Below are 56,490 nucleotides of genomic sequence, written 5' to 3'. Positions count from 1 at the left end.
GAGGCGCAGAGCAAAAGCGTGGCCACTGTCGCTAACAGAAGACGGGCACTGGCCGAGTGAGTAAACAGCGTATGCCGTGGGGTAAAATGCGGAAAAGCCATAAGCGTGATATCTATTATGTTATAACATAACACTAGCATATGACGTCTGCTGAAGCGGCGCAGGATAAAAATGTATCGGATTATTTCAGAAGGGACTTAACGAAGCGATAAGGTGTTATATAAAAATAATTCAACTTAAAAGGGTTTTACTGTCGCAGAAAAAGGTTTTCTCTACTAAAATAATTAACTGATAAATCATTAAGATAGTTATTTATCATTTTCAGCACCTTGATTATTTCTCTATTAGTGCCGATGATCTTTATAAGTAATTATTAACCCAGTGGAGAAAAAATGCGCAAAAGTATTACCGTCTCTTCTGCCGTTAATGCAGCAAACAGCAGCGAGCTGATTGCTATTATTCAGCAGAGCCTGCCTGAAATAGAAGATGAGCTAACCGGCTCTCTGTTATGGTATTCACAAAATGCGCGATATGTTCCCGAAACTTTAAAAATTATTTCTGTTGAACAAATGAGTGAGTCAGGCTACAAGATGACTTATAGCTTTCGCTGGAACGTCTTTAATGCCTGTCTGGATATAGATGCGGATGAAACAACCGTCCAGTCGGTAAATTTTGTGCATCAACATGGTGCATTAATTTTTGACTTTATCGACACTGAACAAGCAACCGCTGCCGATGAACTCTAGTTTTAAGTAATAGCATTAAATATAGCGCTTAAAAGGATCGTCTTTATTTATACTGTCTGAACGAAATTCAGCATCACTTCCTGGCTCGTCACGGCTGGAAAGCCCGTGACATACCATTTTTCACTCGCTATGGAGGGGAAAAAGATGGACGAATACTCACCGAAAAGGCATGATATTGCCCAGCTGAAATTTTTGTGTGAAAACCTGTATGATGAAAGTCTGGCCACGTTAGGTGACAGCCACCACGGCTGGGTCAACGATCCTACTTCAGCAATTAACCTGCAGCTCAATGACCTTATCGAGCATATTGCTGCTTTTACCATGAATTACAAAATCAAGCATATTGAAGATAGCGACCTGATTAGCCAGATTGATGAATATCTGGATGATACGTTCATGCTTTTTAGTAATTACGGCATTAACGTTCAGGATCTTCATCGCTGGCAAAAATCAGCCAAACGGCTCTTCAATGTTTTCATAGAGGAATGTGCTGTTGTCACCGCACAAGCAAGCCATTCATTTTAGTAACTTTTATTTTCTCAATGGTTTAATAATGACAGATAAACTTCTGACTAAAACTGATTATCTGATGCGTTTAAGACGATGCCGTTCAATTGACACGCTCGAACGCGTTATCGAAAAAAATAAATACGAATTATCTGATAATGAACTGGCGGTCTTTTATTCTGCTGCTGACCATCGCCTGGCTGAGCTGACGATGAATAAGCTTTACGATAAAGTACCGGTTTCTGTCTGGAAGTTCGTACGTTAATTTAATGAGAGCGGCAGGGGATTCACGGGAAGAATTGGGTGGGGGCCCTGCCAGCTACATCCCGGCACACGCGTCACCTGCTGCGGCTGCTTCCTTCCGGATCTGACCGAGTTCACAAGTTAGCGTTGCGGGAGAACCAACCGGGCCCCCATTGACGGCTCCATGTTATGGAGCGAGGGCATTATCAATGAACCCCCCGGCAATTGCAACCCCAGGGCGGACGACCGTTGTTTTCTTGCACAAAACCCGTTTTTTTACCGCCCCGCTCCCTTTTTACTGCACTTTTTGCAGGCATTCATTTCCGCTTCCGGCTGCTTCGGGCTACTGTATGGCAGGCAAAGGAGCACTCGTGACTGAACAAGATACCTTTCAACAGCGGATCTGGCAGATTGTGGCCGCTATCCCCACCGGGAAAGTAACTACCTATGGCGATGTGGCTCGCCTTGCAGGATCACCACGTGCGGCGCGTCAGGTTGGCGGCGTGCTAAAAAGATTGCCCGCAGGAAGCCGTCTACCCTGGCATCGGGTAATTAATCGTTCTGGTGAAATCTCGCTAAAAGGTAGCGATCTGGATCGACAGCGTAATGCTCTGCTGGCTGAGGGCGTCGAGGTCGACAGCAGCGGAAAAATCGCGCTTGAACGCTATCGCTGGCAGGGATAAACCGCCCCGGCAGGGGCGGTAAGCAACGATTACAGCGAAGTTGGCGCAGGAACCGATGACGACGGACTAACCTGGGTAGGTGAAGTCGAAGGCAGCGTCGTTGCCGGGCCTGGCAACGTTGGCAACGGCGTTGAAACCACAGGAACCAGCGTCAGGTCCTGCTTTGTTCCTCCGTCAGTAATAACGGTTTTAACCGATTCGGTATTCATAACCACTTTGCCATCCACCACTACGGCAGCACTCAGCAGAATGCGGGCGTTTGGCTGGATATCGGCTGGATTAAACGGCAGGATAAACCTGAAAGGTGCCTGTTTGCCGTCGGTCAATACCACGCGTTGGGAAATAACTTTAGACGGCGCGTTAGCCACGGAAGCATCGGAGAGCGTTACGGTTAACGAGGCTTTTGGCGGCAGCATAATTTTCTGACGAATATAAACAGATCCGCTGACGTTCGGCTGACGAAGCGTGGTGGATTCCCCCGCTACTTTTGAAGCCAGCGTTGCTGTTGGCACATCTCTACCTTTATCAGCACATCCGGAAAGCGCAACCGCCAGAGCGGCGCCGGTCAGTACAGGCCAAAATTTCATTGATTTATTCTCCTTATGATCAATGCCAAAGTGATGACTTAACCGAAAGAGACAGAGAAAAGCTGTCTCGTAAGCCCTAAGTCTGGCACAGATTAGCGATTTTCGCCTCCGGGCAGGATAACAAGTCATTAAAGGGGCAGAATATTTTGCCGGAACGTTGACGACAGCGTACCTGGTTTCGCAAACTGAAATAAGTTCGTTCACTGAGGAAGCCGCAATGAGTCAGGCACTACATGACCTGTTAAATTTATTGAATCTGGAAAAACTGGAAGAAGGTTTGTTTCGCGGTCAGAGTGAAGACCTGGGCCTGCGCCAGGTATTTGGCGGTCAGGTTGTTGGCCAGGCACTCTACGCCGCCAAGCAGACCGTTCCCGCTGAACGCATCATTCACTCTTTCCACAGCTATTTTTTACGGCCTGGCGACAGCCAGAAAGCCATTATTTATGATGTAGAAACGCTCCGTGATGGCCAGAGTTTTAGCGCACGCCGAGTCAGCGCGATACAAAACGGTCACCCTATTTTCTATATGACGGCCTCTTTCCAGGCTCCTGAGAGCGGCTTTGAACATCAAAAGCCAATGCCGCAGGTCGCAGGGCCGGATAACCTGCCGGCAGAAGGTGAAATTGCTAAACAGCTTTCACACTTTATTCCTGAAAAAGCGCGAGAAAAGTTTCTGTCGGAAAAACCTTTCGAAATCCGTCCGGTTAAGTTTCACAATCCGCTGAAGGGGCACGTTGATGAACCGGCGCGCCACCTCTGGATCCGCGCTAACGGTCCAATGCCGGATGATAAACGTATTCATCAGTATCTGCTGGGCTACGCTTCCGATTTCAACTTCTTACCCGTTGCGTTACAGCCGCACGGTAAAGGTTTTCTGGAGCCTGGCATGCAGGTTGCCACTATCGATCATTCAATGTGGTTCCACCGCCCTTTTGATCTGAACCAGTGGTTGCTGTACAGCGTGGAAAGTACTTCTGCATCCAGTGCCAGAGGTTTTGTGCGCGGAGAGTTTTATACTCAGGAAGGCGTGCTGGTAGCGTCTACGGTGCAGGAAGGCGTTATACGATTACGTCAGTAGCGGCATAAAGAAACGGCTCCTGAACGGAGCCGTTTGCCTGTTACTGGTTATAGGCGTTCTCGCCGTGGCTGTTAACGTCCAGTCCCTCGCGCTCGTGATCTTCCGGAACGCGCAGTCCTACCGTCATATCTGCTACTTTAAAGCCGACAAAAGCAACGACGCCAGTCCAGACAATGGTGATGCCTACGCTGTAAAGCTGTACCCAAACCTGATGCCCCATGGTGACGCCAGAAGCGTAGCCGACGCCGCCCAGCGAAGAGGAAGCAAAGATACCGGTAAGAATACAGCCAACAATACCGCAGACGCCGTGCACGCCGAATACATCACAAGGGTCATCAACGCGCAGCCATTTTTTCAGTACCGTCACGCCCCACAATCCTGCCAGGCCGCCAATAAGACCAATTACCAGCGCGCCGCCTACGCCAACGTAGCCGCAGGCCGGAGTGATAGCAACCAGACCTGCAATAGCGCCGGAGCAAACGCCCAGCAGCGAAGGCTTGCCGCGCAGCGCCCACTCGCCGAAGGTCCAGCTGAGCATCGCACCAGCCGTCGCCATAACGGTATTTAAAAAGGCCAGCGCCGCAATTTCGTTTGCTGCGCTTGCTGAACCAGCGTTAAAGCCAAACCAGCCCACATACAGGATTGCCGTACCGGTAAAGACCATAGGCAGGTTATGTGGTTTAAAAGCTTCTTTGCCGAAACCGGCACGCTTGCCGATCATGTAAGCGCCCACCAGACCGGCAACGGCCGCGTTGATGTGCACAACCGTTCCGCCCGCGAAGTCCAGCGCGCCATCCTGCGCCAGCAGACCGCCAGACCAGACCATGTGGGCAATCGGCAGGTAAGAAAAAGTGACCCAGATTGCCACAAAAATCAGTACCGCCGAGAAGCGAATACGTTCAGCAAGCGCGCCGACGATAAGCCCCACGGTGATACAGGCAAAAGAAGCCTGGAAAGAAACGTGGATATATTGATAAAACGTGCCGACCAGCGCGGTTAGCTGAATATTTTTTAACATCGCCATGCTGAAATCGCCAAAAAAGGCGTTACCTGCACTGAATGCCAGCGAGTAGCCGTATAGCATCCAGAGGACGCAAACCATCGCAAAAGTCACCGAAACCTGGGTCAGCATAGAGAGAACGTTTTTAGCACGGATTAATCCGCCGTAAAAAAGCGCGATGCCGGGTAGCGTCATAAACAGCACCAGAGCGGTGCAAATCATCATAAAGGCGTTATCCGCTTTATCCGCCACGGCCGGGGTCGCCGCCATCGCAAGCGAAGGTAACAGGCAGAAGCTGGCAAGGCCAAACTTAGTCATTTTTTTCATTTATTCCATCCCATCACAATTCGTAGCCTGGAGATTACAGTGCGGCTTCGTCCGTTTCGCCCGTGCGAATCCGGATAACCCGCTGCAGTTCAGCGACAAAAATTTTACCGTCGCCAATTTTGCCGGTGTAGGCAGCTTTGCTAATGACATCAACTACTTCATCCAGCTGATCGTCGGCGATGGCGATATCGATTTTGACTTTTGGCAGGAAGTTCACGCTGTACTCAGCGCCGCGGTAAAGCTCGGCATGGCCTTTCTGGCGACCAAACCCTTTAACTTCAGTTACGGTCAATCCCTGAATGCCAATAGAAGAGAGTGCTTCTCGCACATCTTCTAATTTAAACGGTTTGATTACCACGGTAACCAGCTTCATACGATCCCCTCCAGGCAAAGAAAACGGTTGTTCCACCCTACACGAAGTGATTAAAGCAAAGGCTGTGCCATAAATATAAAAGCGGCGTGACAGGCCGTAAAATGAACGGGCGGCGCGTACGCACGGCTGTAATAAACCGCGCGGCTTGACCCATTGAGCATAGCGCATAAAAAAAACGCACCATAAAGGTGCGTCGCGCGTCAGCATTGTGCAAAACGCCGTTTCTTTTCTGATGGCCGCCTGCTTTTAGTGCAGCGAAGCGGCCAGCGCTGGCATTACGCTTCCTCGAGCTCCTCACCCACCAGCTGTAGCTGATACATCTGCCAGTAGCGTCCCTTCTTCTCAAGCAGCTGCTGATGGTTACCTTGCTCCGCTGCCTGCCCACGATGCAGCACCAGAATGGTGTCAGCTTCGGTAATCGTTGAAAGCCGATGCGCAATGACCACCAGCGTGGTCTGTTTACGCACCGCCTGTAGCGCTTTCTGAATGGCCTGTTCGGTGCCGGAATCTATGTTGGCCGTCGCTTCATCAAGGATCAGGATCTGCGGCGAAGCCACCAGGACGCGAGCCATCGCCAACAGCTGCTTTTGCCCAACGGAAAGGTTGTTCCCCTGTTCCCCAAGGCGGGTATAAATCCCTGCTGACAGCGAGCGCGCCAGCCCCGCCAGCTGTACCGTCTCCAGCGCCTGCCAGACGGCTTCTTCGCTAATCTCCCGCCCCAGCGCGACGTTCGCAAAAAACGTATCTGCCAGCACCACAGGATCCTGCTGTACCATCGCTACGCCCTGACGCAGCACGCTGTGGCTAAGCGAAGCCAGCGGCCTGTCGTCCAGCCTGATCTCTCCCTTACTCACCGGATAGTAGCCCATCAGCAGATTAGCCAGCGTGCTTTTGCCGCTGCCGGTGTGCCCGACCAGCGCGACGAAGCTACGCGAAGGCACTTCCAGAGTAATATCGGTAAGCACGTTACGATCGCCCCGGTAGGCGAAGCTCAGGTTATCGATGGTAATACGCCCGGATGCCAGCGGCCGGATATCCTGTCCGTAGCGCTGGCGAGGCGCATCCATCAGTTCGAAAATACGTTCGCCAGCGACGACCGCCTGCTGCAACATTGATTGCTGCGTAGTGAGCTCAATCAGAGGCTCGTTCAGCCTGCCAAGATAGCTGATAAAAGCGTACAGCACGCCTACTTCGAACGTGCCGTTAGCGGAAAAGCCAAACAGCATCATTAACCCACAAAGGATCAGCGCGGAAAAAAGGCTGAGGAGCGGTCGCAGGAGGAAGCCATCCAGCCGCAGCGTTTCCATTCTGGCCAGATAGTGCGAGCGGCTGGCCTCGTTCATCCGTTCGCCGAAGCGCGCCTGCTGGCGAAACTGTTGGATAACGCTCATGCCGTTGATGACTTCGTTAAAGCCGTTATTGATATCGGCCAGATAGCTGCGCACGCGCCGTACAATCGGCGTGCTGTAGCGTTGGTAGATCAGCATTACGGCTATGACGGCCGGAAAAATAGTGATGGCAACCAGAGCCATACGCCAGTCCAGGCTAAACATTGCCACCAGCATTGCGCCAATCAGCGCCGCGCTGCGCAGTACCGTTGCCACAACGGTAACGTAAAGATCGCGGACCACCTCGGTATCGTTGGTCACCCGTGAGATAATTTGCCCAACCGGCTGGGTATCAAAAGCGCCAAGCGGCTGGCGCAGCGCGGCGTCCATTACGTCCGTACGCAAGCGCTGCACGACGCCAACGGCAGCTTCGTTAAATAGCAACGCCTGCCAGTAGTGCAGCGCAGCAGCCAGCGCCTGCAGCAGAATGAAACTTACCGCCAGGCCAGCGACCAGGCCGAACGGCATATGGTGTTTAGCCACCATATTGTCAATAAAATAGCTGACCAGTACCGGCCCGAGCACTTCAGCCGCGGCGGCTATCCACAGCAGCAGTACCGCCAGACCAAGCGACTTACGCCACGGCGAGCCATAGCTCAGCAGACGCCTGAGCGTCGGCCAGAGCTGATTAAGATTCGCCATGCGGTACCCCTTTCTCAATATCATCCTCGTCCAGTGCGGCTTCCAGCTGCTGGTAACGATACATATCCTGATACCAGCCTTGCTGTTCCAGCAGCGCGCCGTGCTGGCCGCGCTGCGCCACCGTCCCCTGTTGCATCACCAGGATCTCGCTGGCTTCCGTTAGCGCAGAGAGGCGATGGGCACTGATAATCACGGTTCTGCCCGCGCCCCATTTCCTTAAATTATGCAAAATCTGGTGCTCCGTACGCCCATCAACCGCTGAAAGCGCATCGTCCAGAATCAAAATCTCGGCGTTCAGTAACAAAGCCCTGGCTATCGAAATACGCTGCTTCTGGCCGCCGGAAAGCATCACGCCGCGCTCGCCCACTTCCGTCTCGTAGCCCTGCGGCAGCCGCAGTATATCTTCATGGACATTGGCCAGCCTTGCCGCTTTTTCAATATCGCTTTGCTGGGCCGCAGGACGCCCGAGCGCAATATTGTTCGCTACGGTATCGGAAAACAAAAACGGCGTCTGACTGACCACGGCCATCCGGCTGCGCCAGCTGTCCAGCCGCAGCTGCGTAAGGGGAATACCGTGATAGCGAATATCGCCCTGCGCAATATCAAAGTGGCGCTGGATGAGGCTCAGCAACGTGCTTTTCCCGGATCCCGTTGGGCCGCACAGTCCCAGCATCTGGCCGGGCTTAAGATTAACGTTAACGTGCCGTAGCGAAGGCTGTTGCGCACCGGGATAGCAGAACTCACGAATGGCGATTTGCAGCTGCCCGCGCTCTTCCGGCAGCGTTTTGCTGCCATCCTCAACGGCAGGTGCTTCAGACAGCAGCGCGCGGATACGGCTCCAGGCCGCACTGCCGCGCTCGACGATATTAAACATCCAGGCAAGAGCCAGCATGGGCCAGATCATCAGCCCCAGGTACATAACAAAGCTGGTCAGCTGGCCCAGCGTCATGTTGCCGTGCCAGACCAGCCAGCTGCCGCCGCCAATCGCCAGCAGGTTCGATAAGCCAATGGCAATATAGATAGTGGGATCGAAACGGGCATCGATGCGGGCCACGCGCAGGTTTTTTTGTCCGGTATCGCGGGCGATATCAGCAAACTGAGCGGACTGATGGTTTTCCAGGCCAAACGCCTTGATCATGCGGATACTGGTCAGGCTCTCCTGCGTACGGTCGTTAAGGGAGGAAAACGCGGCCTGAGCATCCTTAAACCGGTGATGCAGCTGGTCACCATAACGTTTGATGACGATAGCCATAACCGGCATCGGCAGCAGCGCCAGCAGCGTCAGCTGCCAGCTAATCTGGGTGCTCATCACTATCAGTACCGCCAGCCCCATCACCAGTGAATCAACCAGCGTCAGTACGCCCTCTCCGGCAGCAAAAACGACGCGGTCCACGTCATTGGTGGCGCGGGCGATAAGATCCCCGGTACGATGCCGCAGATAAAATTCAGGATGCTGGCGGCTAAGCTGGCGGTAAAAATCCTGGCGAAGCTCGACGGCCAGCTGATAAGAAGCCCCGAACAGCAGCACGCGCCAGACATAGCGCAGCAGGTAGACCACCACGGCCGTCAGCAGCATTACGCCAATCCACATCATCAGGCGTGGCCCGCTCATTTGCTGATGGGAGATGCCATCAACGACGGTCCCGACTATTTTCGGCGGCAGAAGCTGCAGGATGGCAATGACGATCAGCAGAAAAACGGCCCCAAGGTAGCGTCGCCACTCGCGTAAAAAGTACCAGCTCAATTGGCTAAAAAGTCGCACAATAAACGTCCTGGTTAAGTTTGGGCAGGCGCTTTACCTGAACAGGAGCGCCAGTCTATTTATCTCTTCCGCAATAAAAGCGGCTATCTTGTTCAGGCCGGTGCCAGGCTGGCCAGATGCTGACAGAAGAGCTCGGTGTTTTTATCTTTGCAGCGCAACCGGGCAATAATGCTGTCAGCCAGCCCTGTGGTAAAACGACACGGGCGCGAATATAGCTTTCCTCTTCCAGCCTTTTCAAGCCTTTCCAGCAAGGCGTGGTTGTAAAATACCCGCTTACCGCTGGCGTTTGTATCAATAGCATACAGCCCCGTTACCTTAAACGCAGGCGTTCAACATACTTTTTATCTGTTGTGGCAGAATTTTGTAGCAGAAATTTCTATTAAGTTACTACTTTACAGTGAATAAACTAAATTTTTTCCTCTGAATGCCTTATACCTTAAAACGGCGAAAATAAACGCACTGGTCTTATGCTGCCGCAGGACGAAACGGTGGCACCCGGCAAGACTACCTTTCTGGCCGGGCAGGCAGTACCATATCGCACAACAGATTAATGAGGTAAACATATGAAACGTGCAGTAGTGGTTTTCAGCGGCGGCCAGGATTCTACCACCTGCCTGATCCAGGCATTACACCAGTATGACGAGGTCCATTGCCTGACGTTTGACTATGGCCAGCGCCACCGCGCGGAAATCGACACGGCTCGGGTGCTGTCGCAGTCTCTCGGCGCACGAGCGCACAAGGTGCTGGACGTAACGCTACTGAACGAGCTGGCCGTCAGCAGCCTGACCCGCGACAGCATTCCCGTTCCGGCCTACGATCCTGATGCCAGCGGCCTGCCCAGCACCTTTGTGCCCGGCCGTAATATTCTTTTTCTGACGCTGGCTTCTGTTTACGCTTATCAGGTAGAAGCCGAAGCGGTGATTACCGGCGTTTGTGAAACCGATTTTTCTGGCTATCCCGACTGTCGCGACGAGTTTGTCAAAGCGTTAAACCATGCCGTCGAGCTGGGCATGGCGCGACCTGTGCGTTTTGAAACGCCGCTGATGTGGCTGAACAAAGCTGAAACCTGGGCGCTGGCGGACTACTGGCAGCAGCTGGCGCTGGTACGCAGCGAGACCCTGACCTGCTACAACGGCATTAAAGGCGATGGCTGCGGCGACTGCGCCGCCTGTCATCTGCGTGCTAACGGCCTGCGGGACTATCAGTCTGACAGCACGGCCGTTATGCAGGAGATGCAGCGCAAAACCGGCCTGTGCTAACCGGGTAGCTCCCGTCACCGTCGGCTTATTGCACCACGGACGACAGCAGCGGCATCAGTCACCGTGGCTTATTGCGCCACGGTCGACAGCAGCGGCATCAGTCACCGTGGCTTATCGCACCACGGACGACAGCAGCGGCATCAGTCACCGTGGGCTTATTCCACCAGCATCTGCCGCATCTTCTGCTCCAGCTCTCCCGTCATCGGCTGCGCTTTTTGCGTGCGCAGATCGATGCAGACAAAGGTCAGCGTAGCGTCAGCAATGGCTTCGCCAGTCGGCTGTAGCGTGACCGTCTGGCCTATTACCCCACTTTTCCCGCCCAGTTGTAACAGCTGGCTGTTGATGGCCAGCAGATCGCCCAGTACGGCCGGTCGGCGATAGTTAATATTGATATTAACCACCACAAAGGCCAGCCGGTTGTTATTCATCCAGTGAAAAGCCTCCATTCTTTCCAGCCAGGCCCAGCGTGCTTCCTCAAGAAATTCCAGGTAGCGGGCGTTATTGACGTGCTGATAGACATCCAGGTGATAACCGCGAACTTTAATTGTTGTTTCCATAGCCTGCCTCTGAAAAAAAGGCCACACCCACTGGTATGACCTCTTACAGAATAGCAGCCCGTCACGCTACGCAAACTGCCGGAAAAGGAGCCCGCGAACTTCATCACAGTTTCCGCCATGCAGCGTGACAGTTTTACTGCATGCGTACGGCTTGCGTAATCAGGTATAGCGCTTTGGCCACGACACACTAAAGCTTTATAGCGCTTCAGCTACGGTACGTTACGGCCTCCGCAACCGGGTACAGCGCTTTGGCCATGTCACATTAAAGCTTCACCTGTATGGCATAGCGCTTCAACTACGGTACGTTACGGCCTCCGCAACCGGGTACAGCGCTTTGGCCATGACACATTAAAGCTTCAGCTGTATGGCATAGCGCTTTAACTACGGTACGTTACGGCTTCCGCAACCGGGTATAGCGCGTTGGCCACGCATTACAGCTTCAGCCGTGGAAGATTGCGCTCTACCAGCGCGTTGCCTATCCCCGGTACCTCTTTCAGCTGCTCTATTTGGGTAAAAGGGCCATATTGCTCACGGTAGCTGATAATGGCCTGCGCTTTTTTTATTCCAACGCCGTTCATAACGGCGCTAAGCTCTTCGGCCGTCGCATGGTTAATGCTCACCTGTTCTTGCGACGCGGCAGCTTTTTGCGTGCTCGCCTGCGGCGCGCTGACGTTATCGACAGCCGGATCGGCATAAAGCGGCGAAGCGCCCCCCAGTAACAGGGTAAAACCTAAAGCCAGTAGTTTGTTTTGCATGCTGTTCTCCTCCATGTGTTTGACAGCAGGCTCAGCCTACGCCCGGCTTTCAGTCACGACAAACGGCAGATCACAGAAATGGAAAAGGCCGCATAAGCGGCCTTTGAGTTTGCAACGAGTTGCAGAATTTTTGCGAGGCTTATTGCGCCTGCGCCGCTGCGCCGTACTTGATTTTGGCTTCCTTACGCAGATTGCTCAGCAAGGCTTCAAAGGCGATTTGCGCGTTGTTTTGCGTAATGCCCTGAACCATTGCCTTCTTCTGCGCGTCCGGCATGGTGCCGCGGCGAACCTGATCCAGCGCCAGTACCACAACATTACCTTTGCCGTCTTCGCTCACGCCATACACCGGCTTATCTTTTTCCGGCAGCGCCAGCGTAAACGCCGTCTGGGTCAGCTGGTCCTGGCCCGCACGGGTCAGCGTTTGCTGCGCGCCAAAGCTAAGGCCAGCGGCTTTCATCGCTTCATCGCCTTTGCCCGCTTTCAGCTCGGCCAGCAGTTTTTCTGCCTGCGCCTTCGCCTGAGCCTGCGCCTTCTGGTTTTTCAGCGTCGCCACGATCTCCGCGTTGACTTCATTCAGAGGCTTAACCGCTTCAGGTTTATGCGCGGTGATGCGCAGAACAAAAGCACGGTCGCCGTCTACGGTAATGATGTCGGAGTTACTGCCCGGCGCGCCATTTTCACCCAGCAGGCCGCCGTTAAAGATGGCCTGCTCAACCGGCTGGAAGTTCAGCTCGGCTGGCGGTGCATCGTGGCTGAACCAGCCTGTTTCCACCGCTTTGACGCCTGCCACTTCTTCCGCACTTGCCAGCGATTCGTTATCGTTGCTGGCGGCATCGCTGACTTTTTGCTGCAGCTTATAGTAAGCATCGACAGCGGTTTCATGCTTCACCTTAGCGGCAATTTCATCGTGAACAGCGGCAAGCGGTTTAATCTGCTGCGGCTGCACATCGTCCAGACGGGCAACGATAAAGCCAACGGAAGATTTGATTACGCCCGACAGCTGGCCCTTCTGCGTCAGGCCCGCGCCTTTCAGCTCGTCCGGCGTGGTATCCGGCTCCAGCCAGCCCATATCGCCGCCTTTGCGGGCTGAGATAGGGTCAATGGACTTTTCTTTTGCCAGCGCGGCAAAATCACCGCCCTTATTTAAAGCATCCAGCACCGCTTTGGCATCCGCTTCGGTTTTGGTCTGAATGATGCTGAAACGGCTGCGTTGCGGCTGGGTATAGTCCTGCTGATGGCTGGCGTACCAGCTCTGGATGTCGCTCTCGCTGGGGTCTTTTTGCAGCGAAGCCGCATCCAGCTTGATGTAGCTGACGCGGAACTGCTCTGGTGCCATAAAGCTGTTTTTGTTCTGCTCGTAGTAGTTTTTGACTTCTTCGTCGCTGACGGTCTGCTTCGCTGCCAGCGCCGCTACGTCGATAGTCGCTTCACGCACCAGACGCTCCTGAGACACCAGCGCGGCCAGCGAATCGGTTTCGCCTGGCAGCATAAAGTCGGTGCCGGTGACGGAAGCGATCAGCTGCTGCGTGGTCATCTGCTTGCGCAGTGCCTGAGCATACTGGTCGGCCGTAATGCCCATCTGGTTGATAATTGCCAGATATTTAGCATTATCAAACTTGCCGTTGGTCTGGAAAGCCGGCTGGCTGAAGATAGCCTGCTTGATTTGCGCGTCGCTGATGGCCAGATGCAGATTTTTTGCATATTGATCCAGCAGCGCCTCATCGATCAGCTGCGAAAGCGCCTGCTGACGAATCTGCTGCAAATAGGCTGGATTGCTTGCCAGCTGAGAGAACTGGTCGCCTAACATATCCTGCTGGCGCGAACGTTCATTGCCAAACGCTCTTTCCAGCTGTGCACGGCTGATTTCTTGTCCGTTAACTTTGGCTGCATAATCCCCGTTGCCGCCGATCAGGTAGTTGCCCACCCCGGTCAACACAAAAGACAGGATGATCAGACCCAGTATAATTTTGAGCACGACATGGTTCGACGCCGCGCGTAAATTGTCCATCATGGTGTGACAACACTCCGCTGTGTAATGAATGTAAACCCTTGCGCTGGCGACCCGTTTCCCGGGGACGCGCTACGCCGCTGCGTATCAGGCTCGCGACCGTTAAAACAAAAAAGGCACATCATTGTGCTGATGTGCCCCGTATGGTACATGAGAACGTCAGGACAATCCTCATTCCACCGAAGTATTTGCGCTAAATGCCGTTAATTAACCGCGTCTTTCAGCGCTTTACCGGCGCGGAAGCCCGGTACTTTACCGGCTGGAATGGTGATTTCTTTGCCGGTCTGAGGATTGCGTCCGGTACGCTCCGCGCGGTCACGTACGGAAAAAGTACCGAATCCTACCAGCGCAACTTCATCGCCTGCTTTCAGTGAATCCGTTACCGCTTCAATGAAGGCATCTAATACACGTCCTGCCGCCGCTTTAGAAATATCCGCACTGGCAGCAATATTGTCGATCAACTGTGACTTATTCACTCAATCATCCCCTATTTTTATTCGCTTCGCCGACGGTGTTTTCCGTAACGAATGCGTATCAGTTTTCATTTGCTGAGTCGTAAAGGCACGGTTGGTACAAACCTTCACCGGCTTAACAGCCCCCTAAATTAACGGCACAAAAAAAAGCTGGCAAGTCCGAATTCGTTTGCCAGCTCTGGATTTAGGGTGTTTTTGTCTTACATCACTATTTAGCGGTAGCAACCTGCATGCCGTAAGGCGCGTTTTGCAGTGCCAGCGTCAGGACTTCTTCAATGCGCTTAACCGGGTGGATATCCAGATCGGCAATCACATTATCCGGGATTTCTTCCAGATCGCGCTTGTTTTCGTCCGGGATCAGCACGGTTTTGATACCGCCGCGATGAGCAGCCAGCAGCTTCTCTTTCAGGCCGCCAATTGGCAGAACCTGACCGCGCAGCGTGATTTCACCCGTCATTGCCACATCGGCGCGCACCGGGTTACCGGTCAGACAGGAAACCAGTGCGGTACACATAGCGATACCGGCGCTTGGACCATCTTTCGGCGTCGCGCCTTCCGGTACGTGTACGTGGATGTCACGCTTCTCGTAGAAGTCGCCGTTGATACCCAGCTTCTCTGCGCGAGCGCGTACCACGGTCAGCGCGGCCTGGATAGACTCCTGCATCACTTCGCCCAGCGATCCGGTATAGGTCAGCTTACCTTTACCCGGTACGCAGGCGGTTTCGATGGTCAGCAGATCGCCGCCGACTTCGGTCCATGCCAGACCCGTTACCTGACCCACGCGGTTTTCGCTGTCGGCGCGACCATAGTCATAACGCTGTACGCCCAGGAAATCTTTCAGGTTGTCCGCGTTAATTTCAATATGGCTAACGCTCTTGTCCATCAGCAGCGTTTTCACTGCTTTACGGCACAGCTTGGACAGCTCACGCTCAAGGCTACGCACGCCCGCTTCACGCGTGTAGTAACGGATGATGCTGACAATCGCACTATCGTCTACCGTCAACTCGCTGGCTTTCAGCGCGTTGCGTTCAATCTGCTTGGACAGCAGGTGCTGTTTGGCAATATTGAGCTTTTCATCTTCGGTATAGCCCGACAACCTGATCACTTCCATACGGTCCAGCAACGGAGCCGGAATGTTCATGGAGTTAGAGGTTGCGACAAACATCACGTCGGACAGATCGTAGTCAACCTCCAGATAATGGTCGTTGAACGCGATGTTCTGCTCGGGATCTAACACTTCCAGCAGCGCCGAAGCCGGATCGCCACGCATATCCGAGGACATTTTGTCGATTTCATCCAGCAGGAACAGCGGGTTTTTCACGCCAACTTTGGCCATTTTCTGGATAAGCTTGCCCGGCATAGAACCGATATAGGTACGGCGATGACCACGGATTTCCGCTTCATCACGTACGCCACCCAGCGCCATACGCACATATTTGCGTCCGGTCGCCTTCGCGATGGACTGACCCAGGGAGGTTTTACCCACTCCTGGCGGCCCAACCAGGCACAGGATCGGCCCTTTGATTTTGCTGACGCGGCTCTGTACGGCCAAATATTCCAGGATACGGTCTTTTACCCGCTCCAGGCCAAAGTGATCGGTATCCAGCGTTTCCTGCGCTTTAACCAGGTCTTTTTTCACTTTGCTGCGCGCGTTCCATGGCACCTGCACCATCCAGTCGATATAGCCGCGTACCACGGTGGCTTCCGCAGACATTGGCGACATCATCTTCAGCTTTTGCAGCTCGGCTTCGGTTTTTTCACGCGCTTCTTTCGGCATTTTCGCCGCGTCGATTTTGCGTTTCAGCGCTTCGTTTTCGTCAGGCGCATCGTCCATTTCGCCCAGCTCTTTCTGAATCGCCTTCATCTGTTCGTTCAGATAGTATTCGCGCTGGCTTTTTTCCATCTGCTTTTTAACGCGGTTGCGGATGCGTTTTTCAACCTGCAGCAGATCGATTTCCGACTCCATCATCGCCATCAGATATTCCAGACGCTCGTTGACGTCGGACATCTCCAGCACGGACTGCTTGTCGGCCAGCTTCAGCGGCATGTGGGCCGCCACGGTATCCGCAAGGCGCGCCGCGTCTTCAATACTGTTCAGCGAGGTCAGCACTTCCGGCGGGATTTTTTTGTTCAGTTTGATATAGCCTTCAAACTGATTGATCGCCGTACGGACCAGTACTTCCTGCTCGCGTTCGTCAATCTCAGGCGAAGCCAGGTATTCCGCCTGAGCGGTAAAATGATCGCCGTTATCGGCAAGCGTGGTGATATGCGCGCGCTGCAGACCTTCAACCAGCACTTTTACCGTGCCGTCAGGCAGTTTCAGCATCTGTAAAATTGACGCTACGGTCCCTACAGAGAAGAGATCGTTAATGCCAGGTTCATCCGTTGAAGCCTCTTTCTGCGCGACCAGCATGATCTTTTTGTCATGATCCATGGCGGCTTCAAGGCAGCGAATTGATTTTTCACGGCCTACAAACAACGGAATTACCATGTGCGGATAAACCACTACGTCACGCAACGGCAACACAGGGATTTCAATGCGTTCAGAACGCTCAGGATTCATAGAGCTCTCTCTTAGTTTAATTTCCGCCAGGGTGAGGGGAACCGCAATGGTCAGGCATGCAGTTTTACCCACAGGTAGTTGAGTATATGGGGATGAATGTAAGACATTCAACGTTATGTGCGAGAGAAAAGTGAAAGGGAGAATATTTCTCCCTTTTTTGAGATAACCGCTTGGAATGATGTGGTTATTTATTCACCAGACGCCTGCTGCGTATCGCCCTTGCCGTAAATCAGCATCGGCTCCGATTCGCCCGCTATCACTGACTCGTCGATCACCACTTTTTCCACGTCGTCCATCGACGGCAGGTCATACATGGTGTCCAGCAGCGCGCCTTCCACGATTGAACGCAGACCGCGCGCGCCGGTTTTACGCGACATCGCCTTGTCCGCTATCGCCTTCAGCGCTTCCTCGCGGAACTCCAGCTCCACGCCTTCCAGGTTAAACAGCGCCTGGTACTGCTTGATCAGCGCGTTCTTCGGCTCGCGCAGGATCTGGATCAGCGCTTCGGCGCTCAGCTCGGTCAGCGTTGCCACCACCGGCAGACGGCCGATGAATTCCGGGATCAGGCCGAACTTGATCAGGTCTTCCGGCTCGACCTGCGCCAGCAGCTCGCCTTCCGTCGCCTTTTCCGCCTTGCCTTTTACCGTTGCGCCAAAGCCGATGCCCGTTCCGGTATCCACGCGCTGTGAGACAACCTTATCCAGGCCCGCAAACGCGCCGCCGCAGATAAACAGGATTTTTGAAGTATCCACCTGCAAAAACTCCTGCTGAGGATGCTTGCGTCCGCCCTGCGGCGGTACTGCGGCCACCGTGCCTTCTATCAGCTTCAGCAGCGCCTGCTGCACGCCCTCGCCCGACACGTCACGCGTTATTGACGGGTTATCCGACTTGCGGGAAATCTTGTCGATTTCATCGATATAGACGATGCCGCGCTGGGCTTTCTGCACGTCGTAGTCGCATTTCTGCAACAGCTTCTGGATGATGTTTTCCACGTCTTCGCCCACGTAGCCCGCTTCGGTCAGCGTGGTGGCGTCGGCCATGGTAAACGGCACGTCCAGCAGGCGCGCCAGCGTTTCCGCCAGCAGCGTTTTACCGCTACCCGTCGGGCCAATCAGCAGAATGTTACTTTTGCCCAGCTCGATGCCGTTGCTGCTGTCGCCGTTGCGCAGGCGCTTGTAGTGGTTATAAACCGCCACCGACAGCACCTTCTTCGCGCGCTCCTGGCCGATGACGTAGTCGTCCAGATGCTCGCGGATTTCATGTGGCGTCGGCAGCGAACTGCGCTCGCGATGCGGCGCAACTTCTTTGATCTCTTCGCGAATGATGTCGTTACACAGATCGACACACTCGTCGCAAATATAGACTGACGGGCCGGCAATCAGCTTACGAACTTCATGCTGGCTTTTGCCGCAAAAAGAGCAGTACAGCAGCTTCCCTGAACCGTCTTTGCGCTTCTCTGTCATCAGTTAACCTCATGCCTTATCAACGGCCCTTACAGGCTGACTTAATCAATAGACCAGCACTTAATATAGCGCATTTTGGCGCTATTTTGTCAGCTAAAGCCCGCCCTTCTGTGCCTGTCTGTTGATATTTTTCTTTTTCGTCCACGCACCATAAAACTATTTTTTAACGCGTATTAAAAACGGCTTCTTTTATTAACCTGCTGTTTTGGATGGTAAAAAATCGCATGCGCGACAGTTGATTTAGCTGGTGGATGGATTATGCTAAACTCTTGTCACTTATACAGATCGTATCCGATGGAGTCTAAATAATGTCTCAGGAGCCAAAGAAAGAAAGCCCGGAAGAGAAATCCTCTCTGGCGCTTAACAAGTTACTGCAAGCCCGATCTGTGATCATTTCTGGCGAAATCGATCAGGCTCTGGCGGAGAAAGTGACCGCACAGCTGCTGATCCTGCAGGAAATGGGCGACGAGCCAATCAAGCTGTTTATCAACAGCCAGGGCGGCCACGTTGAAGCAGGCGATACCATCCATGACATGATCAAATTCGTGAAGCCTAAGGTTCAGGTTATTGGTACGGGCTGGGTAGCCAGCGCCGGCATCACTATTTTCCTGGCGGCAGAGAAAGAAGATCGTTATACGCTGCCCAACACGCGTTTTATGATCCACCAGCCGCTGGGCGGAGTCAGAGGCAAGGTTTCCGATATTGAAATTGAAGCCAACGAGCTGCTGCGCGCGCGTGACCGCATTAACCATCTGATCAGCAAGGCGACCGGTCAACCGCTGGAAAAAGTCGAGCAGGATACTGACAGCAACTACTGGATGGGGCCACAGCAGGCGATCGAATACGGCATCGCCAGCCACCTGATTACCCACTGGGATGAACTGAAAGGTTAACCCACGCTGTTTTTCGCTAAAAAAAAGAGAGCCTGTTGGCTCTCTTTCTTTTTTAGCATACAGGCTAATATTATTCGCCAGATGCCTGCTGCGTATCGCCCTTGCCGTAAATCAGCATCGGCTCCGACTCGCCCGCTATCACCGACTCGTCGATCACCACTTTTTCCACGTCGTCCATCGACGGCAGGTCATACATGGTGTCCAGCAGCGCACCTTCCACGATTGAACGCAGACCGCGCGCGCCGGTTTTACGCGACATCGCTTTGCCCGCTATCGCCTTCAGCGCTTCCTCGCGGAACTCCAGCTCCACGCCTTCCAGGTTAAACAGCGCCTGGTACTGCTTGGTCAGCGCGTTCTTCGGCTCGCGCAGGATCTGGATCAGCGCTTCTTCGCTCAGCTCGGTCAGTGTTGCCACCACCGGCAGACGACCGATGAATTCCGGGATCAGGCCGAACTTGATCAGGTCTTCCGGCTCGACCTGCGCCAGCAGCTCGCCTTCCGTCGCCTTTTCCGCCTTGCCTTTTACCGTTGCGCCAAAGCCGATGCCCGTTCCGGTATCCACGCGCTGTGAGACAACCTTATCCAGGCCCGCAAACGCGCCGCCGCAGATAAACAGGATTTTTGAGGTATCCACCTGCAAAAACTCCTGCTGAGGATGCTTGCGTCCGCCCTGCGGCGGTACTGCGGCCACCGTGCCTTCTATCAGCTTCAGCAGCGCCTGCTGCACGCCCTCGCCCGACACGTCACGCGTTATTGACGGGTTATCCGACTTGCGGGAAATCTTGTCGATTTCATCGATATAGACGATGCCGCGCTGAGCTTTCTGCACGTCGTAGTCGCATTTCTGCAGCAGCTTCTGGATGATGTTTTCCACGTCTTCGCCCACGTAGCCCGCTTCGGTCAGCGTGGTGGCGTCGGCCATGGTAAACGGCACGTCCAGCAGGCGCGCCAGCGTTTCCGCCAGCAGCGTTTTACCGCTACCCGTCGGGCCAATCAGCAGAATGTTACTTTTGCCCAGCTCGATGCCGTTGCTGCTGTCGCCGTTGCGCAGGCGCTTGTAGTGGTTATAAACCGCTACTGCCAACACCTTCTTCGCGCGCTCCTGGCCGATGACGTAGTCGTCCAGATGCTCGCGGATTTCATGTGGCGTCGGCAGCGAACTGCGCTCGCGGTGAGGCGCAACTTCTTTGATCTCTTCGCGAATGATGTCGTTACACAGATCGACACACTCGTCGCAGACATACACTGACGGGCCGGCAATCAGCTTGCGTACTTCATGCTGGCTTTTGCCGCAAAAAGAGCAGTACAGCAGCTTTCCTGAACCGTCTTTGCGTTTATCTGTCATTAACTTGCCCCTCTATTTTTACGCCGACGGCCTGCGCCATCAGCCTGCCCTCATTACGGCAGCACTCTTTTTCACCGACCAGGGCGGAAATTAGCCGCGCTGGTTCAGGATGGAATCTACCAGGCCATATTCCACTGCTTCGCTGGCTGACAGGAAGCGGTCGCGCTGGGTATCGCGCTCGATGGTCTCGACGCTCTGGCCGGTATGTTTAGCCATCAGCTCGTTCATCATCTGCTTGGTTTTGATAATTTCACGCGCGTGGATATCAATGTCTGACGCCTGACCCTGGAAGCCGCCCAGCGGCTGGTGGATCATCACTCGCGAGTGTGGCAGGCAGTAACGCTTGCCTTTTGCGCCTGCCGTCAGCAGGAAAGAGCCCATCGAGCAGGCCTGGCCCATACAGATGGTGCTGACGTCAGGTTTAATAAATTGCATGGTGTCATAAATAGACATGCCCGCAGTAATCACGCCACCAGGAGAGTTGATATAAAGGTGGATATCTTTTTCCGGGTTTTCCGCTTCCAGAAACAGCATCTGCGCGACGATCAGATTCGCCATATGATCTTCGACCTGACCGGTCAGGAAGATAATGCGTTCTTTCAGCAGGCGGGAAAAGATATCGTAAGAACGCTCTCCGCGAGAAGTTTGTTCGACCACCATCGGCACCAGCGCCATGTGAGGTGCTGTTTGTTCACGTTCGCCATTGTATGACATTACCGTCTCCTGGATAAATTTCATTTGGCAACACTACCAATTCTACTTGAGAGCGTTCCGGAACACTATGTCCCCAACTTCGTTCACCGAAAGCTATCGGCGACCCTGAAGCCGTGTAACTTTTCTATCTGGGGATGCAGCCCCGCTAATTCAAGCATAACAACGTTTTTCTCAACTGCTAACCAGGAAAAGTAGCATAGTCGATAATTTGCCGGTTTAATGAACGAATAAGGCCCATATTACGGCTCGTGGCGGCGGATAAATAAAAAAAGCCCGCGGTCATTACGGCCACGGGCTTTACTTTATCCTGAAATATCAGACGATCAGGCCGGTTGGGTCTGGTTCATCAGTTCCTGGAAATTAGTTTCTTTCTCGGTGACTTTTGCTTTTTCCAGCACGGCTTCCACCGCCTGCTCTTCCAGAGCCACGTTGCGCATGTTGTTCATCAGCTCGTTGTTCTTGCTGTAGAACTCGATGACTTCTGATGGATCTTCGTAAGCGGACGCCATCTCTTCGATCAGGGTCTTCACGCGATCTTCATCAGCTTTCAGCTCGTGGGTGCGAATCACTTCGCCCAGCAGCAGACCAACCATCACGCGGCGCTTAGCCTGCTCTTCGAACAGCTCACGAGGCAGTTCCAGAGCCTGCTGCTCGTTGCCGCCGAAACGCTGGGCAGCCTGACGCTTCAGCACGTCGATTTCGCTGTCGATCAGCGCAGCCGGCACGTCGATTTCGTTAGCGTTAACCAGACCGTCGATAGCCTGAGTCTTCACACGGTTACGCACGGCGCCTTTCAGCTCGCGCTCCATGTTTTTACGCACTTCGGTACGCAGACCCGCTACGGAGCCATCTTCCACGCCGAAACGCTTGATGAACTCTTCGGTGAATTCCGGCAGCTCGCGCTCTTCAACTTTCTTCAGCACGATTTCAAACTTCGCTGCTTTCCCTTTCAGGTTTTCAGCGTGGTAATCTTCCGGGAAGTTCACGTCGATGGTGAAGGTTTCGCCCGCTTTGTGGCCAACGATACCGTCTTCAAAGCCCGGGATCATACGACCCTGGCCCATGGCCAGCACGAAGTCAGACGCTTTGCCGCCTTCGAACTCTTCGCCGTCAACAGAGCCGGAGAAGTCGATGGTAGCGCGGTCTTCAGCTTCTGCTGCGCGGTCGGTCTCTTTCCAGGTGGCCTGCTGCTTGCGCAGCGTGTCCAGCATGGTGTCAACGTCTTCGTCGGTCACGGAGACAACCGGTTTTTCAACTTCGATTGCTTCCAGACCTTTCAGCTCAACTTCCGGATAAACTTCGAACTCGACAGAGTAGGTGAAGTCTTCGCCGGTTTTGTATTCGCCCGGCACGTAGTTTGGCGCGCCAGCCGGATTGATCTTTTCTTTGATGATCGCATCAACAAAGTTACGCTGCATCAGATCGCCCAGAACGTCCTGGCGAACGGAAGCGCCGTAACGCTGTGCAACGACGGTCATCGGCACTTTCCCTTTGCGGAAGCCGTCGATGCGTACTTTTTTAGATACGCTGACCAGCTCATTTTTCACCGCGTTTTCGATCACATCTTTAGCAACGGTAATCGTAACGCGACGGCCCAGGCCCTGAGTTGTTTCTACTGAAACTTGCATCTTATTACCTCAATAAATCACGTGCTCGGTCAACTTCAGACTCGCTTTACATCAATGATATAAAGGAAGACTAAGAACCGGGACGGCCTCTGATGTCAGAACCGCATTCCCTGTTGCCAGAAGCGTCCCGAAGACATTCGGAAAAACAGACGCAGCATTATAGCGGCAACGTCAAAGCGAGTCGAGGCTGCCGCACGCTGGCATTTCGTTAAGCTTCACGCTTTTTGCACCCGAAAGCCGTAAAAAAAGCAATGGACAGGGCTTTTTCGTCCAGAAACAACAAAGCGGCCCGCAGGCCGCTTCAGATTTTAAGCGTTTTTCTCAGGCCAGCGTACCGGCTCCACGACAGTTGGGCGAGGCCGGTACGGTATCCTGTAATCCCGCCCACTCTTTCACGGTATAGGTATGCAGCGCCAGCGCGTGGACGCTTCCCGCCAGTTCGTCTGCCAGCGCGCTATAAATAGCACGGTGCCGCATCAGAAATCGCTGGTTAAGAAAGCTGTCGCTGACGATGACCACTTTAAAATGGCTTTCTGCTCCTGCCGGAACGTTGTGCCGGTAACTTTCGTCATGAACTTCCAGATGCACGGGTGCAAAGGCCGTTCTTAACTTTTCTTCTATTTGTTCGCGGATCATAACAACACTCCTCTACGATCTGATGCGCCCCATCTCTTTAAATACTAGCCGGATTTCGCCGTCTGCCGATTCGTTTTACAGAAAAATAGCGGCCGGAAAGCCCGCTACTGTGCATTCTCTGGTTTACGGCTGCAACTGCTTACGCGATAAAAGATGGCCGACGCGTGAAAAGCGGCAGGTTAAAAAAATGTAAGGGGATGAATTTGCGCGCGGACAGGGCTTCCTCTTGTTTCAGGCAATGATATGATGACCGCGGTTTGTCGGCACTACACCCCATAAAATCGAGAAGATAAGCATGCTAAAAAAATTATTTTTCCCCCTGCTGGCCGTTTTTATGCTGGCCGGCTGCGCAACCAGCAGCAACACACTGAATATTTCGCCAGCCATTAAGCTTCCGCAGCAGGATCCGAGCCTGATGGGCATTACCGTCAGCATTAACGGTGCCGATCAGCGTAGCGATCGCGCCCTGGCGAAAGTTAACCGCGATGGTCAGCTGGTTACGCTTACGCCTTCACGCGATCTGCGTTTCCTGCTGCAGGAAGTGCTGGAGAAACAAATGGGCGCGCGCGGCTATATGATTGGGCCAAACGGCGCGGTTGACCTGCAAATCGTGGTTAACAACCTTTATGCCGACGTAACCCAGGGTAACGTGCGCTACAGCATCACCACGAAAGCCGATATTTCAATTATCGCCACGGCGAAAAACGGCAGCAAGCAGGTGAAAAACTACCGCCAGACCTACAGCGTTGAAGGGGCTTTCAACGCCACCAACGATAAGATTACCAACGCGGTTAACTCCACGCTGGGCGATGTGATTGAAGATATGGCTCAGGACACCAGCATCCACGAGTTTATCAAGCAGAACGCCCGTTAATCTCCTGCCCGCCTGACGGCGGGCATCGTTTTAAGGTTTGTATGCCCAGTCACTATCTGCACATCTTTACCCGCCGCAACGCCGCGCTTCTGCTTCTGCTGGGTTTCTCTTCCGGTTTACCGCTGGCGTTAACCTCCGGCACGCTGCAGGCCTGGATGGCCGTTGAGAATATCGATATCAAAACCATCGGCTTTTTTTCCCTTGTCGGGCAGGCCTACGTTTTTAAATTTCTGTGGTCACCGCTGATGGATCGCTATACGCCGCCTTTTCTCGGGCGTCGTCGCGGCTGGCTGCTGATCACCCAGCTGCTGCTGATTGTCGGTATTGCACTGATGGGCTTTATGCAGCCAGGCCGTGACCTGACGCTGCTGGCATCGCTGGCCGTGCTGGTCGCTTTCTGCTCCGCCTCGCAGGATATTGTCTTCGACGCCTGGAAAACGGATATTTTGCCTGCCGAAGAACGCGGTAGCGGCGCCGCCATCAGCGTTTTCGGCTATCGACTGGCGATGCTGGTTTCCGGCGGACTTGCGCTGTGGCTGGCCGACCGCTTTCTCGGCTGGCATGCCATCTGGTGGCTGATGGCCGCGATGATGGTGCCTGGCCTGATTGCCACGCTGCTGGCCAAAGAGCCGAACGAAGCCGTGGTTCAGCCACGCACGCTGGAAGAGGCCGTCATCGCGCCTTTACGCGATTTCTTTACCCGCAATAATGCCTGGCTGATCCTGTCTTTGATCGTCCTTTATAAGCTTGGCGACGCCTTTGCCGCCAGCCTGACAACGATTTTTCTAATCCGCGGCGTGGGTTTTGACGCCGGAGACGTTGGCCTGGTTAACAAAACTCTTGGCCTGTTTGCGACGATCCTTGGCGCATTGTATGGCGGCGTGTTGATGCAGCGGCTGAGCCTTTATCGCGCGCTGATGCTGTTTGGCATTCTGCAGGCGCTTTCCAATATGGCTTACTGGCTGCTGTCGGTCACCGATAAGCACCTGTACAGCATGGCTGCTGCCGTATTTGCAGAAAACCTTTGCGGCGGAATGGGCACGGCGGCCTTTGTCGCCCTGCTGATGACGTTATGCAATAAGTCGTTTTCCGCCACGCAGTTCGCTCTGCTTTCGGCACTTGCCGCCGTTGGCCGCGTCTATGTCGGGCCGGTGGCAGGCTGGTTTGTGGAAAGCTGGGGCTGGCCGACGTTTTATGCCTTTTCCGTCGCCGCCGCGCTGCCCGGCCTGATTTTGCTGGCCGGCTGTAAGCGCACGCTGGATCGGGCGCAGCATGCGGAGTTTGTGCCGCGTACGCTGTGGCCGCAAGCCTATCGCTGGGCGATCCGCCTGCTGCTGCTGGGCTGCGCGCTTGCCGCTGGCGGGCTGATCCTGCTGGCGCTTGGCGCAACCGGCCTGCTGCACAGTAACCCTCTGCTCAGCCCGCTCTTCAGCAGCGCGGCAGGCTTTGGGCTGGCAGGCGTCGTGCTGGGTACGCTACTGGATTACCTGGCCGGTCGGCAAACGGCCTGAGTCAGAAGCGATATTCCGCGCCCAGCCAGTACTGACGCCCTGACTCGTAAAAGCCTTCCGTCAGGGCGTACTTTTTATCAAGAACGTTATTTATTGCCGCGTTCAGGTTCCAGCCCGCACCCGGACTAAGCTCCGCACGCAGATGCGTCAGGGCAAAGCCCGCCGCCTTTTGTTTTGCGGTGCTGTCGCTATAGCTGAATGAACGCGCTTCTTCAGTGATACTCAACCGCCAGCCAGCCGCAGGCAAAATAGCAAGCCACCCGGTCACGGTTTGCCTGGGCAGCGCGGTCACCTTACCTGCGGAGCGCTGTTTTACGTCGCTGTAAATCAGGCCATAATTAACGCCTGCTTCCCCGTGCTCACCTACTTTACCGTGCAGGCCAACATCCAGCCCCTGATAATCCACGCGTCCGCTGTTGCGGTTTTGTACCCTTTGCGCATCAATGTTTTGGATAAGAATGGTGTCGCTAAGGCGGTTGTAATAAAGACTGGCTTCGCTGCGCCACCGTGGCGCGATCGCATAGCTCCAGCTCAGATCGACGCTGCGGGCGCGTTCAGGTTTTAGCTGCGGATTAACCAGCGCGGTTTGCCCATAGGCGGGACGAAAAGTCGTATAGCGCTCTTTTAACGTGGGAAAGCGGCTGCGATCGGAAAACGAAAACGTCAGTGTGTCGCCTTCCTGCAGATAATATTTCAGCATGCCCTGCCAGTTAAACGCCCGCTGACCGTTGCTGTCGTAGCGCGTGATGCTGCCGTTACTCTCATGCTTTAAAGCCTGCAGGCTGTCGCGCCAGTCGTAGCTGATGCCAGCCACCATATCCAGTGCATCGGTGATGGCCCGCTGATATTCCGTTGCCAGCGACCAGGTGCGATCCTGATAGCGATCGACGGCGGCACTTTTCGCGCCCTTTTCCCGATGCATATCGTTTTTCCAGTGCACGGCAAAAGAGAGACGATCGCTTTCCCGATATTGGGCAGAAAGCTGTAAAGCAGCGCCGTTACTGTAGTCGTCGTAATGGCTGTAGCTGCCCTGCTTGTTCCGTAGCGCCGCCAGGGAGTTGTACATTAATAGCGTATTTTTGAAGGCGTCGTGATAAAGGCGGCTTTTTAACGTCAGCGTTTCGCTAAGCCGTGTGCTTCCCTGATAGTAAAAGCTTTGCTTATCATACTGCGGCCAGTGCCAGTAACGGGCCGCCTGACCGCTGCTCCCTGCGTAAGGCGGACTCTGTTTTGCCCCGTCCTGGCTGCTCCAGCTGAGCGTATACCGGTCAGCGCCTGGCGTCCATCCCAGCCGCACGGCAGCTTTTTTATCGTCTGCCGCCGAATGATTAAGCCTGCCATTTTGTCCGACGACGTTGCTGATACCGTGCGCCAGACCGATAAAGGTTTTTTTTAACTGGCTGGCGCTGAGCTGAATAAATCCGCTGTCGTTTTTTGCGCCCAGCGCCGCATAGCTTTCCCTGGCGTTGCGTTTGTCGCGGCTCCATCCCTGGCGAAAGCCAACGCGCCCCGCAAAAGGTTTTTGCGGTAGAGCGCTGGTGATATTGATTGCGCCGCCCATCTGGTTTGGGCCTTGCAGCAGCGAGCTATATCCTTTGGACACTTCCAGTGACCCAAGGCCAAAAGTCAGAAAACGGCTTAAATCCAGATTACCGTCGTAAGGGACGTAAACCGGCACGCCGTCATAAAATACCGGTACTTGCCGACTGTTAAAGCCGCGCACCCGCACCTGAAGTTCATTACGGTTTCCCGACTTGTCCAGCGTGACGCCAGCCATCGTCGCCAGCGCTTCGGCAACGTTGTGCTTTTCCAGCTGGGTCAGGGTATTTGAGTTAAGAATATCGCGGCTTTCCGCGACGGGGCTTGACCAGATGGTCAGCGTGTTATCGTCCGCGTGGCTGGCTGCGGCCAGCAGCGTTGTTAACATCAGTAAGCGAGTTTTCACGATCGTTCCTTGATCCTGAGTGGATAAAGCTACCGCCACACCCGTGACGGAAAAGAGTTTTTATTGCTCTGTCACCATGGCTACGTCAGGGACAGAGTTCATCTTGCTGGCCGACATTCCCATGAAACCAGCGCCCACTCTTTTCCGGTGGGTGGCTCTTGCTGCCGGTAATAGTCGATTAGACAGCGCCGCTCGTTTTCATCCAGTTTCCCGCTGGCGCGCTCCACGGCCTGAATGGTTTGCTCAATGCTTTTTTCCGGTGGCGCAGCGTCGCGGATAAAATCGACCCGCGCATGAATGCCCATCTGATAAAGGGTGTTAACCGCGTAGATGTAGTTCGGCAGCTCATCAACGGGCCGGCCAATAGCGCGCAGCAGCAGAGGATCGAGGAAGGTGCCGCTTACGGTATGCGTGGTATATACCCGCAAGCGCGCCTGTTTATTCAGTTTTTCCAGCGCCTGGCGTAAATCACCAACCAGCGTAGAGCGTGAGGCGACGGCAATGTCGCAAACCGGGATATCGTCCCAGCTCTCTTCCCAGGCGCGATGGTGCCATAACGCATTATTTATCCCCAACGAGGCGGCCCGCTGTCCGGCAACGTCCAGCATGCCTTTGCTGTAGTCCAGACCGTGAACCTGCTCCAGCCTGTCGGCCAGCGCCAGGCAAACCGTCCCCGGCCCGCAGCCGACATCCAGCAACGTGGCCGCATCCGATAAATCAATACGCGCTACCAACTGCTGTAGGTACTGGCTGCTGGCAGGTGCATCACTCATTTTCTGCGCACGCTTGTCCCAGTGCTGTGGACTTTTTTCCGTCCTTTTTGCCTGCTGCAACTGTTGTTGGTAAAGTGCGGCAAAATCAATGCGATCGATCAGCATGCTATTTCCTCCTGGCTGAATGCGTGAAGGATTAGCCAGCGCTCAATTTCCGCCTGACTGACCCGATAAAGTTTTGCCAGCGACGCGCTGTTGAGCATGCTTTGCGGCGTCCCCTGCCGTACTTCGCCTTCCGGCGTAATAAAGATTACCTCGTCAGCGATCGCACTGGCGTGCAGAGGATGATGCGTCGCCATCAAAAGCGTCATGCCGCTGTTTTTCAGCTCCCGCACCTTTTCCAGCAGCGCTATCTGATGGCCGAAATCAAGGCTGGCTGCGGGTTCATCCAGCAGCAGCAGTGCGGGCCGCTGCACCAGCGCCCTGGCAAGTAACACCAGCTGCCGCTCGCCACCGCTGAGCGTAGGATAGCGCCGCTGCGCCAGCGAGCCTATGCCCAGCCTGGCCAGCGTGCTTAACGCCAGAGTGCGCAACGAGCGTCCCGGCACGGCAAACAGCCCAAGCGTCGCGCTGCCGCCCATCATCACCATCTCCAGCACGCTCCAGGCAAACGCACCGGCATGCTGCTGCGGCACCCAGGCCATCAGCTTCGCCCTTTCCTTTATTGACCAGGCCGTTAACGGCCTGCCTGCCAGCTGGATATCCCCCGAAATGGGGCGCAGCACGCCTGCAATAGTGCGTAACAGGCTACTTTTACCGCTGCCGTTATTGCCTAACAGACAGTAAACTTTTCCGGCAGTCAGCTTAAGCGTGACGTCAGCCAGCAATGTCTCACCGCTGTAGCCCAGCCTGACGCGATTCAGATATAAAAGCTTCATCTTTTTCCTCTCAGCAGTAAGGTAAGGAAGAAAGGTGCACCGATAAAAGAGGTCACGATGCCTAACGGCAGCTCGGTATGGTTAACGGTGCGTGCCAGCGTATCGGTACAGAGCAAAAATAGCCCGCCACAAAACAGCGACAGCGGCATCAGGCGCTGATAGTTAGTTCCGGTCAGCAGGCGGCTGACGTGCGGCACCACCAGACCAACCCAGCCGATAATCCCGGCGATGGCCACGGCGCTGGCGGTGATTAACGTGGCGCTAACGATGCAGACGAGACGTAAATGCCTGACGTTCACGCCCATCACCAGCGCCTCCTCCTCCGGCAGGCTCAGTAAGTTGAGCCGCCAGCGCAGCAGCAGTAAAGGCAATACGCCCACGGTAATCCCTGTACCCGCATAATAAAGATCGTCCGGCGTGATTGAGGAAAGGCCGCCAAGTAGCCAGAAGGTGATAGAAGGTAGCTGCGTATAGGGGTCGGCAAGGATTTTAATCAATGAGATAGCCGCGCCGCTCAGCGTTCCCCAGGCTATGCCCGTCAGTACCAGCGCTAAAATAGGATCGTGATGCTTCGCCCCGCGCGCCGTCAGGCTAACCAGCGTTACTATCAGCAGGCCGCCGATAAAAGCCATTGCCTGGACGGCGACAACGGGCATTTGCAGCCAGATAGCCAGGCAGGCACCCAGCCCGGCACCGGCGGCAACGCCCAGGATATCAGGCGAAACCAGCGGATTTTGAAACATGCCCTGATAAGCGGCGCCCGCACCGGAAAGTCCGGCCCCAATCAGCAGCGCCGCCAGGATACGCGGCAGACGAATTTGCCAGAAAACAATGGCCAGCTGCGGATCTAACGTCTCGGGTGAGAACAGCAACGATATGACTTCAGCCCCGCCGAGCGGAAACGCGCCGGTCATTAGCGCGGAGGCGAGCACGGCCAGGCTAACCAGCAGCCCACAAAGGAATTTCATTGCGCACTCATCAGACGCTGCCACTGTGCGTCATCAGGCGTGCCGTGATAGAACAGCCGGAAGAACTCCCTTAAATCCTGCTGCAAAGTTAGCGCCACGGTTTGATCGAATCGGGCCTGCAACATGCGTAACCCCGCCAGCCGGTTGACGCCCGGCGGCGCATCCAGCCAGCCGAACGGTCGTCGTGGAAACAGCAGGACCTGGTTCTGTGCGACCGCCTGAATGCCTCGCCATACGGGATCGCTTGTAATATGCCGCCAGGAGCGCACATCCTGGGTAATGATAACCTCCGGCTGCCAGGCCAGCAGCTGCTCCAGCGACACCTTCACCAGATGCGCCTGTCCCTGCTGTCGCGCCACATTGTGCATCCCCAGCAGTTCGGCCGCTTCGGTATGCAATGAGCCTTGCAGCCCGGTTTCCAGGCCATTAAAACCGCGGGCAGAATAGAAGCGCAGAGCAATAGGCTGACGATCCGCAAACGCCTGCGCATCCTGCAGAAAACGATCGGCCAGCTGTGCCTGCAGCTCCGCTCGTTCTGCCACGCCTAAGAGAGTGCCGAGCTGCCGTAGCTGGCTGGCCGAATAGCGCAGGCCGCCGTCAACCAGCAGCCAGGGAATACCGGTGCGCGCCACGGTTCGCGCGGCAAGCGAGCGAAAGGTTTCGCCGGTCATCCCGCAGTCGATAATCAGATCGGGCTTCAGCACCATCAACTGCTCCAGCGAAAGCGAGCTGCCGCGTCCGGCCAGCCGCCCTGTTTTTGGCAACTGGCGCACGCTTTCTGGCAGAAACTCGTTTCCCGCATGCGACAGCTCATAAAATGAAAGCCCCAGCAGCTTCTCTGGCGCCATCGCCAGCAGCAAGGGATCGCCGGGCGCGCCCGCGCTTAAAATCTTGTGGATAGCCGCAGGCGGCGGAAGCTCGCCAAAAGTAAAAAGGTGGCCAGTAGCTGAGGAGTGAGATGCGACCGAAAGGTTGCGGCCGACTTTAGCAATCCCGGAAGGCAAGGTCGCCGGGTAGCTCTGTCTGGTAGTGGCCGTTAAACCTAAAGGGGAAGCGACACCAAGTCCGCTTGCGATGAGGCCCGCCATAAAATGACGCCGGGTGATATCCATATCAGCTCCAGTTAAGCGTTATATAGTGCAATATACAGGGACTTACTCAATATGTTGTCAACAGGAAAATAATAACAGATAGAAATAGTGTGGCGTTGCTCACAAAAAGAAGGCGGGTCTACAGCAAAGAGGCTGCGCCAGACAGGCAACTTAAGGCAAACTACGTGGCCTGAGGAAAGCGGGCAGACGTACTAAAAAGCAGCATTTATATTAGTGGTTCTACTACGAAAGCAATATATGCTGCCCGAACGCTTCCCATAGCAGAAAAATCGCTAACAGCAACGTAACAAATGCGCTTTTTTTATCGCTAAAAACAGGGGCGAGTCGCCGTATATTTGACCGCTTTTTAACAATTGTGCCGCTTCGCTAATAAAGCGCCATCCGTTATTTCTTAAAGATTCTCGCCTTTACATTTACATCTAAATGCCAAATAAAAACCGCTGCGAAACTATTTCTGCTAATTTGATTTAGATCAATTGATACAGATATGTTAAATAAATGAGTACCATTTTCGCTGTTTATAGCATCCACGATTTTTGAAAGGGCTTTTCCATCTGTTTTTGTTATATTGAAGCCAAAGCCTTGCTGTTATTCATATTTTGTCACCCTCCGCAACATCTGTGACAGTGTTTGCAAAAGGTGTCAACGCCTTGCTGACACAAGCTGTTGCTGGTTTACAGTACTGAAACGTTCCCGTAAAATGCCGCCACACTTAAACGACAATAGAGCCCTTGTCATTGAGGTCGTTAAATGAGACTCAGGAAATACAATAAAAGTTTGGGGATTTTGTCATTAATCGCAGGCACTGTATTGTTAAGTGGCTGTGATAGTGCATTGTTAAATCCCAAGGGACAGGTTGCACTGGAGCAACGTTCGCTGATACTGACAGCCTTTGGCTTGATGATGATCGTCGTTATTCCTGCAGTCCTGATGGCCGTAGTATTCGCCTGGAAATATCGGGCATCCAATACTAATGCGAAATACAGCCCTAACTGGTCACACTCGAATAAAGTGGAAGCCGTGGTTTGGACTGTGCCGATCTTAATCATTCTCTTTCTTGGCGTTCTCACGTGGAAATCAACCCACGCGCTGGAACCAAGTAAACCACTGGCTTCCGATGTGAAACCGGTCGAGATTGATGTGGTCGCGCTGGACTGGAAATGGCTGTTTATCTACCCTGAACAGGGTATTGCAACCGTTAACCAGATCGCTTTCCCGGCTAATACACCAGTGACCTTTAAGATCACATCTAACTCCGTAATGAACTCCTTCTTCATTCCTACCCTCGGTAGCCAGATTTACGCTATGGCGGGCATGCAGACTGAACTGCATCTGATTGCGAATGAAGCCGGTACGTTTGACGGTATCTCCTCTAACTTCAGTGGTCGCGGCTTCTCTGGCATGAAGTTTAAAGCAATCGCCACGCCTGATAATGCGTCTTTCAATCAGTGGGTAGCGAAAGCCAAAGAGTCCTCTAACCAGCTGATGACCATGGATGATTTCGAGAAACTGGCTGCGCCAAGCGAAAACCATCCGGTTGAGTTCTTCTCCACGGCGAATCCTGAATTGTTCAAGCAGGTTATTGGCAAATTCAAGATGAACCACGGGAACATGAACACGCCAGCGCACGAAGGCATGGACATGAACGAAGCCTCTCATGCGGGAGCCGAGGAATAATACGATGTTGGGAAAATTAACCCTTGATGCAGTTCCGTACCACGAGCCGATTATCGTGGTTACGGTTGCCGCCATCATTCTTGGTGGTCTGGCCGTTGCTGGAGCGATCACTTACTTCGGTAAGTGGCAATACCTGTGGTCTGAATGGCTGACGTCAGTTGACCACAAAAAACTCGGTATCATGTATATCATCGTGGCTTTCGTCATGCTGCTGCGCGGCTTTGCCGATGCGGTCATGATGCGTAGCCAACAGGTGCTGGCTTCGGCTGGCGGGCCCGGCTTCCTGCCGCCTCATCACTACGACCAGATCTTTACCGCGCACGGCGTGATTATGATCTTCTTCGTAGCGATGCCGTTCGTTATCGGTCTGATGAACATTGCTGTTCCTTTGCAGATCGGCGCGCGCGACGTGGCCTTCCCTTTCCTGAACAACCTGAGCTTCTGGTTCACGGCTGTCGGTGTGGTGCTGGTTAACCTGTCACTGGGCGTGGGCGAATTTGCTCAGACCGGCTGGCTGGCTTATCCGCCGCTTTCCGGCGCGGAGTACAGTCCGGGGGTCGGGGTTGACTACTGGATATGGAGTCTGCAGCTTTCCGGTATCGGGACGACATTAACAGGTATTAACTTCTTCGTTACTATCCTGAGAATGCGTGCACCGGGCATGACCATGTTCAAAATGCCTGTTTTCACCTGGGCATCGCTGTGTACTAACGTGCTGATCATCGTCTCCTTCCCGGTTCTGACCGTGACGCTGGCGCTGCTGACCCTTGACCGTTATCTGGGCTTCCATTTCTTTACCAATGAAATGGGCGGCAACATGATGATGTACGTCAACCTGATTTGGGTTTGGGGACATCCGGAAGTATACATCCTGGTTCTGCCGGTCTTCGGCGTCTTCTCTGAAGTCGTTGCGACCTTCTCGAAAAAACGTCTGTTTGGTTACACCTCGCTGGTTTGGGCAACGGTGGTTATTACCGTCCTTTCCTTCATCGTGTGGCTGCACCACTTCTTTACGATGGGTGCCGGCGCGAACGTTAACGCCTTCTTCGGTATCATGACGATGATTATCGCCATTCCGACCGGTGTTAAAATCTTTAACTGGCTGTTCACCATGTACCAGGGCCGCATTCAGATGCACTCTGCGATGCTGTGGACCGTAGGCTTCCTGGTCACCTTCTCCGTTGGTGGTATGACCGGTGTTCTGCTGGCGGTACCGGGTGCGGACTTCGTGCTGCACAACAGTCTGTTCCTGATTGCCCACTTCCATAACGTGATTATCGGTGGTGTGGTGTTCGGTTGTTTTGCTGGTGTGACCTACTGGTTCCCGAAAGCGTTCGGCTTCTGCCTGAACGAAAAATGGGGTATCCGTGCCTTCTGGTTCTGGATTATCGGCTTCTTCGTTGCCTTTATGCCGCTGTACGCGCTGGGCTTCATGGGGATGACCCGTCGTCTGAGCCAGAACATCGATCCACAGTTCCACCCTCTGCTGGTTGTTGCGGCATTCGGTGCGGCGCTGATCGCTTGTGGCGTACTGTGCCAGATCACTCAGTTCTGGGTATCCGTACGTGACCGCGAGCAGCTGCGCGATCTGACCGGTGACCCGTGGGGTGGTCGTACGCTGGAGTGGGCAACCTCTTCACCACCTCCGTTCTACAACTTTGCTGAAGTGCCTGTTATCCACGAGCGCGATGCGTTCTGGGAAATGAAAGAGAAAGGTGAAGCTTACAAACGTCCAGCTAAGTATGAAGAGATCCACATGCCGAAAAACAGCGGCGCGGGTGTCATCATCGGTGGTTTCAGCCTGGTGTTTGGTTTCGCTGCTATCTGGCACATCTGGTGGCTGGTAGGCGTGGCGTTCCTCGGAATGATCCTGACCTGGATTATTAAGAGCTTTGACGAAGACGTTGATTACTACGTTCCCGTTGCCGAGATCGAAAAAATCGAGAATCAGCACTTTGACGAAATTAGCAAAGCAGGCCTGAAAAATGTCAACTGAAACTCTGACTAAACACCACGACGCCCATGCGGAGCATGGGCATCACGATGCAGGAGCCAATAAGCTGTTTGGCTTCTGGATCTACCTGATGAGCGACTGCATTATCTTCGCAACGCTGTTTGCGACCTATGCGGTCATGGTCAACAGCACCGCTGGTGGCCCTGCAGGTAAAGATATTTTTGAACTGCCGTTTGTGCTGGTTGAAACCGCACTGCTGCTGGTCAGCTCCATTACCTACGGCTTTGCCGTTATCAGCATGGAAAAAGGCGCGAAAGGCGCCGTTCTGGGCTGGCTGGTGCTGACCTTCCTGTGTGGTATCGGCTTTATCTCGATGGAAATCTATGAGTTCCATCATCTGATCACAGAAGGCTTCGGCCCGCAGCGCAGCGGCTTCCTGTCCGGCTTCTTTACGCTGGTTGGTACGCACGGTCTGCACGTGACCTGTGGTTTGATCTGGATGCTGGTGATGATGTATCAGGTGGCCACTAAGGGCCTGACTTCCACCAACCACACCCGTCTGATGTGCCTGAGCATGTTCTGGCACTTCCTGGATGTGGTCTGGATCTGTGTGTTCACCATCGTTTACCTGCTGGGGGTCATTTAATGAGCAAAACATTAAGCGATCATGGTACCTCTCACGGTAACGTGAAGACCTATATGATCGGCTTTATTCTGTCGATCATTCTGACTGCGATTCCATTCTGGATCGTCATGGAAGGCGGCGCGTCTAAAACGACGATGCTGGCCGTGGTAGTGATTGCAGCCGTGGTACAGGTGCTGGTGCATCTGTATTACTTCCTGCACCTCAGCACCTCGACCGATCAGCGCTGGAATCTGGTGGCAATCGTCTTTTCTGCCGTCATCATTCTGATTGTCGTAGTAGGCTCTATATGGATTATGTGGAACCTCAATTACAACATGATGGTCCGTTAAAGAGTCGCCTGTGATGATTAAGCAATACCTGCAAGTAACGAAACCAGGAATTATTTTCGGGAATTTAATTTCTGTCATCGGGGGATTCCTGCTGGCTTCTAAAGGCAGCATCGACTATTCCCTGTTTCTCACCACCTTAGTCGGCGTTTCGCTGGTGGTCGCATCGGGTTGTGTTTATAACAACTTTATTGACCGTGACATCGACGTAAAAATGGAGAGAACCAGAAACCGTGTGCTGGTAAAAGGCCTCATTTCCCCGACAGTCTCTCTGGTTTATGCAACCGTTCTGGGTATTGCTGGATTCGCGTTGCTGTATCTCGGAGCAAACCCGCTGGCCATGTGGCTGGCGGTAATGGGCTTTGTGATTTATGTCGGCGTTTACAGCCTGTATATGAAGCGCAAGTCCGTTTACGGCACGCTGATTGGCAGCCTGTCTGGCGCAGCGCCACCGGTTATCGGTTACTGCGCCGTCAGCAACCAGTTCGATGCTGGCGCGCTGATCCTGCTGGCTATCTTTAGCCTGTGGCAGATGCCGCATTCCTATGCGATTGCCATCTTCCGCTTTAAAGATTACCAGGCAGCGAATATCCCGGTTCTGCCGGTGGTAAAAGGTATCTCCGTAGCTAAAAACCATATTACGCTGTATATCCTGGCGTTTATGGTGGCGACGCTGATGCTGACGCTGGTGGGATACGCGGGCTATAAGTATCTGATCGTTGCCGCAGCCGTGAGCGTCTGGTGGCTGGGAATGGCGCTGTCGGGCTACAAGACGCAGAACGATCGCGTCTGGGCACGTAAGCTGTTCGTTTTCTCCATCGTCGCCATCACTGCACTGAGCGTTATGATGTCGGTAGACTTTATGACGCCAGCCTCAAAGGACCTGCTGACCTACGTCTGGTAAGCATTCCTGTTGCAGTTCTGTTAAGGGCGCGTGATACCTTAAAAGGGTATTACGCGCCCTTTCTTTTTGTTACCACTTTAATTAATAATAATTTTACCCCCCTGCCCCAACCCCTTAAAATATGCCTACCAGATAACCTGAGGTAGTAATGAACGATAATAAAATGACTCCGGTCGAACTGCGTGCGACATGGGGTTTGGGAACGGTATTCTCCCTGCGTATGCTGGGAATGTTTATGGTTCTTCCCGTCCTGACCACGTATGGCATGGCGTTACAGGGAGCAAGTGAGGCACTGATTGGGCTCGCCATCGGCATCTACGGTTTAGCGCAGGCCGTATTTCAAATTCCCTTTGGTCTGCTGTCCGACAGAATTGGCCGCAAACCGCTGATCGTTGGCGGATTACTGATCTTCGTTTTAGGCAGCGTAATTGCCGCCATCACCACGTCTATTTGGGGCGTGATCCTGGGTCGTGCCTTGCAGGGTTCCGGCGCGATTGCGGCGGCAGTAATGGCGCTGCTTTCTGACCTGACGCGCGAGCAGAACCGCACCAAGGCGATGGCCTTTATCGGCATCAGCTTTGGGATTACCTTCGCTATCGCCATGGTACTTGGGCCTGTGATTACGCACGCGCTTGGCTTACATGCGCTGTTCTGGCTCATCGCCCTGCTGGCGAGCAGCGGTATTGTCATTACGCTGCTGGTGGTGCCTTCCGCTTCAAACCACACGCTCAACCGTGAATCGGGCATTGTGAAAGGCAGTTTCCGTGCGGTACTGGCCAACACTCGCCTGGTGAAGCTTAACTTTGGCATTATGTGCCTGCACATTTTGCTGATGTCGAGTTTTGTGGCGCTGCCTGGCGAATTTGAGCAGGCGGGCTTTCCTGCCGAGCAGCACTGGAAAATCTATTTGATTACCATGCTGATCGCTTTCTGCGGCGTGATCCCTTTTATTATCTATGCCGAAGTGAAGCGTCAGATGAAGCGGGTTTTCGTTGCCTGCGTGGCGATTATTTTAATTGCCGAAATTATCCTGTGGGGCGCGGGTAACCACTTCTGGACGCTGGTTGTTGGCGTACAGCTGTTCTTTGTTGGCTTTAACCTGATGGAAGCGATTCTGCCTTCGCTGATCAGCAAAGAATCGCCGCCGGGCTATAAAGGCACCGCGATGGGCGTCTACTCCACCAGCCAGTTTATTGGCGTAGCGGTAGGCGGCAGCCTGGGTGGCTGGCTGTATGGCCATTTTGACGCCTCGACGGTCTTTGTCGTGGGTGCGATCATTGCGGCCGTCTGGCTGCTGGTCAGCTGCACTATGCAGGAGCCGCCTTACGTCAGCAGCCTGCGTATCGTGCTGCGCGATGAGAACGTTGATGCCGCCCTGCTGGAGAAACGCCTGAAGGCGCAGCCGGGCGTGGCCGCCGTCTTTATCGTGCCGGAAGAGCGTAGCGCCTATGTGAAAATTGACAGCAAGGTGACTAACCGTCCGGAGCTGGAAGCGCTGGTCGGCAGTTGCTAATGTTGTTCACTGGTTAAGTTTGTCAGCAATCTGGAAGGGGGTTTACGGCCCCCTCTCCCCTCCCCTTCCCTCGGCTATTTTTGACCTGAGTCATCTCGCGACCAGATACCTTTGCTAAATGATAATGATTATCTTTTAATAAGCTCCGTTTTCCGCTCACATGGACGAGGCTTATGCAGATTAATTTATCCCCCTGGTTCGCGCAGCCTGGCGCGCAGGCTTTTACCGAGCGCCGCGCCGCCATGCCCTGGCGCAATACGGTTCCGCTACCTGCGGATGCAGTGCAACCTGCCTGGCACCAGCTGCTGTTAAATCCCGCTCCGCCGCGCAAGCGGTTGGTTTATCTTCACATTCCCTTTTGCGCCACTCGCTGTACCTTCTGCGGTTTTTATCAGCATAAGTTTCAGCCGGATGAGGCGGACAGGTACGTTAACGCTCTTCTGCGCGAAATCGAGATGGAAGCCGACAGCCCGCTATATCAGTCCGCGCCCGTTCACGCCGTTTATTTTGGCGGCGGCACGCCGACGGCGCTGTCGGCAGCCGGGCTATATCGCCTTATCAGCCTGCTGAAAGCGCGCCTGCCTTTGGCACCAGATTGTGAAATCACGATTGAGGGCCGCACCCTGAATGTTGACGATGCGCGCATTGATGCCTGCCTGGATGCAGGCGCTAACCGTTTCTCCATCGGTATCCAGACTTTCGACAGCCGCATTCGTCAGCGTATGGGCCGTACCGCCGATCGCCAGCAGTCGATCGCTTTTCTTAAAAAGCTGTGCCGGCGCGATCGTGCCGCCGTGGTTTGCGACCTGATCTTTGGTTTACCCGGACAAACGGCCAGCCTCTGGCGGCAGGATCTGGCTACGATACGGGATATTGGCCTGGACGGCGTAGACCTGTATGCCTTAAACCTTTTACCCACTACGCCGCTGGCAAAGGCGGCAGATAATGAGCGGGTAATGCTGCCGGATGTGGCTGCGCGTCACGCATTTTATTTACAGGGCGCAGGGCTGCTGGAGGAATATGGCTGGCGGCAGCTCAGCAACAGCCATTGGGCAGGAACTACCCGCGAGCGCAATCTTTATAACTTACTGATCAAGCAAGGTGCGGACTGCCTGGCGTCAGGCTGCGGGGCTGGCGGCAGCGTCAACGGACAGGCTTATATGATCGAGCGCAAGCTGGACAGCTATTATCAGGCGCTGGCCCGCGGCCACAAGCCTGTCAGTATGATGACGCAAGCGGCAGGAGGAACGCATCAGTGGCGTCACCAGCTACAGGCCGGTATTGAAACAGGAAGGGTCGATCTGAAATTATTGACCGCACGCGCCGCGCTGTTGCAGCCGTTAGTCGATCAGTGGCATCACTCTGGCCTGCTGACCACAAACGATCTCTGTTTGCGCTTTACCGGCAGCGGCCGCTTCTGGGCCAACAATATTATGCAGTGCCTGACGGAGATTTTACTGCGTCTCTCTACCGTCAGCGGCGAAGGGAGTGAGCACGGCTGATGGGTGCCAGCCTGCTCTGTTGCGCAGGCTGGTAGCTGGCTTAAAGGTCAGAGCATCCGGCTCGCCAGCATTGACCGTGTTAATCGCGGAAGTTTTTAAACTGGAAAGGCTGTCCCAGATTGCCGCCGCGAATCAGCGCCATAGCGCCCTGCAGATCATCGCGAGATTTGCCGGTTACGCGCACTTCCTCACCCTGAATCTGCGACTGCACTTTCAGCTTGCTGTCTTTAATCAGCTTAACGACTTTCTTCGCGACATCAGCCGGAATGCCTTTTTTCAGTTTGGCTTCCACGCTCCAGCTTTTTCCGCTGTGCTCAATGTCTTCCGGCACATCCAGCGCGCCGTTCTCAATGCCGCGCTTGAGCAGCTTTTCGCGCAGGATATCAACCAGCTGTTTTACCTGGAAATCTGACTCGCTCAGCACCTTGATAGATTCGTTTTTCTCGTTCAGCTCGTAGCTGGCCGTGACGTTACGAAAATCGAAACGGGTAGAGAGTTCACGGTTAGCGTTTTCTACGGCGTTGCGCACTTCCTGAAGGTCGACCTCTGAAACGATATCGAAAGATGGCATGATTTATTCTCCTGATTCTGTTGTGACAGGCATAATACCTGGTTAGCAACAGTAAAAAAACCATCGGCATGGAAAGCTATAATAAGAATAGCTCTGCTGGCGCGGCCCGATGGCCGGCAGAATCAACACAACCCGCGCGCGGGGAGGATGAATGAAAATTACCGTATTGGGATGCGGCGCTTTAGGACAGATTTGGCTGGCTGCGCTGGAAGCTCAGGGCAATGAGGTTCAGGGCTGGCTGCGCGTGCCGCAGCCCTGGTGTTCGGTGAACGTCGTCAACCTTGACGGCACCATCACCAACAAAACCTTCATTGCTAACGATCCCTCGTTTTTAGCGCAAAGCGATCTGCTGCTGGTGACGCTAAAGGCCTGGCAGGTTTCCGAGGCGGTCAAAAATTTGCAGTTTATTCTGCGCCAGGACTGTCCGATTCTGCTGCTGCACAACGGTATGGGCACGCTTGATGAGCTAAAGTCGCTTACGCAGCCCCTGTTGCGCGGTATTACCACCCATGCGGCGAAGCGCGACGGCACGGTTATCGTTCACGTCGCGTCCGGTATTACCCATATTGGCCCAACCTCTGCCGATAGCGCGCTGCTGAGCGATCTGGCAGAAATGTTACAGCAGGCGCTGCCGGATGTGGCCTGGCACAATAACGTTGCCTCGGCCGCCTGGCAAAAGCTGGCGGTCAACTGCGTGATCAATCCGCTCACCGTGCAGTACGACTGTACCAACGGCGAGCTGCTCAACCATCCGCAGGAAATTGCCGTACTCTGTGACGAAGTGGCGATGGTGATGGAACGTGAAGGCCAGCATACCTCGCGCGACGGGCTGTTGGCTTACGTGAAGGATATTATTACCGCCACGTCCGCCAATACCTCTTCCATGCTGCAGGATATCCGCGCGCAGCGGCGCACGGAGATAGACTATATTACCGGTTACGTTATTCGTCGTGCACGGGCGCAAGGGTTGTCCACGCCGGAGAACAGCCGACTTTATGAAATGATTAAGCGTAAGGAACAAGATTATGAGCGCGAACGTATCGGTGCTGGTTTGCCTGGCACCTGGCAGTGAAGAAACCGAAGCCGTCACGACTATCGACCTGCTGGCGCGCGCGGGCTTTACGGTAACCACCGCCAGCGTGATGGATGACGGCAGCAAAGAGATAGTCTGTTCGCGCGGCGTGCGGCTGCTGGCGGATGCCACGCTGGTAGAGGTTGCCGATAACGATTTTGCCGCTATCGTACTGCCTGGCGGCCTGAAAGGCGCAGAGGCTTTTCGCGACAGCCCGCTGCTGGTAGAAACCGTGCGCCAGTTTCATCTGTCCGGGCGCATCGTTGCCGCCATTTGCGCGGCCCCCGGCACGGTACTGATCCCGCATAACCTTTTCCCCGTCGGCAATATGACCGGCTTCCCCGGCCTGAAGGAGACCATCCCGGAAAGTCAGTGGATGGATAAGCGCGTGGTATGGGATCGGCGCGTAAACCTGTTAACCAGCCAGGCGCCAGGTACCTCAATCGACTTTGCCTTAAAGCTTATTGACCTGCTGGCCGGGAAAGAAAAAGCATACGAAGTCGCCCGGCAGCTGGTGCTGGCTGCCGGTATTTTCGATTACCGGGAATGGGTGGAATAGCAGCGCACTGACCTGACAAAAAAGAAAAGGCGCTGAAGTCAGCGCCTTACTTAAAACAGTCCAGATTTAAGGACGATAAACCTTCACGTTTTTAAAGCCCTGCTCGTGAAGATAGAGCGCCTGCAAACGGCTCATCACGCCACGGTCGCAGTAAAGCAACCAGGTTTTGCTTTGATCGAGATCGCCGAACTGCGTGCTGAGCTTGTAGAACGGCATGCCTTTAACGTCTACGCCTTCCAGCTCCAGCGGGCTGTTGTCCTGCTCGTCCGGCGAGCGGATATCCAGCACCACGTCGTTATCGCTAAAGGAAACCACGGTTTCGATTTCTACCACTTCCTGCTCGGTTTCTTCTGCAATCTGGCGAATATCCACGTTGGTGGCTTCTTCAATCACCTTATCCAGAATGGCGAAATCAAAGTTTTGCTCTTCCGCTTCGATTCTGGCCTTCACCGCTTTTACCGTCGGACTTTTCGAAATCACGCCGCAGTATTCCGGCATGGTACGGGCAAAGTCTTCCGTGCCGATATGGCGCGCCAGCTTGATAATGTGCTCTTTATCATGCGAAATCAGCGGGCGCAGGATCAGCGTATCGGAAGCGTTGTCGATTAACCGCAGATTGGTCAGCGTCTGGCTGGATACCTGCCCGAGCGCTTCGCCCGTAACCAGTGCCTGCACGCCGTAACGTTCCGCAATGGTGGACGCCGCGCGTACCATCATACGCTTCAGCACCACGCCCATCTGCCCATCGTCCACTTTCTCCAGAATCTCGCCGACTACCGGTTCAAAGTTGATGGCGACAAAGCGCACCTTGTGCGAGCGGCCAAAACGGTTCCACAGATAGTGCGCCACCTGACGAACGCCGATTTCATGCGCCGCGCCGCCAAGGTTAAAGAAGCAGTAGTGTACGCGGCAGCCGCGGCGCATCAGCATATAGCTGGAAACGCCGGAGTCAAAACCACCGGAAATCAGCGACAGCACGTCTTCCTGGCTGCCAATCGGGAAACCGCCGATACCTTCATAACGTCCGGTGATCAGCAGCAGGCGATCGTCTTCAATCTCTATATTAACGGTCACCTGCGGATGGTTCAGCTTCACCTGGGCGCTGGCAACGTGCTGGTTCAGGCCGCCGCCCACGTAGCGCTCCACGTCCTGCGAACTGAACTCGTGTTTGCCGCGGCGTTTTACGCGTACGGAAAAGGTTTTGCCTTCGATACGCTCGCGGTTCATCGCCAGCGTCTGCTCAAAGATGTTGTGCATATCGGTATAAGCGCGCTCTTCAACTTCCAGAACGTGATGAATACCAGGGATGCGCGTCAGCTCATCGATAATATAGTGGCGGTGGCTTTCGTTTTTAGAACGGACTTCGATATGGTCCCAGTGGCGCACCACGGCCAGCGTATCGTCGCACTGTTTCAGCACGTTACGAATGTTCGTGGTCAGCATTTTAATAAAACGCAAACGCACGGACTGGCTCTTAATGGTGATTTCCGGGAATAATTTAATAATAAACTTCATGGTGGCGCGGGCTCAACGGGCAATTAGTGCTGAAATGCAGGGCACTTAGCTGGTAAAATCAGAGGATTGCAAAGCGGTTTGTCCCCTTTGCATCCGGGGGAAGCGATTGTATCACATCTGACCGACGACTGCTTCTTCTCCTGCTGTCAGAATCATTATTTTGCTAATCAATTTGAGTCGGCTACCATGAGTGACCTGACAGTAAAAAACATCACCGAGCTAAACGTTATTATGCCAAAAAAAGCCGAACAGCCCGCCAGTTTTGAAACCTCGCTTGCTCAGCTGGAGCAGATTGTTTCACGTCTTGAAAGCGGCGACCTGCCGCTGGAAGAGGCGCTGAATGAATTTGAACGCGGCGTACAGCTGGCACGTACGGGCCAGCAGAAACTGCAGCAGGCAGAGCAGCGTGTACAAATCCTGCTTAACGACGATAAAAATGGCGATTTACAGCCTTTCACGCCGGAAAACGACTGATGGATTTTAGCGCTCTTCTTAACGCGCACCACGCGCGCGTGAATCAGGCATTACAGCGTTTTATCAGCAACCTGCCTTTTCAGAAATCGCCTCTGGTTAACGCCATAGAATATGGTGCATTATTAGGCGGCAAGCGCCTGCGGCCATTTCTGGTTTATGCGACCGGCAACATGCTGCATGCGGATGACAGCGCGCTTGACGCGCCCGCCGCGGCGGTCGAATGCATTCACGCTTACTCGTTGATTCACGACGATTTGCCCGCGATGGATGATGATAATTTGCGGCGTGGGCAGCCGACCTGCCACATCAAATTTGGCGAAGATACGGCTATTTTAGCCGGTGATGCACTACAAACGCTCGCCTTCACTATACTTGCCGATACACCGATGGCAGGCGTAACGGCAGAAAACCGTATTGCGATGCTTTCCGAACTGGCGCAGGCCAGCGGCGTGGCCGGCATGTGCGGCGGCCAGGCGCTTGATTTAGCCGCGGAAGGCCGCCAGGTTAACCTGAACGAGCTTGAGCAGATCCACCGTTATAAGACCGGCGCGTTAATTCGCTCCGCCGTTCGCCTGGGCGCGTTGACCGCAGGTGAGCGAGGCCGTAGCGCCTTACCTCTCCTTGACCGCTATGCCGAAGCTATCGGCCTGGCGTTTCAGGTGCAGGACGATATTCTGGATGTGGTGGGCGATACCGCCATCATCGGCAAACGGCAGGGAGCCGATCAGCAGCTTGGAAAAAGTACCTACCCGGCCTTGATGGGACTCGAAAGTGCACGGGAAAAGGCGTGGGCCCTCTGTCAGGAGTCGTTCAGCGCACTGGAAATACTTGCCGCGCAAGGCTTTGACACAACATCACTACAAGCGCTTGCAAGTTACATAATTGAACGCAATAAATAACTTCCACAATGAGTCTCTGATGAGTTTTGATACTGCAAAATATCCGACGCTGGCGCAGGCCGCGACGGTACAAGAATTACGTTCGCTTCCTAAAGAGAGCCTGCCAAAACTCTGTGACGAGCTACGACAGTATTTACTCGACAGCGTAAGCCGCTCCAGCGGACATTTTGCCTCTGGCCTGGGCGTCGTGGAACTGACGGTCGCGCTGCACTACGTCTATAACACCCCTTTTGATCATCTCATCTGGGACGTGGGCCATCAGGCCTATCCGCACAAGATCCTGACCGGCCGCCGCGATCGCATCGGCACCATCCGGCAAAAAAATGGCCTGCACCCTTTCCCGTGGCGCGATGAGAGCGAATACGACGTGCTGAACGTCGGTCACTCCAGCACCTCGATTAGCGCCGGTGTGGGCATGGCCGTTGCCGCAGAAAAAGAAGGTAAAGGCCGCCGTACCGCCTGCGTAATCGGCGACGGCGCGATTACGGCGGGCATGGCGTTCGAAGCCATGAACCATGCAGGCGATATCAAATCCGATCTGCTGGTGGTGCTGAACGACAATGAAATGTCGATTTCAGAAAACGTGGGCGCGCTGAACAACCGCCTGGCGCAAATTCTTTCCGGTAAAACCTATTCGCGCCTGCGTGAAAGCGGCAAAAAAGTGCTGACCGGCCTGCCGCCGATCAAAGAGCTGGTTAAACGTACCGAAGAACATCTGAAAGGCATGGTTGTGCCCGGCACGCTGTTTGAAGAGCTGGGCTTTAACTATATCGGCCCGGTTGACGGTCACGACGTGCTGACGCTGGTGCAGACGCTGAAAAACATGCGCAGCCTGAAAGGCCCGCAGTTTCTGCATATTATGACCAAAAAAGGCAAAGGCTACGCCCCGGCAGAAAAAGATCCGATCAGCTGGCACGCCGTGCCCAAGTTCGATCCTGCCAGCGGTCTGCTGCCAAAAGCCGCTGAAGGCCTGCCGAGCTACTCCAAAATCTTTGGCGAATGGCTGAGCGAAACCGCCGCGGATGACCACAAGCTGATGGCCGTTACGCCAGCGATGCGCGAAGGCTCCGGCATGGTCAGCTTCTCTCGCGATTATCCGGCGCAGTATTTTGACGTGGCAATTGCCGAACAGCATGCGGTTACCTTTGCTGCCGGACTGGCGATTGGTGGCTACAAGCCTGTGGTGGCTATCTACTCAACGTTTTTACAGCGTGCCTACGATCAGCTGATCCACGATGTAGCGATTCAGAAACTGCCGGTGCTCTTTGCTATCGACCGTGGCGGCATCGTCGGCGCGGATGGCCAGACGCATCAGGGCGCTTTTGATATCTCCTTCCTGCGCTGCATTCCTGGCATGGTGATCATGACGCCAAGCGATGAAAACGAATGCCGCCAGATGCTTTATACCGGCTACCACTACAACGATGGCCCAAGCGCGGTGCGCTATCCGCGCGGTACCGGCACCGGCGCGGCACGTGAGCCGCTGCGCTCGCTGCCGCTGGGTAAAGGCGTGGTGAAGCGCGAAGGCGAAAAGCTGGCGATCCTCAATTTTGGTACGCTGCTGCCGGAAGCGGCCGCCGTGGCCGACTCGCTGAACGCTACGCTGGTCGATATGCGTTTTGTGAAGCCGCTGGATGAAGCGCTGGTGATCGAGCTGGCTGCCAGCCACGAAGCGCTGATTACGCTGGAAGAAGGCGCTATCAAAGGCGGCGCGGGTAGCGGCGTCATCGAGCTGCTGATGGCAAAACGCGTGCTGGTGCCGGTATTGAATATCGGTCTGCCGGACGAGTTTATCCCGCAAGGCACCCAGGAAGAGATTCGCCACGATTATCAACTTGATGCCGAAGGTATCGAACAGCAAATTTCCCGCTGGCTCGCGCTGTAACACCGCATTTTGCTCCCCGTCCGGGGAGCATATACCTGCTATGCTCAGACTCTTATGTCCTCATCTTTGGCAGGAGCACCAATGAAAAAAATTCAGTTAGGCACCACAGACCTGACCGTTTCCCGTTTATGCCTGGGCTGCATGACCTACGGCGAGCCAGACCGTGGCCGCCACGCCTGGACGCTGCCGGAAGAAAGCAGCCGTCCGCTAATCAGGCAGGCGCTGGAAGCGGGCATTAACTTCTTCGATACGGCTAATAGCTACTCCGATGGCAGCAGCGAAGAAATTGTTGGCCGTGCCCTGAAAGAGTACGCGCGCCGCGATGAGATTGTGGTGGCGACTAAAGTCTATTTCCCGATGAGTAATCTTTCCGGCGGTCTGTCCCGCGCTAACATCATGCAGTCCATTGACGACAGCCTGACCCGCTTGGGTATGGATCACGTTGACCTGTTGCAGATCCACCGCTGGGACTACAACACGCCGCTGGAAGAGACGCTGGAAGCGCTGCACGACGTGGTGAAATCCGGCAAGGCGCGCTATATCGGCGCGTCTTCCATGTATGCCTGGCAGTTTGCCAAAGCGCTTTATACGGCGGATCGTCATGGCTGGACAAGGTTTGTCAGCATGCAGGATCAGTACAACCTGATCCAGCGCGAAGAAGAACGCGAAATGTATCCGCTTTGCCGGGCGGAAAACATTGCGGTACTGCCGTGGAGCCCGCTGGCGCGTGGCCGTCTGACTCGTCCGTGGGGCGAAGCGACCGCGCGTACCGCTTCCGACGAGTATGGCAGCACCCTGTATGAAAAAACCGAAGAAAACGACGGCGCTATTGCGCAGCGCGTGGCGGCCATTGCCGAAGCAAGGGGCGTAAGCCGTGCACAGATAGCGCTGGCCTGGCTGCTGGCGAAACCGACGGTTACGGCACCGATTATCGGCGCGTCGCGTGCGGAACAGCTGGCTGATTTGGTCAGGGCGGTTGATATCGAGCTGACGCAGGAAGAGATTGCCGATCTGGAAAGCCTTTACCAGCCGCACAGCGTGGTGGGTTTTGACTAGGCCGACCTGAAGCAGATGAAGCGCGTCGCGATATAGCTATCGCGGCGCGAGCTGGCAGGGAAGCCGCCTTTTGCCTTTATGGCTGGCCTCCCTTCCTCACGCCGGTGCCTGTAAACTACAGCGCCAGATGGTGTCCGGCGTAATAGAGAATACCTGCCGAGATAATCCCGGCGATGATATCGTCTACCATAATGCCCATGCCGCCGTGCACGTTGCGGTCGAACCAGCGGATTGGCCAGGGTTTCCACATATCCAGAATACGGAAGATCACAAATCCCGCCAGTACCCATTGCCAGCTGATAACCGGGATCGCCATCAGCGTGATCCACATACCGATAAACTCATCCCAGACAATGCTGCCGTGATCGTGTACGCCCATATCCTTTGCGGTACGATGGCAAAGATAAACGCCAATGCAGATACCAAACATTACCAGCAGCGAATAGATATCCTGCGGCAGAAAAGACATCAGGTACCAGAAAGGGATAGCCGCCAGCGATCCCATCGTGCCCGGCACCACCGGGCTGAGACCGCTGCCGAAGCCGGTCGCCAGCAGATGCCAGGGGTTGCTCATTTTCAGGCGGGCTTTCGCCGTATGCTTATCCAAAATGGTCAAATCCTTTCAGGTCGAACGCCACGGGTTTGCCTTCCTGCATCATCACCAGGCCTTCCGCCTGTGGCCCAAGCTGGCCAATGCAGGTAAAAGGAACGCCATAATGCCCCAGCGCCACGTCAAGCGCACCGCGGTTGAGTTCCGGCACGGTAAAGCAGAGTTCGTAATCTTCGCCGCCGCTTAACGCCCAGCGAAGAGCCTGCTGCCGTTCAAAGTGGCTTTTCATCGTTACTGATAGCGGCAGCGCGTCCAGATTGAGTCGTGCGCCACAACCGCTGGCCTTGAGAATATGGCCCAGATCCGAAATCAGCCCGTCGGAGATGTCGATAGCGGCGCTGGCCAAATCGCGTAGTGCCTGGCCCTGCAAAATGCGCGGCATCGGCCGTAAATGGCGCTTGATCAGCGCTTCATGGGCGGCCGGATCGCTGATTTTAATCTTGTGCTGCAACAGCGCCAGGCCCGCCGCGCTATCGCCCAGCGTGCCGGTTACGTAGATCCAGTCGCCCGGTCGCGCGCCCGAACGCTTCAGCGCCCTGCCAGCGGGTACCAGGCCGTGAATACTCAGCGTCATGCTCAGCGGGCCACGCGTGGTGTCACCGCCGATCAGCTGCATATTGTAGTAGTCCAGCAGCTCAAACAGGCTGTCGCTGAACTCTTTCAGCCAGGCTTCGTTGACCTCAGGCAGCGTTAACGCCAGCGTCAGCCACGCCGGATCGGCACCCATGGCGGCGAGGTCGCTGAGGTTGACTGCCAGCGCTTTGTAGCCCAGGTCGGCCGGGTGGATATCACGCAGAAAATGGACGCCCGCCACCAGCGTGTCGGTACTGATCGCCAGCGTTTGTTTCTCTGGCAGGTTCAGGAGTGCGCAGTCATCGCCGATGCCTTTTTCCACATCGCGACGAGAGCTTGTTACGCGATCAAAATAGCGCGTGATAAGTTCGAATTCGCCACATGCCATAATGCGTTCCAGCAGAAAAAAAAGAAGGCCGGATAAAACCGGCCTGGGAGGATTACTTCTTGTTAGGGCGGATATGCGGTGCGGCTTTATCCAGCACGCCGTTAACGAATTTATGGCTGTCTTCAGCACCAAAGACTTTCGCCAGCTCAATGCCTTCGTTAATCGCCACTTTATAGGGAACGTCGGAGCGCTTGCTCAGCTCGTACAGCGAAATACGTAGAATCGCTTTCTCCACCTGGCCCAGCTCTTCCAGCTGGCGGGAAAGATACGGCTTCATCAGGCCGTCAAGGTACGCGCTGTTGGTCGCAACGCCGCCCAGCAGCTCGCGGAAATAGCTGATATCAACGTCTTTGACGTCTTGCTCCGCCAGAAACTGGTATTCGACATCGGAGATGTCATTTTTGGACAACTGCCAGGAGTAAAGCGCCTGGACAGCACATTCACGGGCGCGGCGACGAGCAGCAGGTTTCACAAAATTCCCCTTAAAATCAGGCTTTAATGGCTTTCAATACGTTAATCATTTCGAGTGCGGTCAGGGCAGCTTCAGCCCCTTTATTACCCGCTTTGGTTCCGGCGCGCTCGATGGCCTGCTCAATGTTTTCCGTGGTCAGGACGCCAAAGGCAACCGGAATATCGCTGTTCATGGCGACGCTGGCCAGGCCAGAGCTGGCCTCACCCGCTACATATTCGAAGTGGGCAGTACCGCCACGGATCACGGTGCCCAGCGCGACAACCGCGTCATGCTTGCCGGCGTTAGCCAGCGCGCGCGCGGTCATTGGCATTTCATAAGCGCCCGGAACCCAGATAACGGTGATGTTTTCATCTTTTACCTGGCCAATACGCTTCAGCGCATCCAGGGCACCGCTCAACAGGCTGTCGTTGATAAAGTTGTTGAAACGCGCAATAACAATGGCCACGCGCGCATCAGGAGTAGCAACAGCAGCTTCAATAACGTTCATAATCTTCCTTTCAGGGTTTGTTATAGCCCCGCAGGGGGGCGGATTCTATCACACTCTTTAGCACTCTGCTTCCGCTTTCTACAGAGCCTTATCGTGGCGTCAGCGTCAGGCGTAAATCTGGCCCAACCTGACGAATATCGCTGAATGTAAACGCTGGCGCTTCAGCAAGTTGTGCTAAAGCGGGCAGATGGCACAAACCGCGTGCCGCATCGCCCAGTAATTTTGGGGCCAGATAAATAATCAGCTCGTCGACTACGCCAGCGGCCAGCAGCGCGCCGGCCAGCTGTGCGCCCGCTTCTACCCAGACGTTATTAATCTGGCGGCGTCCCAGCAGCATCAGTAAAGAGACCAAATCTGTCTGCCCGTTGAGACGCGGCACCGGGAGCTGCGTAACGTTTGCTGGCCACTCTCTTTCATCAGGCTGCTGGCGCGCCAGCCAGGTTTCACCAGGCTGGATAATCAGACGATGCTGTGGCGTGACGCGGTTATCGCTGTCAATCACCACCCTTATCGGCTGCCGCAGATCCTGTTGCGCGTAATCGGTCTGAATATCGCTGTTCAGCTCATCCCAACGCACGGTCAGGGAAGGATTGTCCGCCAGTACGGTGGCGCTGGTGCTCAGGATAGCGGAGCTTTGCGCCCGCAGACGCTGCACGTCGCGTCGTGCTTCGGGTGAAGTAATCCACTGGCTTTCGCCACTGGCCATCGCGGTGCGGCCATCCAGCGAGGCACCCAGCTTGAGCTGTACCCAGGGAAAACCGGTGCGCATGCGCTTAAGAAAGCCGCGATTGAGCGCCTCCGCTTCCTGCATCATCAGCCCGTGACTAACTTCAATGCCGGCCTGCTGCAAACGATACAGCCCGCGCCCTGCCACTTCCGGATTGGGATCCTGCATGGCGGCGACTACGCGGGTAACGCCAGCGGCAATCAGCGCGTCGCAGCAAGGCGGCGTGCGTCCGTGATGGCTACAGGGTTCCAGCGTAACATAAGCCGTTGCCCCACGAGCTTTTTCGCCCGCCATCCGCAGCGCATGCACTTCGGCATGCGGTTCGCCCGCGCGAAAGTGATAGCCTTCGCCCACCACCTCGCCGTCCCGGACAATGACGCAGCCTACGTTGGGATTGGGTGTGGTAGTAAAGCGCCCGCGCCTGGCCAGTTCCAGCGCCCGCGCCATATAGAGTTCATCCATGCCTTAATCCTGTAGCCGGGCGATTTCTTCGCCGAATTCGCGGATATCTTCAAAGCTGCGGTACACCGAGGCAAAGCGGATGTAGGCCACCTTATCCAGCTTCTTAAGCTCATCCATCACCAGATTGCCGATCATTTTGCTGGGCACCTCGCGCTCGCCGGTAGAGCGCAGTTTGCTTTTGATATGGCTGACGGCGTTTTCCACGTCGTCGGCGCTAACCGGCCGTTTCTCCAGCGCTTTCATAATGCCGCTGCACAGCTTGTCTTCGTTAAACGGCTCGCGGATATCATTGCTCTTCACCACGCGCGGCATCACCAGTTCGGCAACCTCAAAAGTGGTAAAGCGCTCATGGCATACCAGACACTGACGACGACGGCGCACCGAGGTTCCTTCCCCCACCAGGCGAGAATCGATGACTTTGGTATCCACAGCAGAACAGAACGGGCAATGCATGATAATTCCTGGATCCTGGAAAATTGTCCACAGTGTAGCGCGAAGTGGCGATCAACAAAATATTAGCCCGGTCTTTTGCTGTTCTTTCTGAACCGGGAGAGCTTTTCAGACAGCGGCGCGGCGCTGAAGCCGGAAGGATTTGTTAAACCCGCTATAATAACCAAACGCAACAGCGTTATTTTTTTTAAAACAAGGACTAGCCGGAGGATATATGGGTTTATTTAACTTTGTAAAAGAAGCTGGCGAGAAATTATGGGATTCAGTGAGCGGCGCGGGTGAAGACCAAAGCGCGAAGCTGAAAGAGTATATCCACAAGCTGGGCCTGCCGGGCAGCGATAAGGTTGACGTCAAGGTAGATGGCGATAAAGCCAGCATCAGCGGCGACAGCATTTCGCAAGAGCTGAAAGAAAAGATCCTGGTGGCCGCAGGTAACGTAGCCGGTATCACCCACGTTGAAGATAACGTCAAGGTTGACCAGGCAGCGCCAGAAGCTAAATTCTACACCGTGAAAAAAGGCGATACGCTGAGCGCGATTTCTAAAGAAGTGTATGGCGATCCAAACAAGTACAACCAGATTTTTGAAGCTAACAAGCCAATGCTCTCCGATCCGAATAAAATTTATCCGGGTCAGACCTTACGTATTCCTCAGTAGGCGCACATGGCCAGATACCTTAAAAAGGCATTGCTATTGCCTCTGGTTACGCTGCTGGCAAGCTGCGTTTCGCCGCAGCAGCCGCAGATTAACAAGCTGCATAACCAGGTTGGTAAACTGAATACGGAGATGCGCCAGCTGACCCAACAGGCCACCGCGCTTACCCAGCAGAATATGCTTAACAGCAATTCTAACCAGGGCGCGTGGCTGCTGCCGAGCACCAACACGGCAGTAGAGCTTGCAAGTCAGCTGGGTAAGGTGCGCCTGTCGCTGAGCCATATCGAAAGCGAAGCTAACGGCACGCGCGCGATACTGCATATTCGCGCCGCCGCCGATAACACGCTGCCCGCTTTTACCGCGACGGTAGAATGGGGCGAGCTGGATCCGGTGACCGGCAAACCGCTACAGGCTAACAGTCAGAACCAGACCTTTAGCGTGGCTGCCTCCCTGTTGCCGCGTAGCGAGGTCACCGTCCCGCTGCGCCTGAGCAATGTGCCGCCGGAACAGCTTGGCTACGTGCGCGTTCACGATCTGGTGACGCAAACGGCGCCAGCGCCATAAAAAAAGCGCCGCATTAGCGGCGCTTTTTCATATCGACAACAGCTTAAGGCAGAATCGAAGGCTGGTCCGCGCCCTCTTTCTCCACTTTTTGCTGCAGCAGATGCTCACGCTTCATCCCCAGCTTCAGCGCCAGCGCCGATGCCACGTAGATTGACGAGATGGTACCGATGGAGACGCCAATCAGCATGGTCAGCGAGAAGCCTTCCAGCAGCGCGCCGCCAAAGATAAACAGCATCAGCACCACCACCAGCGTGGTGGCGGAAGTCATAATGGTACGGCTCAGCGTCTGCGTCAGCGAGACGTTAAATATTTCGTAAGGCGTGCCGCGACGGATCTTGCGGAAGTTCTCACGAATACGGTCCGATACCACGATGCTGTCGTTCAGCGAGTAGCCGATAACCGACATTAACGACGCGATAATGGTCAAATCAATCTCAATGTGGAACAGAGAGAGAATGCCCATAGTGATAATCACGTCGTGCGCCAGTGCCAGTACCGCGCCTAACGCCAGGCGCCACTCAAAGCGGAAGCCGACATAAACGAGAATGGCGATCAGCGCTACCAGCAGCGCCATGCCGCCGGTCTGCGCCAGATCGCTACCCACGCTCGGGCCAACAAACTCAATGCGCTTAACCGTTGCGTTCTGCTGGGTAGCCTGGTTGAGAATGCTCACCACCTTGTTACCCAGCTCCTGGCCCGCGTTCCCCTCGTGAGGGGACATACGCACCAGCACGTCACGGCTGCTGCCGAAGTTCTGCACCTGCGGATCGGTGAAACCCGCTTTCTCCAGCGCGCCGCGCAGGTTGTCCAGCTCGGCCGGTTTTTCCAGGGTAATTTCAATGACCGTACCGCCGGTGAAATCCAGTCCCCAGTTAAACCCTTTCACGCCCATGATCACAAAAGAGGCGATCAGCAGCAGGCCGGAAAGGGTAAAGGCCAGTTTATCCCAGCGCATAAAGTCATGCACTTTACGCCCGTAGTTTAGTTGTTCAACGCTATAGTCCTGTGCCACAACGCACTCCTCAAATAGACAGCTTGTTGATGCGTTTACCGCCGTACAGCAGGTTGACGATGGCGCGAGTACCGACAATAGCGGTAAACATAGACGTCACCACACCAATTGCCGTGGTGATAGCAAAGCCTTTGATGGACCCTGTACCAACAGCGTAAAGAATGATCGCCGTGATAAGCGTGGTCACGTTAGCATCGATGATACTGGAGAACGCGCCGCTGTAGCCCTCATGGATGGCCTGCTGAACGGAACGCCCGTTCTTCAGCTCTTCCTTGATACGCTCGTTAATCAGCACGTTAGCATCCACCGCGACCGCCAGCGTCAGGACGATACCGGCAATACCCGGCATGGTCAGCGTTGCGCCCGGCAGCAGCGACATGATGCCGACAATCAGCACCAGGTTAGCAATCAGCGCGGTAGTGGCGATCATGCCGAACTTACGGTAGTAAACCACCATAAAGACGATAGAAGCGATCAGGCCCCACAGGCAGGCTTCCAGCCCCTGAGTGATGTTCTGCGCACCCATGGTTGGACCAATGGTGCGTTCTTCCACAATCTGGATTGGCGCAATCAGCGCACCGGCACGCAGCAGCAGCGACAGCTGACGCGCTTCGTTCGGGTTGCTGATGCCGGTGATACGGAAGCTGTTACCCAGTCGGGACTGGATATTCGCCACGTTAATCACCTCTTCCTGCTTCGCCAGGATGGCGCGACCGTTAGCATCTTTCTTACCGCTGTCTTTGTATTCCACAAACAGCGTTGCCATTGGTTTGCCGATATTATCCTTGGTGAAGTTGGACATGATGTTGCCGCCCGCGCTGTCCAGCGAGATGTTTACCTGTGCCTGGTTGTACTCATCCTGGCTCGACGTGGAGTCAGTGATGTGGTCACCGGTCAGGATCACGCGCTTGTACAGCGTTACCGGCTGGCCGTCACGGGTATTCTTCACTTCAGAATCGCCCGGTACGCGACCGTTGGCCGCCGCCGTTGGATCAACGGAGGTGTTAACCAGACGGAATTCCAGCGTTGCGGTTGCGCCCAGAATCTCTTTCGCCCGCGCCGTGTCCTGAATACCAGGCAGCTCGACCACGATGCGGTCAGAGCCCTGACGCTGCACCAGCGGTTCAGCCACGCCCAGCTGGTTAACACGGTTACGTAGAATAGTGATGTTCTGCTGAACAGCATATTCCCGCGCTTCACGCATGCGATCGTCAGACATCACCGCTCGCAGCATGTTGCTGCCGCTGGCGTTGATCACCAGGTCACGGTGGCGACCGGTCAGATAGCTAACGGCGGCATCACGAGACTGTTCATCGCGAAAGCGAATCTCCAGGCCGTAATTGTCCGTTTTGCGCACGTTGGTGTAGGGGATATTTTTGTCACGCAGGTCGCTTCTGAGGTTGTCGATGTTCTGTTCCTGGAGCTTGCCCAGGGCAGTGTCCATATCGACTTCCATCAGGAAGTGTACGCCGCCGCGCAGATCGAGACCGAGTTTCATCGGCTCTGCGGCCAGCATGCTCAGCCAGGTCGGCGTTGCAGGCGCAAGGTTAAGTGCCACCACGTAATCTTCGCCCAGCACTTTGCTGATAGCGTCACGGGCGCGCAGCTGCACGTCGCCGTTAGCGAAGCGCGCCATGATAGCGCCGTTTTCCAGCGCGATAGATTTGCTCTGGATATTGTCTTGTTTTAAAGCTTCCTGGATCTGATTCAGCGTCTGCTCACTGGCGGCGCTTCCGCGCGCGCCGGTGATCTGAACAGCCGGATCCTCACCATACAGGTTGGGCAGCGCATACAGCAGGCCGACGAGCAGTACGGCGACCAGCATGATGTACTTCCACAAAGGATAACG

General features: G+C 54.7%; 54 protein-coding genes, 1 other RNA gene and 1 pseudogene (1 of these 56 running past the window's edge). 24 read left to right on the top strand and 32 right to left on the bottom strand.

Annotated elements, in window-relative coordinates; genetic code table 11:
- Positions 1 to 392 precede the first annotated feature (392 nt).
- The 3 genes from KUE00_RS05465 (at position 393) to KUE00_RS05455 (ending at position 1,518) form a co-directional block, all read left to right on the top strand.
- Positions 393 to 746 (top strand): hypothetical protein, encoded by a 354-nt coding sequence (locus KUE00_RS05465; RefSeq protein WP_246758576.1) that lies wholly within the window; start codon positions 393 to 395, stop codon positions 744 to 746.
- 144 nt (positions 747 to 890) lie between these two features.
- Complete coding sequence (gene tomB, locus KUE00_RS05460; protein ID WP_246758575.1) at positions 891 to 1,271, top strand: Hha toxicity modulator TomB; 381 nt, start codon at positions 891 to 893, stop codon at positions 1,269 to 1,271.
- A gap of 28 nt (positions 1,272 to 1,299) precedes the next feature.
- Complete coding sequence (locus KUE00_RS05455; protein ID WP_125288446.1) at positions 1,300 to 1,518, top strand: HHA domain-containing protein; 219 nt, start codon at positions 1,300 to 1,302, stop codon at positions 1,516 to 1,518.
- 45 nt (positions 1,519 to 1,563) lie between these two features.
- On the opposite strand, the gene ffs is transcribed toward KUE00_RS05455, so the two are convergent.
- Positions 1,564 to 1,660, bottom strand: an RNA gene (gene ffs / locus KUE00_RS05450) — signal recognition particle sRNA small type.
- A 207-nt stretch (positions 1,661 to 1,867) separates the two neighbouring features.
- Between ffs and KUE00_RS05445 the strand changes: the two genes are divergently transcribed.
- A complete protein-coding gene (locus tag KUE00_RS05445) occupies positions 1,868 to 2,179 on the top strand; it encodes an MGMT family protein (protein WP_246758573.1) in 312 nt (103 codons plus the stop codon).
- Positions 2,180 to 2,208: 29 nt separating this feature from the next.
- Here the strand turns inward: KUE00_RS05445 and KUE00_RS05440 are convergent, their stop codons facing one another.
- Positions 2,209 to 2,766, bottom strand: coding sequence for a YbaY family lipoprotein (locus tag KUE00_RS05440; protein ID WP_246758571.1), 558 nt, complete (start codon positions 2,764 to 2,766; stop codon positions 2,209 to 2,211).
- 217 nt (positions 2,767 to 2,983) lie between these two features.
- Between KUE00_RS05440 and tesB the strand changes: the two genes are divergently transcribed.
- A complete protein-coding gene (gene tesB / locus KUE00_RS05435) occupies positions 2,984 to 3,844 on the top strand; it encodes an acyl-CoA thioesterase II (RefSeq protein ID WP_246758570.1) in 861 nt (286 codons plus the stop codon).
- Between the two features lie 40 nt (positions 3,845 to 3,884).
- Here tesB and amtB read toward each other — a convergent pair whose 3' ends face one another.
- From amtB to KUE00_RS21915, 5 genes and pseudogenes are all read right to left on the bottom strand, one after another.
- A complete protein-coding gene (amtB, locus tag KUE00_RS05430; protein WP_246758569.1) occupies positions 3,885 to 5,171 on the bottom strand; it encodes an ammonium transporter AmtB in 1,287 nt (428 codons plus the stop codon).
- Positions 5,172 to 5,205: 34 nt separating this feature from the next.
- The gene (glnK, locus tag KUE00_RS05425) at positions 5,206 to 5,544 is read right to left on the bottom strand and encodes a P-II family nitrogen regulator (RefSeq protein ID WP_007886947.1); all 339 of its coding nucleotides are present in this window, start codon (positions 5,542 to 5,544) and stop codon (positions 5,206 to 5,208) included.
- A 275-nt stretch (positions 5,545 to 5,819) separates the two neighbouring features.
- On the bottom strand, positions 5,820 to 7,574 hold the full coding sequence (locus tag KUE00_RS05420) for a SmdB family multidrug efflux ABC transporter permease/ATP-binding protein (RefSeq protein ID WP_246758568.1): 1,755 nt from the start codon (positions 7,572 to 7,574) through the stop codon (positions 5,820 to 5,822).
- A complete protein-coding gene (locus KUE00_RS05415) occupies positions 7,561 to 9,336 on the bottom strand; it encodes a SmdA family multidrug ABC transporter permease/ATP-binding protein (protein WP_246758567.1) in 1,776 nt (591 codons plus the stop codon). The genes KUE00_RS05420 and KUE00_RS05415 overlap by 14 nt, the downstream gene beginning before the upstream one ends.
- A gap of 181 nt (positions 9,337 to 9,517) precedes the next feature.
- Positions 9,518 to 9,637 (bottom strand): annotated as a pseudogene (locus tag KUE00_RS21915) (transcriptional regulator); the annotation flags it as partial.
- 262 nt (positions 9,638 to 9,899) lie between these two features.
- On the opposite strand from KUE00_RS21915, the gene queC reads away from it, so the two are divergent.
- A complete protein-coding gene (gene queC, locus KUE00_RS05410) occupies positions 9,900 to 10,595 on the top strand; it encodes a 7-cyano-7-deazaguanine synthase QueC (protein ID WP_246758566.1) in 696 nt (231 codons plus the stop codon).
- Between the two features lie 155 nt (positions 10,596 to 10,750).
- Here the strand turns inward: queC and KUE00_RS05405 are convergent, their stop codons facing one another.
- From KUE00_RS05405 to clpX (KUE00_RS05380), 6 genes are all read right to left on the bottom strand, one after another.
- Positions 10,751 to 11,152, bottom strand: a complete 402-nt coding sequence (locus KUE00_RS05405; protein ID WP_246758565.1) for an acyl-CoA thioesterase — start codon at positions 11,150 to 11,152, stop codon at positions 10,751 to 10,753.
- Between the two features lie 431 nt (positions 11,153 to 11,583).
- Complete coding sequence (locus tag KUE00_RS05400; protein ID WP_246758563.1) at positions 11,584 to 11,907, bottom strand: ComEA family DNA-binding protein; 324 nt, start codon at positions 11,905 to 11,907, stop codon at positions 11,584 to 11,586.
- A gap of 139 nt (positions 11,908 to 12,046) precedes the next feature.
- Positions 12,047 to 13,918, bottom strand: coding sequence for a peptidylprolyl isomerase (gene ppiD, locus KUE00_RS05395; protein ID WP_246758561.1), 1,872 nt, complete (start codon positions 13,916 to 13,918; stop codon positions 12,047 to 12,049).
- Between the two features lie 200 nt (positions 13,919 to 14,118).
- Entirely contained in the window at positions 14,119 to 14,391 is a 273-nt protein-coding gene (hupB, locus tag KUE00_RS05390) for a nucleoid-associated protein HU-beta (RefSeq protein WP_246758560.1), read from the bottom strand.
- A gap of 205 nt (positions 14,392 to 14,596) precedes the next feature.
- Positions 14,597 to 16,951: an endopeptidase La gene (gene lon / locus KUE00_RS05385; protein WP_246758559.1), complete on the bottom strand. Its 2,355-nt coding sequence runs from the start codon at positions 16,949 to 16,951 to the stop codon at positions 14,597 to 14,599.
- A gap of 188 nt (positions 16,952 to 17,139) precedes the next feature.
- Entirely contained in the window at positions 17,140 to 18,414 is a 1,275-nt protein-coding gene (clpX, locus tag KUE00_RS05380; RefSeq protein WP_246758558.1) for an ATP-dependent protease ATP-binding subunit ClpX, read from the bottom strand.
- A gap of 308 nt (positions 18,415 to 18,722) precedes the next feature.
- Here clpX (KUE00_RS05380) and KUE00_RS05375 point away from each other — a divergent pair, with 308 nt between their 5' ends.
- On the top strand, positions 18,723 to 19,307 hold the full coding sequence (locus KUE00_RS05375) for an ATP-dependent Clp protease proteolytic subunit (protein ID WP_246758557.1): 585 nt from the start codon (positions 18,723 to 18,725) through the stop codon (positions 19,305 to 19,307).
- A 70-nt stretch (positions 19,308 to 19,377) separates the two neighbouring features.
- Here the strand turns inward: KUE00_RS05375 and clpX (KUE00_RS05370) are convergent, their stop codons facing one another.
- The 4 genes from clpX (KUE00_RS05370) to bolA form a co-directional block, all read right to left on the bottom strand.
- On the bottom strand, positions 19,378 to 20,652 hold the full coding sequence (gene clpX / locus KUE00_RS05370) for an ATP-dependent protease ATP-binding subunit ClpX (protein WP_246758556.1): 1,275 nt from the start codon (positions 20,650 to 20,652) through the stop codon (positions 19,378 to 19,380).
- Between the two features lie 90 nt (positions 20,653 to 20,742).
- Positions 20,743 to 21,366, bottom strand: coding sequence for an ATP-dependent Clp endopeptidase proteolytic subunit ClpP (clpP, locus tag KUE00_RS05365; RefSeq protein WP_246758555.1), 624 nt, complete (start codon positions 21,364 to 21,366; stop codon positions 20,743 to 20,745).
- 323 nt (positions 21,367 to 21,689) lie between these two features.
- On the bottom strand, positions 21,690 to 22,994 hold the full coding sequence (gene tig / locus KUE00_RS05360) for a trigger factor (protein ID WP_246758554.1): 1,305 nt from the start codon (positions 22,992 to 22,994) through the stop codon (positions 21,690 to 21,692).
- A 321-nt stretch (positions 22,995 to 23,315) separates the two neighbouring features.
- The gene (bolA, locus tag KUE00_RS05355; RefSeq protein ID WP_246758553.1) at positions 23,316 to 23,630 is read right to left on the bottom strand and encodes a transcriptional regulator BolA; all 315 of its coding nucleotides are present in this window, start codon (positions 23,628 to 23,630) and stop codon (positions 23,316 to 23,318) included.
- A 295-nt stretch (positions 23,631 to 23,925) separates the two neighbouring features.
- On the opposite strand from bolA, the gene KUE00_RS05350 reads away from it, so the two are divergent.
- Together KUE00_RS05350 and ampG are read left to right on the top strand one after the other, a co-directional pair.
- On the top strand, positions 23,926 to 24,504 hold the full coding sequence (locus tag KUE00_RS05350; RefSeq protein ID WP_246758552.1) for a lipoprotein: 579 nt from the start codon (positions 23,926 to 23,928) through the stop codon (positions 24,502 to 24,504).
- A 41-nt stretch (positions 24,505 to 24,545) separates the two neighbouring features.
- Complete coding sequence (ampG, locus tag KUE00_RS05345) at positions 24,546 to 26,015, top strand: muropeptide MFS transporter AmpG (protein WP_246758551.1); 1,470 nt, start codon at positions 24,546 to 24,548, stop codon at positions 26,013 to 26,015.
- A gap of 1 nt (position 26,016) precedes the next feature.
- Here ampG and KUE00_RS05340 read toward each other — a convergent pair whose 3' ends face one another.
- From KUE00_RS05340 to KUE00_RS05320, 5 genes are all read right to left on the bottom strand, one after another.
- Positions 26,017 to 27,942, bottom strand: coding sequence for a TonB-dependent receptor plug domain-containing protein (locus KUE00_RS05340; protein WP_281434513.1), 1,926 nt, complete (start codon positions 27,940 to 27,942; stop codon positions 26,017 to 26,019).
- A gap of 116 nt (positions 27,943 to 28,058) precedes the next feature.
- Complete coding sequence (locus KUE00_RS05335; protein ID WP_246758548.1) at positions 28,059 to 28,838, bottom strand: class I SAM-dependent methyltransferase; 780 nt, start codon at positions 28,836 to 28,838, stop codon at positions 28,059 to 28,061.
- Entirely contained in the window at positions 28,832 to 29,611 is a 780-nt protein-coding gene (locus tag KUE00_RS05330) for an ABC transporter ATP-binding protein (RefSeq protein ID WP_246758547.1), read from the bottom strand. The genes KUE00_RS05335 and KUE00_RS05330 overlap by 7 nt, the downstream gene beginning before the upstream one ends.
- Positions 29,608 to 30,579 carry a FecCD family ABC transporter permease gene (locus KUE00_RS05325; protein ID WP_246758546.1) on the bottom strand — a complete coding sequence of 324 codons (972 nt, stop codon included), beginning with the start codon at positions 30,577 to 30,579 and terminating at the stop codon, positions 29,608 to 29,610. Before KUE00_RS05325 ends, KUE00_RS05330 begins: the two co-directional genes overlap by 4 nt.
- A complete protein-coding gene (locus KUE00_RS05320) occupies positions 30,576 to 31,691 on the bottom strand; it encodes an ABC transporter substrate-binding protein (protein ID WP_246758545.1) in 1,116 nt (371 codons plus the stop codon). Before KUE00_RS05320 ends, KUE00_RS05325 begins: the two co-directional genes overlap by 4 nt.
- 750 nt (positions 31,692 to 32,441) lie before the next feature.
- On the opposite strand from KUE00_RS05320, the gene cyoA reads away from it, so the two are divergent.
- The 7 genes from cyoA (at position 32,442) to hutW (ending at position 40,213) form a co-directional block, all read left to right on the top strand.
- Complete coding sequence (cyoA, locus tag KUE00_RS05315; protein ID WP_246758544.1) at positions 32,442 to 33,368, top strand: cytochrome o ubiquinol oxidase subunit II; 927 nt, start codon at positions 32,442 to 32,444, stop codon at positions 33,366 to 33,368.
- A gap of 4 nt (positions 33,369 to 33,372) precedes the next feature.
- Positions 33,373 to 35,364, top strand: coding sequence for a cytochrome o ubiquinol oxidase subunit I (gene cyoB / locus KUE00_RS05310; protein ID WP_246758543.1), 1,992 nt, complete (start codon positions 33,373 to 33,375; stop codon positions 35,362 to 35,364).
- Positions 35,354 to 35,968, top strand: a complete 615-nt coding sequence (locus KUE00_RS05305; protein WP_246758542.1) for a cytochrome o ubiquinol oxidase subunit III — start codon at positions 35,354 to 35,356, stop codon at positions 35,966 to 35,968. The genes cyoB and KUE00_RS05305 overlap by 11 nt, the downstream gene beginning before the upstream one ends.
- A complete protein-coding gene (locus tag KUE00_RS05300) occupies positions 35,968 to 36,297 on the top strand; it encodes a cytochrome o ubiquinol oxidase subunit IV (RefSeq protein ID WP_125288421.1) in 330 nt (109 codons plus the stop codon). Before KUE00_RS05305 ends, KUE00_RS05300 begins: the two co-directional genes overlap by 1 nt.
- A 13-nt stretch (positions 36,298 to 36,310) precedes the next feature.
- Positions 36,311 to 37,198: a heme o synthase gene (cyoE, locus tag KUE00_RS05295; RefSeq protein ID WP_246758683.1), complete on the top strand. Its 888-nt coding sequence runs from the start codon at positions 36,311 to 36,313 to the stop codon at positions 37,196 to 37,198.
- A 148-nt stretch (positions 37,199 to 37,346) separates the two neighbouring features.
- Entirely contained in the window at positions 37,347 to 38,711 is a 1,365-nt protein-coding gene (locus KUE00_RS05290; protein WP_246758541.1) for an MFS transporter, read from the top strand.
- Positions 38,712 to 38,884: 173 nt separating this feature from the next.
- The gene (hutW, locus tag KUE00_RS05285; RefSeq protein ID WP_246758540.1) at positions 38,885 to 40,213 is read left to right on the top strand and encodes a heme anaerobic degradation radical SAM methyltransferase ChuW/HutW; all 1,329 of its coding nucleotides are present in this window, start codon (positions 38,885 to 38,887) and stop codon (positions 40,211 to 40,213) included.
- Positions 40,214 to 40,292: 79 nt separating this feature from the next.
- Here the strand turns inward: hutW and KUE00_RS05280 are convergent, their stop codons facing one another.
- On the bottom strand, positions 40,293 to 40,784 hold the full coding sequence (locus KUE00_RS05280) for a YajQ family cyclic di-GMP-binding protein (protein WP_246758539.1): 492 nt from the start codon (positions 40,782 to 40,784) through the stop codon (positions 40,293 to 40,295).
- Between the two features lie 151 nt (positions 40,785 to 40,935).
- Between KUE00_RS05280 and panE the strand changes: the two genes are divergently transcribed.
- Entirely contained in the window at positions 40,936 to 41,856 is a 921-nt protein-coding gene (panE, locus tag KUE00_RS05275) for a 2-dehydropantoate 2-reductase (RefSeq protein ID WP_246758537.1), read from the top strand.
- Positions 41,810 to 42,415: a protein deglycase YajL gene (gene yajL / locus KUE00_RS05270; RefSeq protein WP_246758536.1), complete on the top strand. Its 606-nt coding sequence runs from the start codon at positions 41,810 to 41,812 to the stop codon at positions 42,413 to 42,415. The genes panE and yajL overlap by 47 nt, the downstream gene beginning before the upstream one ends.
- 66 nt (positions 42,416 to 42,481) lie before the next feature.
- Here the strand turns inward: yajL and thiI are convergent, their stop codons facing one another.
- Positions 42,482 to 43,930 carry a tRNA uracil 4-sulfurtransferase ThiI gene (gene thiI, locus KUE00_RS05265; protein WP_246758534.1) on the bottom strand — a complete coding sequence of 483 codons (1,449 nt, stop codon included), beginning with the start codon at positions 43,928 to 43,930 and terminating at the stop codon, positions 42,482 to 42,484.
- Between the two features lie 231 nt (positions 43,931 to 44,161).
- Between thiI and xseB the strand changes: the two genes are divergently transcribed.
- From xseB to KUE00_RS05245, 4 genes are all read left to right on the top strand, one after another.
- Entirely contained in the window at positions 44,162 to 44,404 is a 243-nt protein-coding gene (gene xseB / locus KUE00_RS05260; protein WP_246758682.1) for an exodeoxyribonuclease VII small subunit, read from the top strand.
- The gene (gene ispA / locus KUE00_RS05255; RefSeq protein WP_246758533.1) at positions 44,404 to 45,303 is read left to right on the top strand and encodes a (2E,6E)-farnesyl diphosphate synthase; all 900 of its coding nucleotides are present in this window, start codon (positions 44,404 to 44,406) and stop codon (positions 45,301 to 45,303) included. Before xseB ends, ispA begins: the two co-directional genes overlap by 1 nt.
- Positions 45,304 to 45,322: 19 nt before the next feature.
- Positions 45,323 to 47,188: a 1-deoxy-D-xylulose-5-phosphate synthase gene (gene dxs / locus KUE00_RS05250; protein ID WP_246758532.1), complete on the top strand. Its 1,866-nt coding sequence runs from the start codon at positions 45,323 to 45,325 to the stop codon at positions 47,186 to 47,188.
- Positions 47,189 to 47,269: 81 nt separating this feature from the next.
- Positions 47,270 to 48,244, top strand: coding sequence for an aldo/keto reductase (locus KUE00_RS05245; protein ID WP_246758531.1), 975 nt, complete (start codon positions 47,270 to 47,272; stop codon positions 48,242 to 48,244).
- 115 nt (positions 48,245 to 48,359) lie between these two features.
- On the opposite strand, the gene pgpA is transcribed toward KUE00_RS05245, so the two are convergent.
- From pgpA to nrdR, 6 genes are all read right to left on the bottom strand, one after another.
- Positions 48,360 to 48,860, bottom strand: a complete 501-nt coding sequence (pgpA, locus tag KUE00_RS05240) for a phosphatidylglycerophosphatase A (protein ID WP_246758530.1) — start codon at positions 48,858 to 48,860, stop codon at positions 48,360 to 48,362.
- On the bottom strand, positions 48,844 to 49,815 hold the full coding sequence (gene thiL, locus KUE00_RS05235; RefSeq protein WP_246758529.1) for a thiamine-phosphate kinase: 972 nt from the start codon (positions 49,813 to 49,815) through the stop codon (positions 48,844 to 48,846). Before thiL ends, pgpA begins: the two co-directional genes overlap by 17 nt.
- 52 nt (positions 49,816 to 49,867) lie before the next feature.
- The gene (nusB, locus tag KUE00_RS05230; protein WP_125288408.1) at positions 49,868 to 50,287 is read right to left on the bottom strand and encodes a transcription antitermination factor NusB; all 420 of its coding nucleotides are present in this window, start codon (positions 50,285 to 50,287) and stop codon (positions 49,868 to 49,870) included.
- A 16-nt stretch (positions 50,288 to 50,303) separates the two neighbouring features.
- Positions 50,304 to 50,774 carry a 6,7-dimethyl-8-ribityllumazine synthase gene (ribH, locus tag KUE00_RS05225; RefSeq protein WP_246758528.1) on the bottom strand — a complete coding sequence of 157 codons (471 nt, stop codon included), beginning with the start codon at positions 50,772 to 50,774 and terminating at the stop codon, positions 50,304 to 50,306.
- Between the two features lie 88 nt (positions 50,775 to 50,862).
- Positions 50,863 to 51,963 (bottom strand): bifunctional diaminohydroxyphosphoribosylaminopyrimidine deaminase/5-amino-6-(5-phosphoribosylamino)uracil reductase RibD, encoded by a 1,101-nt coding sequence (gene ribD, locus KUE00_RS05220; protein WP_246758527.1) that lies wholly within the window; start codon positions 51,961 to 51,963, stop codon positions 50,863 to 50,865.
- A 3-nt stretch (positions 51,964 to 51,966) separates the two neighbouring features.
- Positions 51,967 to 52,416 (bottom strand): transcriptional regulator NrdR, encoded by a 450-nt coding sequence (gene nrdR / locus KUE00_RS05215; protein WP_246758526.1) that lies wholly within the window; start codon positions 52,414 to 52,416, stop codon positions 51,967 to 51,969.
- 211 nt (positions 52,417 to 52,627) lie between these two features.
- On the opposite strand from nrdR, the gene lysM reads away from it, so the two are divergent.
- Together lysM and KUE00_RS05205 are read left to right on the top strand one after the other, a co-directional pair.
- Positions 52,628 to 53,068: a peptidoglycan-binding protein LysM gene (gene lysM, locus KUE00_RS05210; RefSeq protein ID WP_246758525.1), complete on the top strand. Its 441-nt coding sequence runs from the start codon at positions 52,628 to 52,630 to the stop codon at positions 53,066 to 53,068.
- A 6-nt stretch (positions 53,069 to 53,074) separates the two neighbouring features.
- Positions 53,075 to 53,629 carry a SadB/YajI family lipoprotein gene (locus KUE00_RS05205; protein WP_246758524.1) on the top strand — a complete coding sequence of 185 codons (555 nt, stop codon included), beginning with the start codon at positions 53,075 to 53,077 and terminating at the stop codon, positions 53,627 to 53,629.
- Between the two features lie 43 nt (positions 53,630 to 53,672).
- Here KUE00_RS05205 and secF read toward each other — a convergent pair whose 3' ends face one another.
- Both secF and secD read right to left on the bottom strand, forming a co-directional pair.
- Positions 53,673 to 54,641: a protein translocase subunit SecF gene (gene secF, locus KUE00_RS05200; RefSeq protein WP_246758523.1), complete on the bottom strand. Its 969-nt coding sequence runs from the start codon at positions 54,639 to 54,641 to the stop codon at positions 53,673 to 53,675.
- A 10-nt stretch (positions 54,642 to 54,651) separates the two neighbouring features.
- On the bottom strand, positions 54,652 to 56,490 hold the 3' portion of the coding sequence (gene secD, locus KUE00_RS05195) for a protein translocase subunit SecD (protein ID WP_246758522.1). 9 nt of this gene lie beyond the right edge of the window; only the last 1,839 of its 1,848 coding nucleotides appear in the window; the start codon falls outside the window, past its right edge; it ends in the stop codon at positions 54,652 to 54,654.

The organism is Erwinia phyllosphaerae (assembly GCF_019132875.1).
Lineage (GTDB): Bacteria > Pseudomonadota > Gammaproteobacteria > Enterobacterales > Enterobacteriaceae > Erwinia > Erwinia phyllosphaerae.
This window is presented reverse-complemented; position numbering and strand designations above follow the sequence as displayed.

Bases quoted from the DNA above. Each gene is read 5' to 3' on its own strand.
- KUE00_RS05350 (WP_246758552.1), top strand. From the start codon at position 23,926: ATGCTAAAAAAATTATTTTTCCCCCTGCTGGCCGTTTTTATGCTGGCC.
- KUE00_RS05320 (WP_246758545.1), bottom strand. From the start codon at position 31,691: ATGGATATCACCCGGCGTCATTTTATGGCGGGCCTCATCGCAAGCGGA.
- ribD (WP_246758527.1), bottom strand. From the start codon at position 51,963: ATGGATGAACTCTATATGGCGCGGGCGCTGGAACTGGCCAGGCGCGGG.
- nrdR (WP_246758526.1), bottom strand. From the start codon at position 52,416: ATGCATTGCCCGTTCTGTTCTGCTGTGGATACCAAAGTCATCGATTCT.
- lysM (WP_246758525.1), top strand. From the start codon at position 52,628: ATGGGTTTATTTAACTTTGTAAAAGAAGCTGGCGAGAAATTATGGGAT.
- thiI (WP_246758534.1), bottom strand. From the start codon at position 43,930: ATGAAGTTTATTATTAAATTATTCCCGGAAATCACCATTAAGAGCCAG.
- KUE00_RS05330 (WP_246758547.1), bottom strand. From the start codon at position 29,611: ATGAAGCTTTTATATCTGAATCGCGTCAGGCTGGGCTACAGCGGTGAG.
- glnK (WP_007886947.1), bottom strand. From the start codon at position 5,544: ATGAAGCTGGTTACCGTGGTAATCAAACCGTTTAAATTAGAAGATGTG.
- tomB (WP_246758575.1), top strand. From the start codon at position 891: ATGGACGAATACTCACCGAAAAGGCATGATATTGCCCAGCTGAAATTT.
- ampG (WP_246758551.1), top strand. From the start codon at position 24,546: ATGCCCAGTCACTATCTGCACATCTTTACCCGCCGCAACGCCGCGCTT.
- lon (WP_246758559.1), bottom strand. From the start codon at position 16,951: ATGAATCCTGAGCGTTCTGAACGCATTGAAATCCCTGTGTTGCCGTTG.
- KUE00_RS05205 (WP_246758524.1), top strand. From the start codon at position 53,075: ATGGCCAGATACCTTAAAAAGGCATTGCTATTGCCTCTGGTTACGCTG.
- panE (WP_246758537.1), top strand. From the start codon at position 40,936: ATGAAAATTACCGTATTGGGATGCGGCGCTTTAGGACAGATTTGGCTG.
- KUE00_RS05305 (WP_246758542.1), top strand. From the start codon at position 35,354: ATGTCAACTGAAACTCTGACTAAACACCACGACGCCCATGCGGAGCAT.
- cyoA (WP_246758544.1), top strand. From the start codon at position 32,442: ATGAGACTCAGGAAATACAATAAAAGTTTGGGGATTTTGTCATTAATC.
- KUE00_RS05375 (WP_246758557.1), top strand. From the start codon at position 18,723: ATGTCTCAGGAGCCAAAGAAAGAAAGCCCGGAAGAGAAATCCTCTCTG.
- hutW (WP_246758540.1), top strand. From the start codon at position 38,885: ATGCAGATTAATTTATCCCCCTGGTTCGCGCAGCCTGGCGCGCAGGCT.
- KUE00_RS05340 (WP_281434513.1), bottom strand. From the start codon at position 27,942: ATGTTAACAACGCTGCTGGCCGCAGCCAGCCACGCGGACGATAACACG.
- tesB (WP_246758570.1), top strand. From the start codon at position 2,984: ATGAGTCAGGCACTACATGACCTGTTAAATTTATTGAATCTGGAAAAA.
- amtB (WP_246758569.1), bottom strand. From the start codon at position 5,171: ATGAAAAAAATGACTAAGTTTGGCCTTGCCAGCTTCTGCCTGTTACCT.
- bolA (WP_246758553.1), bottom strand. From the start codon at position 23,630: ATGATCCGCGAACAAATAGAAGAAAAGTTAAGAACGGCCTTTGCACCC.
- thiL (WP_246758529.1), bottom strand. From the start codon at position 49,815: ATGGCATGTGGCGAATTCGAACTTATCACGCGCTATTTTGATCGCGTA.
- clpP (WP_246758555.1), bottom strand. From the start codon at position 21,366: ATGTCATACAATGGCGAACGTGAACAAACAGCACCTCACATGGCGCTG.
- KUE00_RS05405 (WP_246758565.1), bottom strand. From the start codon at position 11,152: ATGGAAACAACAATTAAAGTTCGCGGTTATCACCTGGATGTCTATCAG.
- clpX (WP_246758558.1), bottom strand. From the start codon at position 18,414: ATGACAGAGAAGCGCAAAGACGGTTCAGGGAAGCTGCTGTACTGCTCT.
- yajL (WP_246758536.1), top strand. From the start codon at position 41,810: ATGAGCGCGAACGTATCGGTGCTGGTTTGCCTGGCACCTGGCAGTGAA.
- ppiD (WP_246758561.1), bottom strand. From the start codon at position 13,918: ATGATGGACAATTTACGCGCGGCGTCGAACCATGTCGTGCTCAAAATT.
- cyoE (WP_246758683.1), top strand. From the start codon at position 36,311: ATGATTAAGCAATACCTGCAAGTAACGAAACCAGGAATTATTTTCGGG.
- tig (WP_246758554.1), bottom strand. From the start codon at position 22,994: ATGCAAGTTTCAGTAGAAACAACTCAGGGCCTGGGCCGTCGCGTTACG.
- KUE00_RS05300 (WP_125288421.1), top strand. From the start codon at position 35,968: ATGAGCAAAACATTAAGCGATCATGGTACCTCTCACGGTAACGTGAAG.
- KUE00_RS05280 (WP_246758539.1), bottom strand. From the start codon at position 40,784: ATGCCATCTTTCGATATCGTTTCAGAGGTCGACCTTCAGGAAGTGCGC.
- KUE00_RS05335 (WP_246758548.1), bottom strand. From the start codon at position 28,838: ATGCTGATCGATCGCATTGATTTTGCCGCACTTTACCAACAACAGTTG.
- KUE00_RS05400 (WP_246758563.1), bottom strand. From the start codon at position 11,907: ATGCAAAACAAACTACTGGCTTTAGGTTTTACCCTGTTACTGGGGGGC.
- queC (WP_246758566.1), top strand. From the start codon at position 9,900: ATGAAACGTGCAGTAGTGGTTTTCAGCGGCGGCCAGGATTCTACCACC.
- clpX (WP_246758556.1), bottom strand. From the start codon at position 20,652: ATGACAGATAAACGCAAAGACGGTTCAGGAAAGCTGCTGTACTGCTCT.
- KUE00_RS05290 (WP_246758541.1), top strand. From the start codon at position 37,347: ATGAACGATAATAAAATGACTCCGGTCGAACTGCGTGCGACATGGGGT.
- KUE00_RS05245 (WP_246758531.1), top strand. From the start codon at position 47,270: ATGAAAAAAATTCAGTTAGGCACCACAGACCTGACCGTTTCCCGTTTA.
- KUE00_RS05455 (WP_125288446.1), top strand. From the start codon at position 1,300: ATGACAGATAAACTTCTGACTAAAACTGATTATCTGATGCGTTTAAGA.
- xseB (WP_246758682.1), top strand. From the start codon at position 44,162: ATGCCAAAAAAAGCCGAACAGCCCGCCAGTTTTGAAACCTCGCTTGCT.
- KUE00_RS05465 (WP_246758576.1), top strand. From the start codon at position 393: ATGCGCAAAAGTATTACCGTCTCTTCTGCCGTTAATGCAGCAAACAGC.
- KUE00_RS05420 (WP_246758568.1), bottom strand. From the start codon at position 7,574: ATGGCGAATCTTAATCAGCTCTGGCCGACGCTCAGGCGTCTGCTGAGC.
- ispA (WP_246758533.1), top strand. From the start codon at position 44,404: ATGGATTTTAGCGCTCTTCTTAACGCGCACCACGCGCGCGTGAATCAG.
- ribH (WP_246758528.1), bottom strand. From the start codon at position 50,774: ATGAACGTTATTGAAGCTGCTGTTGCTACTCCTGATGCGCGCGTGGCC.
- KUE00_RS05325 (WP_246758546.1), bottom strand. From the start codon at position 30,579: ATGAAATTCCTTTGTGGGCTGCTGGTTAGCCTGGCCGTGCTCGCCTCC.
- dxs (WP_246758532.1), top strand. From the start codon at position 45,323: ATGAGTTTTGATACTGCAAAATATCCGACGCTGGCGCAGGCCGCGACG.
- cyoB (WP_246758543.1), top strand. From the start codon at position 33,373: ATGTTGGGAAAATTAACCCTTGATGCAGTTCCGTACCACGAGCCGATT.
- KUE00_RS05440 (WP_246758571.1), bottom strand. From the start codon at position 2,766: ATGAAATTTTGGCCTGTACTGACCGGCGCCGCTCTGGCGGTTGCGCTT.